Source organism: Paenibacillus dauci (assembly GCF_000971985.1).
Lineage (GTDB): Bacteria > Bacillota > Bacilli > Paenibacillales > Paenibacillaceae > Saccharibacillus > Saccharibacillus dauci.
The window spans coordinates 1-57671 of the sequence record NZ_LAQQ01000017.1 but is presented as its reverse complement, the minus strand read 5'-3'; the positions used below and the strand labels follow the sequence as shown (position 1 = coordinate 57671).

At 46.3% G+C, this 57671-nt stretch carries 47 protein-coding genes, 9 tRNA genes and 1 other RNA gene; 7 read left to right on the top strand and 50 right to left on the bottom strand.

Annotation, left to right across the window (positions count from 1 at the left end; translation table 11 throughout):
• Positions 1-182: 182 nt before the first annotated feature.
• From WH46_RS22530 to WH46_RS22505, 6 genes are all read right to left on the bottom strand, one after another.
• Positions 183-890, bottom strand: coding sequence for a PspA/IM30 family protein (locus tag WH46_RS22530; RefSeq protein ID WP_046228440.1), 708 nt, complete (start codon positions 888-890; stop codon positions 183-185).
• A gap of 199 nt (positions 891-1089) precedes the next feature.
• Positions 1090-1308 (bottom strand): hypothetical protein, encoded by a 219-nt coding sequence (locus WH46_RS22525; RefSeq protein WP_046228439.1) that lies wholly within the window; start codon positions 1306-1308, stop codon positions 1090-1092.
• Between the two features lie 230 nt (positions 1309-1538).
• The gene (locus WH46_RS22520; RefSeq protein ID WP_046228438.1) at positions 1539-2816 is read right to left on the bottom strand and encodes a mechanosensitive ion channel family protein; all 1278 of its coding nucleotides are present in this window, start codon (positions 2814-2816) and stop codon (positions 1539-1541) included.
• A 392-nt stretch (positions 2817-3208) separates the two neighbouring features.
• Positions 3209-4801 (bottom strand): restriction endonuclease, encoded by a 1593-nt coding sequence (locus tag WH46_RS22515; RefSeq protein ID WP_052714341.1) that lies wholly within the window; start codon positions 4799-4801, stop codon positions 3209-3211.
• A 184-nt stretch (positions 4802-4985) separates the two neighbouring features.
• Positions 4986-6467 carry an amidase family protein gene (locus WH46_RS22510; RefSeq protein ID WP_046228437.1) on the bottom strand — a complete coding sequence of 494 codons (1482 nt, stop codon included), beginning with the start codon at positions 6465-6467 and terminating at the stop codon, positions 4986-4988.
• Positions 6468-6730: 263 nt separating this feature from the next.
• Positions 6731-7891 (bottom strand): cobalamin-independent methionine synthase II family protein, encoded by a 1161-nt coding sequence (locus WH46_RS22505; protein ID WP_046228436.1) that lies wholly within the window; start codon positions 7889-7891, stop codon positions 6731-6733.
• Positions 7892-8305: 414 nt separating this feature from the next.
• Between WH46_RS22505 and WH46_RS22500 the strand changes: the two genes are divergently transcribed.
• Entirely contained in the window at positions 8306-9991 is a 1686-nt protein-coding gene (locus tag WH46_RS22500; protein WP_046228435.1) for an RNA-binding domain-containing protein, read from the top strand.
• Positions 9992-10147: 156 nt separating this feature from the next.
• Here WH46_RS22500 and ssrA read toward each other — a convergent pair.
• The 10 genes from ssrA to WH46_RS22455 all read right to left on the bottom strand — a co-directional run bounded on the left by ssrA (position 10148) and on the right by WH46_RS22455 (position 23162).
• Positions 10148-10514: a transfer-messenger RNA gene (gene ssrA / locus WH46_RS23715) on the bottom strand.
• A 296-nt stretch (positions 10515-10810) separates the two neighbouring features.
• Positions 10811-11293, bottom strand: a complete 483-nt coding sequence (gene smpB, locus WH46_RS22495; protein ID WP_046216256.1) for an SsrA-binding protein SmpB — start codon at positions 11291-11293, stop codon at positions 10811-10813.
• A 304-nt stretch (positions 11294-11597) separates the two neighbouring features.
• Complete coding sequence (gene rnr / locus WH46_RS22490) at positions 11598-14261, bottom strand: ribonuclease R (RefSeq protein WP_046228434.1); 2664 nt, start codon at positions 14259-14261, stop codon at positions 11598-11600.
• A gap of 727 nt (positions 14262-14988) precedes the next feature.
• Entirely contained in the window at positions 14989-15219 is a 231-nt protein-coding gene (secG, locus tag WH46_RS22485; RefSeq protein WP_017814890.1) for a preprotein translocase subunit SecG, read from the bottom strand.
• Between the two features lie 339 nt (positions 15220-15558).
• Positions 15559-16863 (bottom strand): phosphopyruvate hydratase, encoded by a 1305-nt coding sequence (gene eno / locus WH46_RS22480; protein ID WP_017814889.1) that lies wholly within the window; start codon positions 16861-16863, stop codon positions 15559-15561.
• 288 nt (positions 16864-17151) lie between these two features.
• Entirely contained in the window at positions 17152-18693 is a 1542-nt protein-coding gene (gpmI, locus tag WH46_RS22475; RefSeq protein WP_017814888.1) for a 2,3-bisphosphoglycerate-independent phosphoglycerate mutase, read from the bottom strand.
• Positions 18694-19446, bottom strand: a complete 753-nt coding sequence (gene tpiA / locus WH46_RS22470) for a triose-phosphate isomerase (RefSeq protein WP_017814887.1) — start codon at positions 19444-19446, stop codon at positions 18694-18696.
• Positions 19447-19517: 71 nt separating this feature from the next.
• Positions 19518-20699 (bottom strand): phosphoglycerate kinase, encoded by a 1182-nt coding sequence (locus WH46_RS22465; RefSeq protein ID WP_046228433.1) that lies wholly within the window; start codon positions 20697-20699, stop codon positions 19518-19520.
• A 269-nt stretch (positions 20700-20968) separates the two neighbouring features.
• Positions 20969-21973, bottom strand: coding sequence for a type I glyceraldehyde-3-phosphate dehydrogenase (gap, locus tag WH46_RS22460; protein ID WP_046228432.1), 1005 nt, complete (start codon positions 21971-21973; stop codon positions 20969-20971).
• Positions 21974-22133: 160 nt separating this feature from the next.
• Positions 22134-23162: a sugar-binding transcriptional regulator gene (locus WH46_RS22455; RefSeq protein ID WP_046228431.1), complete on the bottom strand. Its 1029-nt coding sequence runs from the start codon at positions 23160-23162 to the stop codon at positions 22134-22136.
• 246 nt (positions 23163-23408) lie between these two features.
• Between WH46_RS22455 and WH46_RS22450 the strand changes: the two genes are divergently transcribed.
• Positions 23409-23483: transfer RNA gene (locus WH46_RS22450), tRNA-Arg, on the top strand.
• Positions 23484-23942: 459 nt separating this feature from the next.
• On the top strand, positions 23943-24539 hold the full coding sequence (clpP, locus tag WH46_RS22445; RefSeq protein WP_017814883.1) for an ATP-dependent Clp endopeptidase proteolytic subunit ClpP: 597 nt from the start codon (positions 23943-23945) through the stop codon (positions 24537-24539).
• A 244-nt stretch (positions 24540-24783) separates the two neighbouring features.
• Here the strand turns inward: clpP and WH46_RS22440 are convergent, their stop codons facing one another.
• A complete protein-coding gene (locus tag WH46_RS22440; RefSeq protein WP_046228430.1) occupies positions 24784-25953 on the bottom strand; it encodes a PdaC/SigV domain-containing protein in 1170 nt (389 codons plus the stop codon).
• 296 nt (positions 25954-26249) lie between these two features.
• Entirely contained in the window at positions 26250-27008 is a 759-nt protein-coding gene (locus tag WH46_RS22435) for an SIMPL domain-containing protein (protein WP_046228429.1), read from the bottom strand.
• A 315-nt stretch (positions 27009-27323) separates the two neighbouring features.
• Between WH46_RS22435 and WH46_RS22430 the strand changes: the two genes are divergently transcribed.
• Positions 27324-27791 carry a stalk domain-containing protein gene (locus WH46_RS22430; protein WP_017814880.1) on the top strand — a complete coding sequence of 156 codons (468 nt, stop codon included), beginning with the start codon at positions 27324-27326 and terminating at the stop codon, positions 27789-27791.
• Between the two features lie 111 nt (positions 27792-27902).
• Here the strand turns inward: WH46_RS22430 and WH46_RS22425 are convergent, their stop codons facing one another.
• The 8 genes from WH46_RS22425 to WH46_RS22390 all read right to left on the bottom strand — a co-directional run bounded on the left by WH46_RS22425 (position 27903) and on the right by WH46_RS22390 (position 36404).
• Complete coding sequence (locus tag WH46_RS22425) at positions 27903-28172, bottom strand: HPr family phosphocarrier protein (RefSeq protein WP_017814879.1); 270 nt, start codon at positions 28170-28172, stop codon at positions 27903-27905.
• 150 nt (positions 28173-28322) lie between these two features.
• Positions 28323-29261, bottom strand: a complete 939-nt coding sequence (gene whiA / locus WH46_RS22420) for a DNA-binding protein WhiA (RefSeq protein WP_026136354.1) — start codon at positions 29259-29261, stop codon at positions 28323-28325.
• A 5-nt stretch (positions 29262-29266) separates the two neighbouring features.
• A complete protein-coding gene (locus tag WH46_RS22415; RefSeq protein WP_017814877.1) occupies positions 29267-30259 on the bottom strand; it encodes a gluconeogenesis factor YvcK family protein in 993 nt (330 codons plus the stop codon).
• A 12-nt stretch (positions 30260-30271) separates the two neighbouring features.
• The gene (gene rapZ, locus WH46_RS22410) at positions 30272-31165 is read right to left on the bottom strand and encodes an RNase adapter RapZ (protein ID WP_017814876.1); all 894 of its coding nucleotides are present in this window, start codon (positions 31163-31165) and stop codon (positions 30272-30274) included.
• Between the two features lie 85 nt (positions 31166-31250).
• Complete coding sequence (locus tag WH46_RS22405) at positions 31251-32201, bottom strand: ROK family glucokinase (protein WP_046228428.1); 951 nt, start codon at positions 32199-32201, stop codon at positions 31251-31253.
• A gap of 402 nt (positions 32202-32603) precedes the next feature.
• Positions 32604-33557 (bottom strand): thioredoxin-disulfide reductase, encoded by a 954-nt coding sequence (gene trxB, locus WH46_RS22400; RefSeq protein ID WP_017814874.1) that lies wholly within the window; start codon positions 33555-33557, stop codon positions 32604-32606.
• Positions 33558-33610: 53 nt separating this feature from the next.
• The gene (locus WH46_RS22395; RefSeq protein ID WP_046228427.1) at positions 33611-35317 is read right to left on the bottom strand and encodes a tetratricopeptide repeat protein; all 1707 of its coding nucleotides are present in this window, start codon (positions 35315-35317) and stop codon (positions 33611-33613) included.
• A gap of 139 nt (positions 35318-35456) precedes the next feature.
• Positions 35457-36404, bottom strand: a complete 948-nt coding sequence (locus WH46_RS22390; protein WP_017814871.1) for a ribose-phosphate diphosphokinase — start codon at positions 36402-36404, stop codon at positions 35457-35459.
• Positions 36405-36627: 223 nt separating this feature from the next.
• On the opposite strand from WH46_RS22390, the gene WH46_RS22385 reads away from it, so the two are divergent.
• From WH46_RS22385 to WH46_RS22375, 3 genes are all read left to right on the top strand, one after another.
• A complete protein-coding gene (locus tag WH46_RS22385; RefSeq protein WP_017814870.1) occupies positions 36628-37146 on the top strand; it encodes a MarR family winged helix-turn-helix transcriptional regulator in 519 nt (172 codons plus the stop codon).
• A gap of 123 nt (positions 37147-37269) precedes the next feature.
• Entirely contained in the window at positions 37270-38580 is a 1311-nt protein-coding gene (locus WH46_RS22380; protein WP_017814869.1) for an HlyD family secretion protein, read from the top strand.
• Positions 38564-39814, top strand: a complete 1251-nt coding sequence (locus WH46_RS22375) for an ABC transporter permease (protein ID WP_046228426.1) — start codon at positions 38564-38566, stop codon at positions 39812-39814. The genes WH46_RS22380 and WH46_RS22375 overlap by 17 nt, the downstream gene beginning before the upstream one ends.
• Positions 39815-40093: 279 nt before the next feature.
• On the opposite strand, the gene hisJ is transcribed toward WH46_RS22375, so the two are convergent.
• The 24 genes from hisJ to WH46_RS22255 all read right to left on the bottom strand — a co-directional run bounded on the left by hisJ (position 40094) and on the right by WH46_RS22255 (position 57524).
• Positions 40094-40918 (bottom strand): histidinol-phosphatase HisJ, encoded by an 825-nt coding sequence (gene hisJ / locus WH46_RS22370; RefSeq protein ID WP_046228425.1) that lies wholly within the window; start codon positions 40916-40918, stop codon positions 40094-40096.
• A gap of 24 nt (positions 40919-40942) precedes the next feature.
• Positions 40943-41662, bottom strand: a complete 720-nt coding sequence (gene hisIE, locus WH46_RS22365; RefSeq protein WP_046228474.1) for a bifunctional phosphoribosyl-AMP cyclohydrolase/phosphoribosyl-ATP diphosphatase HisIE — start codon at positions 41660-41662, stop codon at positions 40943-40945.
• A 23-nt stretch (positions 41663-41685) separates the two neighbouring features.
• Complete coding sequence (gene hisF / locus WH46_RS22360; RefSeq protein ID WP_046228424.1) at positions 41686-42444, bottom strand: imidazole glycerol phosphate synthase subunit HisF; 759 nt, start codon at positions 42442-42444, stop codon at positions 41686-41688.
• Between the two features lie 13 nt (positions 42445-42457).
• Positions 42458-43189, bottom strand: coding sequence for a 1-(5-phosphoribosyl)-5-[(5-phosphoribosylamino)methylideneamino]imidazole-4-carboxamide isomerase (hisA, locus tag WH46_RS22355; RefSeq protein ID WP_046228423.1), 732 nt, complete (start codon positions 43187-43189; stop codon positions 42458-42460).
• Positions 43190-43223: 34 nt separating this feature from the next.
• Complete coding sequence (gene hisH, locus WH46_RS22350) at positions 43224-43889, bottom strand: imidazole glycerol phosphate synthase subunit HisH (protein WP_046228422.1); 666 nt, start codon at positions 43887-43889, stop codon at positions 43224-43226.
• 3 nt (positions 43890-43892) lie between these two features.
• On the bottom strand, positions 43893-44498 hold the full coding sequence (gene hisB, locus WH46_RS22345; RefSeq protein WP_046228421.1) for an imidazoleglycerol-phosphate dehydratase HisB: 606 nt from the start codon (positions 44496-44498) through the stop codon (positions 43893-43895).
• A 72-nt stretch (positions 44499-44570) separates the two neighbouring features.
• Positions 44571-45857, bottom strand: a complete 1287-nt coding sequence (gene hisD / locus WH46_RS22340; protein ID WP_046228420.1) for a histidinol dehydrogenase — start codon at positions 45855-45857, stop codon at positions 44571-44573.
• A gap of 73 nt (positions 45858-45930) precedes the next feature.
• On the bottom strand, positions 45931-46587 hold the full coding sequence (gene hisG, locus WH46_RS22335) for an ATP phosphoribosyltransferase (protein WP_046228419.1): 657 nt from the start codon (positions 46585-46587) through the stop codon (positions 45931-45933).
• Between the two features lie 44 nt (positions 46588-46631).
• The gene (locus WH46_RS22330) at positions 46632-47819 is read right to left on the bottom strand and encodes an ATP phosphoribosyltransferase regulatory subunit (RefSeq protein WP_046228418.1); all 1188 of its coding nucleotides are present in this window, start codon (positions 47817-47819) and stop codon (positions 46632-46634) included.
• A gap of 445 nt (positions 47820-48264) precedes the next feature.
• Positions 48265-49473: an acyltransferase gene (locus WH46_RS22325; RefSeq protein WP_046228417.1), complete on the bottom strand. Its 1209-nt coding sequence runs from the start codon at positions 49471-49473 to the stop codon at positions 48265-48267.
• 145 nt (positions 49474-49618) lie between these two features.
• Complete coding sequence (locus tag WH46_RS22320) at positions 49619-50191, bottom strand: acyltransferase (RefSeq protein WP_046228416.1); 573 nt, start codon at positions 50189-50191, stop codon at positions 49619-49621.
• Positions 50188-50841 carry a pyrophosphatase PpaX gene (gene ppaX / locus WH46_RS22315; protein WP_046228415.1) on the bottom strand — a complete coding sequence of 218 codons (654 nt, stop codon included), beginning with the start codon at positions 50839-50841 and terminating at the stop codon, positions 50188-50190. The genes WH46_RS22320 and ppaX overlap by 4 nt, the downstream gene beginning before the upstream one ends.
• Positions 50842-50847: 6 nt before the next feature.
• Entirely contained in the window at positions 50848-51882 is a 1035-nt protein-coding gene (gene lgt, locus WH46_RS22310) for a prolipoprotein diacylglyceryl transferase (protein WP_046228414.1), read from the bottom strand.
• A 13-nt stretch (positions 51883-51895) separates the two neighbouring features.
• Entirely contained in the window at positions 51896-52834 is a 939-nt protein-coding gene (gene hprK / locus WH46_RS22305) for an HPr(Ser) kinase/phosphatase (protein ID WP_017814854.1), read from the bottom strand.
• 728 nt (positions 52835-53562) lie between these two features.
• Complete coding sequence (locus WH46_RS22300; RefSeq protein ID WP_017814853.1) at positions 53563-54699, bottom strand: ABC transporter ATP-binding protein; 1137 nt, start codon at positions 54697-54699, stop codon at positions 53563-53565.
• Between the two features lie 441 nt (positions 54700-55140).
• A complete protein-coding gene (locus WH46_RS24450) occupies positions 55141-56502 on the bottom strand; it encodes a PucR family transcriptional regulator (protein WP_231584401.1) in 1362 nt (453 codons plus the stop codon).
• 266 nt (positions 56503-56768) lie between these two features.
• Positions 56769-56841: transfer RNA gene (locus WH46_RS22290), tRNA-Lys, on the bottom strand.
• A 10-nt stretch (positions 56842-56851) separates the two neighbouring features.
• Positions 56852-56936, bottom strand: a tRNA-Tyr gene (locus WH46_RS22285).
• 12 nt (positions 56937-56948) lie between these two features.
• A tRNA-Phe gene (locus WH46_RS22280) sits at positions 56949-57021 on the bottom strand.
• A 22-nt stretch (positions 57022-57043) separates the two neighbouring features.
• Positions 57044-57119 (bottom strand) — tRNA-Asp (locus WH46_RS22275).
• Positions 57120-57130: 11 nt separating this feature from the next.
• A tRNA-Thr gene (locus WH46_RS22270) sits at positions 57131-57206 on the bottom strand.
• Between the two features lie 6 nt (positions 57207-57212).
• Positions 57213-57288, bottom strand: a tRNA-Val gene (locus WH46_RS22265).
• Between the two features lie 9 nt (positions 57289-57297).
• Positions 57298-57374, bottom strand: a tRNA-Met gene (locus tag WH46_RS22260).
• 58 nt (positions 57375-57432) lie between these two features.
• A tRNA-Ser gene (locus WH46_RS22255) sits at positions 57433-57524 on the bottom strand.
• Positions 57525-57671 lie beyond the last annotated feature (147 nt).

Here is a 57671-nt window from a genome sequence, read left to right as displayed (position 1 = left end):
ATATCAAAATTCGTTATTGGTGTTCGTGTACGCAGCTATACTCGTATGAAAAATAGCCGTGATTCGTACCACTTCCTATATTTGTATCGGACAAATAGAAGAAAGAGATAAATTCCGAGTGCGGCATTGTATATATACAGCGTCTAAAGATGAAGTAGTATCTACTCCAGAAAGACATGGATTTACGGATTACCTCCAGAATTCAACTGCTTCAGGGAAACAAGCTCCTGCTCCGGTACTACTTTTGCGGCTGCAGCATCGGGTTGTGCATTCATTCCCTTTTCCAGCCGGGCGATGAGTACATCCAGGTCTTCCTCCTGCGATCCACTGCGGAGTTCGGCGAGTGCTTCGGCTTCATTGAGTGCCATCGCTGCCTTATGCTCCATCGCCTGCAGTGATTCTTCCGCACGACGGGAGCTACGGTATGCTTCATTATTCTGCTGCATCGTATGGGCCTGGGCAATCCGGCTTTTGAGTTCGGTATAACGTGCTTCCAGGCGGGCGAGATCATCGACCAACTTGGTCTGCATAAGCTTCATCGTCTCAACTTTGGCTGCAGCCCGCTCATATGCAGCCTGCAGCTCTGCATGCTTGGCAGTGAGTATAGCTTTCTTTTGCAGAAATTGCATTGCATTCTGCTCCTCGCCTGCCTGTACAGATTTCTCGGCATAGCGCTGGAGCTTGGCAATCTCTGCATTATTCTCGTTCAGTGCGCGTTCTGCACGGCTCTGTTCCGCGAGTACAGCTGTCGCTTCTGCCTTGATCTGACCGAGGTCGCTGTTCATGCTTCGTATATAAGTCTGTACATCGCGCTCGGGATCGTTCGAACGTTCCAGCAGGCTGTTCACATTGGCTTTCATAACATCTCTGAATCTGGACCATATACTCATCCTGTTCACTCCTTGTATCGAAAATAACCTATTATATGCTATTACACCATTTATGAAGCTCTAGTTTCATTTATATGTAAAACAGCATACAGTAAGCCAGCATATGATGCTGACTGGAATGCGAAAAGGGAATAGTATTGGTTGGTTCTCAACTATTTATACTGCTAAATACTGAGCAGCTAAAAGGAGAAAGAACCCATTACTCTTCTTCCAGCAGAGCTTCCAACGCAGTAAAGAATACATCGTAGAGTTCCCAATCGAATTCGTTTTGTACGTATGCTGCAATCTCGCCCAGCTGCTCCGGACTGGTATACTCCAGACAGGGACGTCCCTCGCTCCATAATATCCGACAGACAAATTTCTCCGTGACCTGCTGAATTACATAATCCTGGGTAACATATTGGCGGCTGAGAGCCATACCTTATTCCTCCTTTTCTTTTATGGACTGTAGTTCGGTTATATTTTATTATTTAAAATTTGGATCGATTTGTGCTATGCATTTTGTCATCCTCTTGCTTCATCTTACATCGGTCGGATAAACTGCGCATGTCTATAGTAAGAACGAAAAATCCACTGGCCTCGTGAAGAGCCAGTGGATGCAAAGCAATGCTGCCGCGCTATATTGGACCTTTTATATAGAACCGGAAGTTATTCGATGGCCAAATTCCCTTCATCGTTCTTGCCAGATCCAGACTTGCTCTCTTTGAGCTGTACAATATCATGTCCCGTCGGATTCTGGAAAGGACGCAGTCCAAAGTTCGGCGCTACCGCAAAGATATGGTCGAAAATATCGGCCTGCAGCGTTTCATAGATACTCCAGTTCGTATCATTACTAAATGCATAGATCTCCAGCGGAAGCCCATTATCTCCGGGAGCCAGCTGCCGAACGATCAATGTCATATCCTTGTGAATCTGTGGATGATGTCTCAGGTACTGGTGAATATATTCGCGGAACACACCGATATTGGTTAGCTGTCTGCCATTAACATTGCTATCCCTGTTAATCTGGTGCTCTTCGTTGTAGGCATTAATCTCTTCCAGGCGGACCGTAATATAATCCGCCAAATAATGAATCTTGCGGAATTCTGCAATCATCTCGTCACTGCAAAAACGGATGCTGCTTGTATCGATATGAACGCTACGCTTGATTCGGCGTCCGCCTGACACCTGCATGCCTCGCCAGTTTTTGAATGAATCCGAGATTAACGCGTAGCTCGGGATCATCGTAATCGTCTTGTCAAAATTCATGACTTTGACCGTATTCAGTGTAATATCGATCACGTCGCCGTCTGCATCGTATTTAGGCATCTCGATCCAGTCACCGACACGTACCATATCATTGGAAGATAACTGAATACCCGCTACCAGACCGAGAATGGAGTCCTTGAAAATCAGCATCAGCACGGCGGATAATGCGCCCAGTCCGCTCAGAATAATGAGCGGATTCTGACCGATCAGATTGGAGATTACTACAATACCCCCAATAATGAACATAACGATCTTTACGACCTGAATATACCCTTTGATCGGCCGAATCTTGGAGATTTCAAAAGAACGATAAATCGTCTCAAATGCATTCAGCAGCGCATTCACCACAGTGATCATAATGATGATCATATATGTCATGGCCGCTTTTTCGATTAGCACCTGGTACAACGGGAAAATCGGCGCAGAGAAGTAAATGATGATGGCCGGCACGAGATGGGATAGATTGTGAAATACCCTTTTCTCCACAATGATATTATCCCAGGTGTACCGGTTGTTATTGACGATATGAATAATCGTACGCAGTACGATTTTTTTGGTGATGAAATTGGCCAGTACACAGAGCAGGGCTATAAACAGAATCATGATAATATTTGCTATAAAATCGATCATACTATCGTTTATGCCTAGATGCTGAAGCTGATTTTTAGTAAATTCCATTGTTGTTTTGGTTCCTCCTGAATTATATCTGCTATACTAGCTTACTATTATAAATGACTGCTTTACACGACACAAAGTTTGCTAGGAGCAGTATCACTCGAGTATGATAAAGTCGTTATTCACTCCGAATTATTAGAAAGAATTATCAATCACAACTATGCAAATATTTCTGACTAACATCTACTTGCTTATTCTCATCAATTTAGAATACTATGTAGCTAAAATATTAGTTTATTATCCATAGTATTGAATGCGAATATGGCTTACTTATATTTCAATGTATACGTATGACTTAGGAAATAGAGTTATCAAGCAGTTACAAGTTATATTGTGAAGCGAATAAATAAAAGAAAAACCGCCTAATAAGCGGTTTATATCTTCCCTATACTAACTCACTGTTCAAAAATAATTCGGGCTTTAATCCCATTTTGTTCTAATAAATAAAGTAAACCTCCACCATCAATTAACTCAATCGGTTTATCTTTGGCGAACTCATATGCGTCTGGCCCATAACTTTTAGTGGTTACCAAAATGCCTTTGTTGGCACCTTCATTCATCATGGTTCCATATAAATCTCTTACAGACGAAACACCTACAGTATTTTTATAACGTTTAGCTTGTATAACCACTTTACCACCCACTATTGGTCGAGTATCAAACGCAACACAATCAACCCCACCATCTTTCGATGAACGTGTTAATTTTGCATCCAAGCCCATTCTTGCGAATAAGTCAGTAACCAATTTCTCAAACTCATATGGGTTTAAATCCATCAAATTAGGCAAACTTTGCAAAGAGTCCAGCATACTCTCATGATCAACAAAACGTTTATCAACCATATTAAACTCTAAAATCGGTTTTACAGCTTGTAACTCTGCAGGTCGTGGCGATACCTGCGCTCCCAGATTTCGCAAACATACTGATTTCTCCACTCTGTTTAAATCAAGCTCTTTAAATACTTCTTTCACTACACGAGTTGAAATAAGATATGGTGCAATATCTTTTCCTGTAGCAGGATCTATTGAGTGCACATATCCACTAAATACAATCACATCAATATTGTTTGCTTGATCTGCATCAAATATTTCGTAAAGCGTTCGTAACGCTATACTTGCAACAACATCAGAGTATATGTTCTTAATCTCTTGATCCTTTCTAAGTTTTTCACTTATCTCGTCTCTAGTTTTTATATACTTATATTCTGCTACAGGCGGAACTATATCTTTGTTTGGTATCTCATAATCAATGACTAACTCTTTTGAGTTGGGAAGATAGGCTAAGCGAAATTGTTGAGGAAATTCAGCAGGATACTTAGAACGTTCCAATACGATATTATTATAGGCAATTACTGCCTCACTCTCGCCATTACGATAATTTTTTTCGAACTCATCAATTTCAAGATTATTATTTTTTATCTCCATTTCAAATGCAGACTTTTCTTTTTCATACTTTGCTTTTAGCGTATTTAATTTGGATATTCGTTCTCGCTCTAACTTTTCATAGCTTGCGAAGTCATTCTCAAATTGCTCTTTAGCTTCTAACATAGCCTTTTGGTATCTTTTCTCCAAAACAGGTATGATTTTTCGCAAAAATTTCTGCGATTTAACTTGGCTACTATAGCTTTCAAATTCTGGTTCAATTGTTGGTACAGTTATTTCATTAGGTACACTAAAGCTTTTAAATTTCTTTTTACTCTTTAGAGATGCGAATGAAATAATATTATTTACTTGCAAGCTTTGCTCTAGAATTATGTTTAAATGATATATTTGTTCTTTCAGATCGTAGTTAAGATCTTCCGTTTCTTTTATTCTACTTTCGATATACAGCATTTTTTCTTCTTTTTCAAATTGAATTTGCTGCCTTTGCTGCTCTTTTAATAATCTAATTCGCTCGCGTTCATGGCGCTTTTTCTCTGCTTCATTTATTCTAGCCTGTCTTGCAGCTTCTCTTGCCATCTGAACCATAAAACTACTTTTTCTTGCCAAAATAATTACCCCTTCCAAACTAAGCTTCGTATCTTGTTTATACTTTTTAATGACTTTGGAACTATTATCACCATATTGATTATACATCCAGTTAAAGGAAAATAAATAAATTTTATGATACAAATGAACTATTTGATTCAGATTTAATTTTTTCACATTTTATTAAATCTATTAAATATTATTTTTAGTTGAATATTATTTCTGGCGCTACCCGGTGTCCCGTGGCCTGCTCAAAGCCATATGCAATCTGAATCAATACCGACTCACTCCATGCTGTACCCACAAAGGATATTCCCTGCGGTCCCTTCGTAATGTAGCCACCGGGCGCAATCACTCCTTCTTCCGCATATCCACCCGGAACTGTAATGATCGGATATCCTGCTCGGGCAGCCAGATCAGATCCACCCTCACCGCCGAGAAAAAGCAGGGCATCCAGCTTATGCTGATTCAGCGCATAATCAATTCCTTTTTCCCCAGCCATTTCTCTGTTATAACTCAGACTGTCCAGATATTCCTGCTCGGTCAGGGTACCGCTGGTTTCTTCCGCCCATATCAATGTGCCCTGACCGTACTTCAATGTCTTCTCTGCATGTTGTTCATTAAAAGCAATCACTTCGGCCAAAGAGTGAACAGGAATATGTTCAGCCAACCGGCTTAAGTAGTTATTCAGTGCATACTTGAATTCATAACGCATTACGTTCGCATCCCAGCGAGCATCTTCACAGGGAAGATGTACCGGATCGATAATCGTCGCGCCTTGCTGACGGAGCACTTGTATAGCCGCTTCGATGACTTCCAATCTGTCTTTATCGAGATGCTGATAATAATACCGGGGGATACCGATTCGAGCCTGCTTCAGAAAGGCTGTATCCAGAGACGAGATATAGCTACCATCTATATCCTTGGTACCATGAGTACTATGTTGCTGCTGTACCTCTCTATCCTCCAGCACCTCCAGCAAAATCGCCGCATCCGTGACTGTGCGCGTTATCGGCCCTGCCGAATCCTGGCTAAAGGCGATCGGGATGATTCCATCCGGGCGGATCAGACCGACAGTAGGCTTGATACCAACTACACTATTCTGACTGGCTGGACTAATAATAGACCCGGATGTCTCCGTACCAATCGCTGCTGCGCCAAAATTCGCGGCAACAGCTGCTGCCGATCCAGAGCTGGAGCCACCCACGAACAGCTCACCTGGTCCATACGGATTCAGTGTCAGTCCACCGCGTGAACTGTATCCCGCCCAGATATCGACAGACATAAAGCCAGCCCATTCCGTCATATTCGTTTTCCCCAGCAGAACCGCGCCAGCAGCCCGAAGCTTGTCGGCAACGACAGCATCTTGCTGCGCAAAGGAATGCTCCAGCGTTATTGATCCCGCACTCGTATGCATCTGGTCAGCGGTATCGATATTATCTTTGAGCAGGATAGGAATACCATGCAGCGGTCCTCTACTGCCTGTTTCTTTTCTCTCTATATCCAGCGATCTGGCAATCTCTATTGCTTCCGGATTGATTTCTAGAACAGATTTGGTTTTACCGTCAAAAGTATGAATTCTTTCTATGTACGCTTGAACGATCTCTTCCGAACTTGCTTCTCCTGACTCCATGGCTTGCTGTAAGGTTTGAATATCTGCTTCAACGATCCATTTTTCTACATTCATGTAATCATCCTCCATATACTGGGGTATTCCACAGGCTGCTAGATAATTCCTTTAATGAAGCAGTGATTTCTAAGTACTAGATAGTAAATCACAAAATCTTGTGCAGCAAACAACAAAAGATACTTCTCTTGATTCAGATACGTCTGTACTATCGCTAGAAATTAGTCTGTAACTATACCAATACTATCAGCAGAACGAAATGACAACAAAAAACAGACACCTCGAGGTGCCTGCTTCTGTTATGGCTTATAGAGAAACTGAGATTACTTCGCCCAATACTGCTTGGCGATCCGCTGCCCTTGATTAATTTTTGCCCACTGCTCGTCTTCTGTCAGCTCATTGCCTCCATCGCAGGAAGCAAAACCGCACTGGTGAGACAACAGTAAACGATCCTTGTCGATAATAGTAGACGCTTCATCCAACAGACGCAGTACGCGCTCTTCATCATCCAGCGTGCTGGTCTTGGAAGACAGCAGACCCAGTACGACTTCTGTTTCTGGCTTGTCTTTGAATACAGCCAGTGCTTCCAGCGAACCTGCACGATCGTCATCCCACTCCAGGAAGAAGCGATCGTATTTCAGCTGTTTCAGGAACAGGTTGGCGATCTTCACATAAGAGCCGCCGCCCATGTTGCGGGAATCGTAGTTCCCACGGCAGTTGTGTGTCCACATTTTCAGACCGAGGCTGTGACCATAATCGATGATGATATTGCTAATATCGATAAATTCCGCTGCCAGCGTCTGTACCTGCTCCTGATCGATATTCTCGCCAGTGTATGGAGAGTTCGGATTGTCATCTGCAAATAGCTCCCACAGACAATCGTCGAATTGCAGAATCTTACCGCCTGCTGCAGCAAACTCCTCGACGAATTCCTTATACGCTTTGACCAGACCTGCTTTTAGCTCTTGCTGTGTCTGGTACACCGCATCCGTACCGCCAATATTATCCGACCAGGACAGCTCACCGAAAATATGGGATGGAGAAGGCACGCATAGCTTGGTCTCCCGATCTCCTGCTTGGTCTTTTAGCTTTTTGAATACTTCGATAAAGTGATGATTCTTGCCGCCCAGTTCGCCGGTGATGCGCAGCCCGATGTCTTTGCGCGTCTCGTACTTAGAACTGCCGTCCGTATCGCGGAAGAAATAGCCGTGATCTGCGATATACCGGTCAATTCCCTGGAATCCCCAGACAAAGTCCAGATGCCACATCGACTTGGAATACTCACCGTCGGTGATGATCGACAGATCATGCTGGATTTCCTTTTCGACCACGGACTGGATCGCACGGTGTTCGCACTCTTGGTAACCATCGAACTCCTGGTAGAACGGGTACTGGATATCGTCACGGTGTTCGATTTGCGTTTTATATTCTAGCAGTTCCGCTGGACGCAGCAGGCTGCCTACGATTTGAAATTTATCACTCATTTGAAATCCCCCTTGGTGTGGATTGTGCTTGGTTATAGTAGTTTGATTGTAGCACGAGGGGGATGGTTTTTACGTAAGCTTAAAAGGCATATCTGGTTATAGGTTTGGACTATGGCAGAATTACATATATTTGTAATATTATTCATAATTCAGATGACAATTTGATAACATTAAAGCGTACTTTAGCTTAAAATCACTTTTAATGCGCATATGTAAAATTTCCTTGCTGAGCAACTTTTTAATATGGGAAAAAGAAGAATTAAAGTCTTACTTGAAATAAAATAAGTTCTTATATTTGGATCTATATTTTAATGTCTTTTCAATATATTTACTGCAGATTAAACTATAGAATTTGTAGTTTATTTAACCTGTTATATAATACAATTGTGAATGAAAACTCGAAAGGGGTTTGTTATGCAGTACCAACACATCATGACTGAATTCCAACAGTTGTTAGCTTTGCCGGCAGAAACAGAGTGTGTCGAATTCAAGGAAGCTAAGTATAATTTTGACTTTAATAAATTAGGAAAATATTTTTCTGCTCTAAGTAATGAGGCTAATCTAAAAAATAAGGATTATGCTTGGTTGATTTTTGGTATAGAAGATAAAAATAGAGCAGTCGTTGGTAGTCAATATAGAGCTAATCGTCCCGAGTTAGACAGCTTAAAGAAAGAAGTTTCAGATCATACTGGCGGTATAACATTCCAAGAAATATATGAACTTTATTATGAAGGTAAACGAATCATTCTTTTCAAAATTCCACCAGCTTCCTTAGGTATCCCCACGTCTTGGCAGGGACACTACTATGGAAGAAATGGTGAATCTATTTCTCCACTGTCTATCCAAAAATATGAAGAAATCCGTAATCAAAATAATCGGAAAGATTGGTCTGCTAAAATTATTCCACAAGCGACAATAAAAGATCTGGATACATCTGCTATCAAAAAAGCAAGAAATGAGTATGCTAATAAATTCCCGAAATTAGCTGAAGAAATGCAAGAATGGGATGATATTACCTTTTTAAATAAAGCTAAAGTTACTATCAATAATCGAATCACTAATACCTCTATTATTCTCTTAGGAAAAGCTGAATCCGAACATCTGATAAATCCTTCTGTTGCTAAAATATCTTGGATTTTAAAAGATGAAAATAATATTGCAAAAGACTACGAACATTTTGGTCCTCCTTTTATTTTGAATACTGAATTAGCCTATTCAAAAATAAGAAATTTGAAATATCGTTATCTTCCTGATGATAGCTTATTTCCTATAGAAGTTAATCAATATGACTCCTATGTTATTAGGGAAGCTCTTCATAACTGTATTGCTCATCAAGACTATACGCTTTCTGGAAGGATTAATCTTATTGAACTACCCGAGCAAATATTATTTACAAACTTAGGATCATTCATTCCTAAAAGTATAGAAACTGTAATCAAACAAGATGCTCCTCAAGAATTCTATCGCAATCGCTTTCTTGCTGAAGCTATGGTAAACCTTAATATGATTGATACAATAGGATCAGGTATTAAAAAAATGTTTGTCACACAGAAAAAACGTTTTTTTCCTTTACCTGATTATAATCTTAATGAAACTGATAAAGTAGAAGTACGAATTATTGGAAAAGTGTTAGATGAAAATTATACACGGATACTTATCAATCAAACCAATTTAGATTTAGATACTGTAATGCTTCTTGATAAAGTACAAAAAAAGGTGAAAATCACTACAGAAGAAGCTAAACAACTACGTAATAAAAATTTAATAGAAGGAAGACAACCACATCTTTACGTCTCAGCACAAATAGCTAGACTGACTGGAGATAAAAGTACTTATGTGAAAAATCGGGCTTTTGATAAAGAGCATTATAAAAACTTAATAATTGCTTTTTTAGAAAAATATGAATCAGCTAGTAGACAAGATATCGATTCACTTTTGCTGGATAAATTCTCTGATATGCTTAATGGAGAACAAAGAAAAAAGAAAATAAATAATCTATTGTTTGAAATGTCTAGTAAAGATAAAAGCATCTTTAATCAAGGTTCTTCTAGAAAATCTAAGTGGGTTTTGACTAAAAATATTAATAATTATTTATTTTAAGTAGAAAAAAGTATTACTGTAAGTAATACTTTTTCTATAAACCGCGCTCTATCAAGGAAAAGTATTACTTATTATCTATATTTCCTTTTTAAATATAGTAGATTAAACCAAAAAGCCACCAACCAGATTACTGGCTGATGACTTTTCGTCTTGCTCATATGGAGGCGAGGGGAGTCGAACCCCTGTCCGAAGGCAACGTTACACAAGCTTCTACGGGTGTAGTCACAGATTTAATGTCACCCGAGTAGCGCCCTGTAACCGGCTCTACGTTGGGTCAGCCTGATTATCTTCTTCAGCACACCCCAGGCGGAGATGTGACAGCGTAGCCCACTAAGAGTTGGGCCCTCATCCTGGCACATGGGCGATGCGAGGCGAGAGCACGTTTCACAGTTTCTTAGGCTGCGAAAGCGTAGTTAGTTTGTTGTTTGCCGTTTAATAGGCTTTAGCGTTGATAAAGCGGACGCGTCCCCACTACCCGCTACTCATGCCCGACCTACCCCCGTCGAATCCAAAAAACGCCCCCTTAATAAAAAGGGATTGGATTAAGACGAATACAAGCACATGAGTCTCGTTATCCGAAAACAATCATCCATGCAGTCTTTCCCTCCATAGAAAGGACCGCACCGGGAACATCCAGCAGCAGATTGATAAATACCAAACGCTTTTTTCGTTTCCCACAGACTTTGATTATACCACATTTTCCTGCAAATGGGTAGCTGCAGGCGCTTCACCAAGACAGCCATTTACCATATCTGTTATTACCCTCATTCATGGTAAATCTAACACTGTCTCCTGCCTGCAGCTTCTCAGCCCTATCGATCAGCGGCTGATCTTCTGGCTATCCCGCACTGCACGCTGGATATCACGCTGCGCATCCCGCTTGGCAGCTGTAGCACGCTTGTCATGCTGCTTTTTACCTTTACCGAGGCCAATCAGCAGTTTGGCATAGCCGTTGCGGATATAGATCTTGAGCGGCACCAGCGTATAGCCATCCCGCTTGGATGCACCGATCAGCTTGCTGATCTGCTCCTTGTGCAGCAGCAGCTTGCGCGTACGGGTCGGGTCGGTCGGATTGCTCCGGTTGCCCTCTTCGAATGGGCTGATATGCATATTGTGCAGGAACACTTCACCATTACGAATCGTGGAGAAGGCATCGCTGATATTCGCGCGTGCGCGGCGCAGCGATTTGATCTCGGTTCCAGTCAGCACCATACCGGCTTCGTACGTATCCTCGATAAAGTAATCGTGGGATGCTTTTTTGTTCTGGGCCAGTACTTTGCTTTCGCCTTTTTTGGTCGCCATCTGTATTCCTCCTTTCCAGAGATTTGCCGGTCATTGCCGGGTCTTATGGTCATTTATTGTAGCAAGGGATCCGGGACAAAGCAACAAAGCCGGGGCCGATGATACGGGTCCCGGCACTGTCTGCTTGCACTCTGTTCCATGATGCACGCTTGCTTGCCCAGCGCGCATCTCCCGTCTTTATTTCACCCTGTAGGCCTCATCATCTGTACGCTATCCACCGATTTGTGCCCGTCCGATGTACTGCTTTTGCAGCATGTATCCTACCGGGACGTACCGAATAGACATTGTCAGCAGATGATGATGCTTATTCAGGACTTTGTGGTTTATTCTTTTTCTTGCGGCGGCGCGGGCGTCCTGCACCTGATCCTGCTTCTCCCTTAGGAGCTGCCGGGCTGACAGCCGATCCTGGACCTGCATCGGCTGCTGGCCGTTTGCGTCCTTGTCCTTTTTTGGAGGAAGTGACGGGACTGTCGTATCCACCCTTACCGGAACCAAAGCCAAAGCTGCGGCTTGGTGCACTGGATGAAGACGATGAAGAGAAGCCAATCCCTTTTTCTTTTTTCCGTTTGCGCTTGCCGGCTGCAGCTGCTTCGCCTGTTGCCGGTGTAGCCGGAGTTGAAGCTGCAGCGGGTGCTGCTTTGGCAGGCTTGTCGGTTTTGGCACCTTTGGCGGCTTTCGCTGCTTTACCAAAGCGCTCGGCTTTTTTGGCATTTTTGTTCTTGCCTCTGCCACCGCCGCGTTTCTCGCCATTTTGGGCACCCTGTGCTCCGCGTCCACCACGATTATCTCCACGTGCTCCACGGTCACCACCCGAACGGCGGTTACTTTTCGGCATATCCGGCAATTCAAAGTCGATTGTATGATCGTCCATATTGACGTTCGCCACGCGGATCGTGATGCTGTCCCCGATACGGAAGATACGTGAAGTACGCTCGCCAAGCAGAATCATATGCTGATCGTCGAAATGGTAATAGTCATCTGTCAGCATACCAAGACGGATCAGACCTTCAACCGTATTCTCCAGCTCGATAAACATACCGAAGCCGGTTACGCTGCTGATGATCCCTTCGAATTCCTGACCGACTTTGTCCAGCATATATTCAGCCTTCTTGAGCTGGTCGGTATCACGTTCGGCATCTACCGCGACGCGCTCGCGCTCGGAAGACTGCTGGGCAATATCCGCCATGCGGCTCTCCAGATACGCTTGACGCTCTGGTGTGAGGCCGCTGCCGCCGTTCTCGATCACTTCGCGGATCACCCGGTGGATGACCAGATCGGGATAACGACGAATCGGGGAAGTGAAGTGGCTGTAGTACTCTGCTGCCAGACCAAAGTGGCCTGTGCTCTCTGCAGAGTATTTCGCCTGCTTCATCGACCGCAGCATCATTGTGCTGATCACGGTCTCTTCCTTCTCGCCCTTGATCTGTTCCAGCAGTTGCTGAAGTGCACGCGGGTGGATCAGATTGCCTGTACCTTTGACTGCATGACCAAAGTTGGCAGCGAAGGCCAGGAAGCCCTGCAGCTTCTCCTGATCCGGGTTCTCGTGAATACGATACAGGAATGGCACTTTGAGCCAGTGGAAATGCTCGGCTACCGTCTCGTTCGCTGCCAGCATGAATTCTTCGATAATCTGCTCGGCCACCGAACGTTCGCGTTTTACGATATCGATCGGCTTGCCGCTTTCATCCAGAATGATCTTGGATTCTTCAAAGTCAAAATCAACCGCGCCGCGGCGAATCCGTTTGTCACGCAACTGCATCGCCAGTTCGCGCATCAGCTTGAAGTCGTCGATGAGTGGTGCATAGCGTTCCAGCAGTTCCGGATCTTCATCTTCCAGAATACGGCGGACGTTTTTGTATGTCATCCGTTCCTTGGTCTTGATCACGCTGGTGAAGATATCGTGGTTGACGACCTTCATATTCTCGTCGAACTCCATCTCGCAGGAGAGGGTCAGACGATCCACTTGCGGATTCAGACTGCATATCCCGTTGGAAAGACGATGCGGCAGCATCGGAATAACTCGATCGACCAGATACACACTGCAGCCGCGATTGTAGGCTTCGTTGTCCAGCATAGAGCCTTCGCGTACATAATAGCCTACATCGGCGATATGAACGCCCAGACGATAATTACCGTTCTCCAGACGCTCCACGTTGACCGCATCATCCAGATCCTTGGCATCCTCGCCATCGATCGTAACAATATTTTTACCGCGCAGATCGCGGCGTCCCTGCTGGATAATCTCTTCCTGGGTAATTTCATCCGGCGCAGCCTGCGCCTCGTCCATTACTTCATCCGGGAAAGCTTCCGGCAGCTGATGCTTACGGATAATGGAGATGATATCGACACCCGGATCATCCTTGTGACCAAGTACTTCGATAACGCGTCCTTCTGCCGCAGCACGGCCTTCCGGATAGTTGGTAATCTCGGCAACGACTTTCTCGCCGTCTACCGCTCCACCAAACGACTCCTTGGGAATAAAGATATCCCGGTTGATCCGCTTGTCATCCGGCAATACAAAAGCATACGTGTCCAGCGCCTGGAATACGCCGACGATACGAGTATTTTTGCGGACGATTACACGAACGACCACACCCTCCATCCGTCCACCGGATGTGTTGCGGGAAGTCACCTTCACGAATACGGTATCGCCGTTCATGGCGGTATTCAGATCATTGGCGTTGATATATACATCACCATGCTCCCGGTCTTCCGGAATCAGGAAAGCAAAGCCCTTGGCGTGAGCCTGAATCCGTCCACGGACCAGATCCATGCGCTCCGGCACACCGTAAGCGTTGGCATTATTTACAACAATATCGCCGGCATCTTCCAGCTTGTTGAGCAGTTTGACCAGTTCTTTGAAATCCGAGGCATCTTCAATCTGAAAATGCTCTTCCAGCTCCTGGTACGTCATTGGTTTATATGCGTCAGTGCGCATGAATGTTAATAGTTGTTCTTCTGTAATCATTGGTTTCACCTCGGCCAACCGTCAGCAGTGATTATGTGCATTCGGTTCGTATGTAATCCTGGTTTGCGATGCGATACAAGCGGATCTGTGTCGATGACACACAGGTCAAACGCAGTCCGTGCGCATGACAACGGCTTTTTCTGCCAGATCCGTCATGCCTCATTTAGTATACACATACCCTAGTATACACTAAATTAATCGAATCCCCTTATTTCGCCCGAAATATTCAGGAATTGCCTGCTATTTTACGTAGTTAGACGAACAGCACATCGTATTCTTTCACTATGGAGCAGGCAGGTGTTTGTTTGAAGGAATTCTCTTTGAAACTAGTTTCCTCCAATTACAGTAGTTGAAATTAGCAGAGTACAATCAATAGAGCACTATTAGCGCCATACTAGTTAGTACAGTTCTATTAGCGCATTATTATCAGCGCCATGAAATCGGTCTTACAGATCCTTATATAAAAAAAGACGATCCATCTGTCACTCTCTCCTTGGTAAGGAGTGACGAATGGACCGTAAAGGGTCTTGCACATCATGGACTTCGGTCTTGCTTCAACTTACATGGGAATAATGGACAAGCTCGGGAACAATTCCAAGTATAGCCCCGCTCTATGAACTCTTTATGAACAGAATACATAAAAATAGCCCGCTGCAGAAGAGAATTTCTCTCCCAGCAGCGGGCTATTCAGGACGTGCCTGAGCCAGTCATAAAGGACCTGGCTTATTTATCTAAATACAGCGACCAGAATCGCCAGAATGAAGAAACCTGCTGCCAGCCCGATTGTTACGCGCTGCAGTACGAGTTCCATTCCGCGTGCTTTGGTTTTGCCGAAAAGTTGCTCAGCGCCGCCAGAGATGGCACCGGACAGGCCCGCACTTTTACCTTTTTGGAGTAATACAACAAGAATCAGACCAATGGAAAAAATGGTGAGCAAGATTTGCAAAGTCAATTGCATGAATTCCACCTCCTAGAGCGAATGCGCCGAACATCTATAAATGTACAAATTCACGAATCATGTTATAGAAACAGCATTTATAGTTTAGCACAAATTCCGGCTGTATAGCAATGGCTGGAAGCCGGAACCTGTCTGAATTGGTAATAAAAAACCAGCCACCTGCATAAGCAGATGACTGGCGGATGTATCGGTATGCTGCCCTTTCAACGGCTAAGTAGCGGCCCAGACCGTTTGGGAGCAGCATGACCTGTACATTTTATTTATGCAATTCTACCAAGCAATAGTGCAGTCATATCCGGCTGGTGTCAGCCGGAAAATGCTGCAATCATGAAGTAATAATTACTTCGTCAGACCTCTGTGCTCAGTCAGGTTGTAGAAGGATTTCAGGCCATCGAACTTCGCCAGTTCACCCAGTTGATCTTCGATACGAAGCAATTGGTTGTACTTCGCGATACGGTCTGTACGGGAAGGAGCACCTGTTTTGATTTGACCAGCGTTAGTCGCTACAGCGATGTCAGCGATTGTGCTGTCTTCGGATTCACCGGAACGGTGAGAGATAACTGCTGTGTAACCAGCACGTTTCGCCATTTCGATTGCATCGAATGTTTCTGTCAGAGTACCGATTTGGTTAACTTTGATCAGGATGGAGTTACCGATGTTTTCTTCGATACCACGGCCCAGACGTTCAGTGTTTGTTACGAACAGATCGTCACCAACCAGTTGAACTTTCTCGCCCAGACGTTCGGTCAGCAGTTTCCAACCTTCCCAATCGTCTTCGGAGCAACCATCTTCGATGCTGATGATTGGGTATTTTTCTACCCATGAAGCCAGCAGGTCTACGAACTCAGCGGAAGTGTAAGATTTACCTTCGCCTGCCAGCTCGTATTTACCGTTTTTGTAGAACTCAGTGGAAGCTACGTCCATACCCAGGAATACGTCAACGCCTGGTTTGTAACCCGCTTTTTCGATTGCTTCAATGATAGAAGTCAGTGCTTCTTCATTGGAAGTGAAGTTAGGAGCGAAACCGCCCTCGTCACCTACAGCTGTGTTCAGGCCTTTGCTGCTCAGTACGGATTTCAGGTTGTGGAAGATTTCAGCACCTGTACGCAGAGCTTCTTTGAAGCTAGTAGCGCCAGCAGGGATAACCATGAACTCTTGTACGTCAACGTTGTTATCAGCGTGCTCACCACCGTTGATGATGTTCATCATTGGTACTGGCAGTTGTTTTGCGTTGAATCCACCCAGGTAGATGTACAGTGGCAGGTCCAGAGCTTCTGCAGCAGCGCGTGCTACAGCCATGGATACTGCCAGGATTGCGTTAGCACCCAGTTTACCTTTGTTTGGTGTTCCGTCCAGTTCGATCATTTTGCGGTCGATCAGCAGTTGATCTACAGCGTCCATGCCGATAACTTCTGGAGCGATAACTTCGTTTACGTTTTTAACAGCGTTCAGTACGCCTTTACCCAGGTAACGGGATTTGTCGCCATCGCGAAGCTCAACAGCTTCGTGAGCACCAGTGGATGCGCCGGATGGTACGATTGCGCGGCCCATTACGCCGGATTCCAGATATACTTCTACTTCAACAGTTGGGTTACCACGGGAGTCAAGGACTTCGCGTGCGTATACATCAGAGATAATCGTCATGAGTAAAAAGTCTCCTTTTTAGGTAAGTAATTTGGGATCTTGATGATCCTTGATTTATAAAATGAAGCCGAGAAACAGGTCCACTTCCTGCAAACCGGTCAGCAGGCGATATTTATCAGCGTCCATTACGGAAAATGCGGGTTCATGACATGAGCTCGGCCATGATGTACACAGACTTTCTCTCGGCTGCGAGTGATCAATTCACAGCTGATCCTGTCTGCTAATCGTACATCCATGACACCTGCCATAAACCGTTGGTTCCAAATGGTACGTCAGACTGCCTATCGTTTACTTGCGGCTGGAAATGATGGACGTGCCTGTCATTTCTTCCGGCTTCGCGATTTGCAGCAGATCCAGAATCGTTGGAGCGATATCGCCCAGGATTCCGCCTTCACGTAGTACTACATTTTTGTCAGTGACGATAAATGGAACCGGGTTGGTGGTATGGGAAGTCTGAGGACGTCCATTCTCATCAATCTCGGTCTCGGCATTACCATGGTCAGCTGTAATCAGCGCCACGCCGCCTTTGGCCAGAATCGCTTCCACGACACGACCTACACATTCATCTGTTGTTTCTACCGCTTTGATCGTCGGCTCCAGCTTACCGGAATGGCCTACCATATCCGGGTTGGCAAAGTTCAGGATGATAGCATCCTGTCTTTCCGCTTCGATCTCGGCGATACAAGCATCAGCCACTTCACGCGCACTCATCTCCGGCTGCAGATCATAAGTGGCTACTTTTGGAGAGTTAATCAGAATACGAGTCTCGCCTTCCAGTTCCACATCACGTCCGCCGCTAAAGAAGAAGGTTACGTGCGGGTATTTCTCTGTCTCGGCAATACGCAGCTGGGTTTTGCCGTTTTTCACGAGCACTTCACCCAGTGTGTTGTCGAGACTCTTCGGTCCGTAAGCTACATGTCCGCGAACGGTATCGCTGTATGTGGTGAGACATACATAATACAGATTCTTCGGATAGTCGCCACGCTCAAAGCCTGCGAATTCAGGCTGTGTGAACGCCTGGGACAGCTGGATCGCACGGTCAGGACGGAAGTTCAGGAAGATTACGGAATCTCCATCGCCTACAGTTCCTACCGGTTGTCCGTCTGCATCGACGATCACGGAAGGTTCTACGAACTCGTCATAGACTTCCTGAGCATACGAAGAAGTTACTACAGTCAGAGGATCTTTGAATTGAGGACCTTCACCGTAAGCAACCGCACGGAAAGCTTTTTCTACACGTTCCCACCGTTTGTCACGGTCCATCGCATAGTAACGTCCCTGTACGCTGGCAATTTTGCCAATGCCTACGCTGCTGATTTTTTCAGTCAGCTGTTCCATGTATTTTTTACCGCTGTCCGGCGATACATCGCGTCCGTCCAGGAATACATGGATCAGTACATCTTCAAAGTTTTCTGCTTTTGCCATATCGAGTGTAGCGAACAGATGGTCAATATGACTGTGTACGCCGCCATCGGACAGCAGTGTAAAGATATGAAGTTTTTTGCCGCCGGATTTAGCATTCTCGAATGCGCCCTTCAGCACTTCATTTTGGAAGAATTCTCCGTCACGGATCGACTTGGAAATGCGGGTCAAATCCTGATATACGATGCGGCCTGCACCGATGTTCAGGTGACCTACTTCCGAGTTACCCATCTGGCCTTCCGGCAGACCTACCGCTTCACCGCAAGCAGTGAGTGTAGTGTGAGGATATTCTGTCATATAGCGATCGTAATTCGGTTTCTTCGCCTGGGCAACACCGTTGCCTTCCATTTCTGCGCGCAGACCGAATCCGTCCATAATAATCAGAGCTACCGGTTTTGGTGCTGACATTTACTTCGCCCCCTCAACCAGCTGAATGTAAGAATCAGGCTGAAGACTGGCACCGCCGACGAGTGCACCGTCGATGTCGCTTTGTCCCATGTACTCCTTCACATTCTCAGGCTTCACGCTGCCGCCGTATTGGATACGAACTGCGTTTGCCACTTCTTCGTTGTACAGATCTTTCACGACGCCGCGGATGTAAGAGATAACTTCATTCGCATCAGCAGAAGTGGAAGATTTGCCTGTTCCGATCGCCCAGATTGGCTCATAAGCGATAACGGTTGCTTTGGCTTGATCTGCGCTCAGACCAGCAAATGCACCTTCGGTTTGTACTTTACATACGTCTTTGGTTTGATCCGCTTCGCGTTCTTCAAGCTTCTCGCCCACGCACACGATAGGAGTCAGACCATGACGGAATGCTGCCAGTACTTTTTTGTTGACGATTTCGTCTGTCTCCGCAAAGTATTGACGACGCTCGGAGTGACCGATGATTACATAGTCCACACCCAGGTCTTTCAGCATAACGCCGCTGATTTCACCAGTGTACGCGCCGTTATCTTCGAAATGAAGGTTTTGTGCGCCGATTTTGATGGAAGTGCCTTTTACAGCTTCAACCAGTGCAGGCAGGTTGGTAAATGGTGCACAGATTACGCTCTCTACGCCTTCTACTTCTGCTTTGCCCTTGATATCTTCGATGAATGCTTTGGCTTCCGGAACGGTTTTGAACATTTTCCAGTTACCGGCAATGATTGGTGTTCTCACTGCTTGATCACTCCTTCTATTCCATACTTGCATGCCCTGCTTGCGACATGCATACTGCCTTTATTGTAAACTTATTTATCGTTCAGTGCCACAACGCCTGGAAGCTCTTTACCTTCCATGAATTCCAGGGAAGCGCCGCCGCCTGTGGAAATATGGTTCATTTTATCAGCCAGGTGGAACTTCTCAGCTGCTGCTGCGGAGTCACCGCCACCGATTACAGTGTAAGCGTCAGTTGTTGCACAAGCTTCTGCGACTGCACGTGTACCATGGGAGAATGGTTCGATTTCGAACACGCCCATAGGTCCGTTCCATACAACTAGCTTGGAGTTTTTGATAACATCTGCATAGATTTCACGAGTTTTCGGTCCGATGTCGATACCTTCCCAATCTGCAGGAATGTCGCCAACTTCAACGATTTTCGTGTTTGCATCTGCGCTGAAATCATCGGAGATTACGATATCTACCGGCAGGTAGAAGTTTTTGCCCAGGTTTTTCGCTTTTTCGATAAAGCCCAGAGCTACATCCAGTTTGCTTTCATCCAGCAGAGATTGGCCAACTTCATGACCCTGTGCTTTCATGAAAGTATAGGACAGACCGCCACCGATGATTACGTTGTCTGCCAGGTTCAGCAGGTTGTCGATTACATCGATTTTGTCTTTTACTTTAGAACCACCGATGATTGCTGTGAAAGGACGCTCCGGATTGTTCAGGGCTTTACCCAGTACATCCAGTTCTTTCTCCATCAGCAGACCGGATACAGCCGGCAGGTGGTGAGCGATACCTTCTGTAGAAGCATGTGCACGGTGAGCCGCGCCAAATGCATCATTTACGAACAGATCAGCCAGTTCGGCAAAGGATTTTGCCAGTTCAGCATCATTTTTCTCTTCGCCAGGGTAGAAACGCACGTTTTCAAGAACCAGTACGTCGCCTTCTTTCATATCAGCGATTTTTGCTTTTACGCTATCGCCGATAGCTTCGTCAGCTTTGGCTACCGGTTTGCCCAGCAGTTCGGACAGACGCTCAGCCGGAGCTGTCAGGCGCATGGATTCAACCACTTCACCTTTTGGACGACCCAGGTGACTTGCCAGCAGAACTTTTGCACCTTTTTCAATCAGGTAGTTGATTGTTGGCAGTGTCTCACGAATACGTTTGTCATCCGTAATTTTGCCGTTTTCCATAGGTACGTTAAAATCCACACGTACAAATACCACTTTGCCAGCTACTTCTACATCACGCACACTTTTTTTATTCATCGTCGTTCCTCCATGTCCGTATTTTGAACAGATTGTTCTTTACTGCGCTTTGCTTTCCGAAAGGACAGGCCGAAATGATTTTCCCGGGATCATTTCTGCTGTTTTCTTCTGCTCCGGCAGTCCAGTTCCAATCCATCCATAGTAAAATCAGGAACAGCTTATCGCTAACACCGACCATATCTGTCAGATGTTAACTTAGAAAAAGCGGAAACAAATGAGATCTGTTTCCGCTTTATGGAATTAATATTTATTCCAGCTGCTGCTTCGTATTAGGCTTTGTTTGCAAAGTACTCCAAAGTACGAACCAGTTGAGCTGTGTAGGACATTTCGTTGTCGTACCAAGCTACAGTTTTAACCAGTTGCTTGTCGCCAACTGTCAGAACGCGAGTTTGAGTCGCATCGAACAGGGAACCGAAAGTCATACCTTTGATGTCGGAAGATACGATTTCATCTTCAGTGTAGCCATAAGTTTCCGGATCGGAAGCTTCTTTCATAGCTGCGTTGATTTCTTCAACTGTTACGGATTTCTCCAGAACAGTTACCAGCTCAGTCAGGGAACCAGTAGCTACAGGCACACGTTGTGCTCCGCCATCCAGTTTACCTTTCAGTTCTGGGATAACCAGACCGATTGCTTTAGCAGCACCAGTTGTGTTAGGAATGATGTTTTCAGCAGCTGCACGAGCACGACGGAAGTCACCTTTGGAGTGTGGAGCATCCAGTGTGTTTTGGTCGCCAGTGTAAGCGTGGATTGTAGTCATCAGACCTTCAACAACGCCGAATTTGTCTTGCAGAGTTTTTGCCATAGGTGCCAGGCAGTTTGTTGTGCAAGATGCGCCGGAGATAACTGTTTCAGTACCATCCAGGATTTCGTGGTTTACGTTGTAAACGATTGTTTTCATTTCGCCAGTTGCTGGAGCGGAGATAACAACACGCTTAGCGCCTGCTTTCAGGTGAAGCTCAGCTTTTTCTTTTGTTGTGAAGAAGCCTGTGCACTCCAGTACGATGTCTACGCCAAGCTCGCCCCAAGGCAGTTCTTCAGGGTTACGGTTAGCCAGAACTTTAACTTCTTTGCCGTTTACTTTGAAGAAACCATCGTGTACTTCAACTTCGCCGTTGAATTTACCTTGAGTAGTATCATATTTCAAAAGATGTGCCAGCATTTTAGCGTCTGTCAGATCGTTGATTGCTACCACTTCGATACCTGCTACATCTTGAATACGACGGAACGCCAGACGTCCGATACGTCCAAAACCGTTAATACCAACTTTAACCATGAGTTAATTCCTCCTAGAAATAAGTTTATGATTTATTCAATCAAGACATGACCCTCTCGAGCCTGTCAAGACAACGATAATAAGATGAAGCTTGTCTGCCGGCTGCCAATCATGCCGCAACAACGTCACAAGCATAACACTGATTGATGCCAAGAAACCACTATAGCTCCTTGACGATCTCTCTGGCAGCGGCTTCGTCGATGACCAGAATATCTTCCTGGCCAAATTTAAGTACAGCATGGATAGATTTTGCTTTGCTGCGTCCGCCCGCTATTCCAATAACGACTTCTGCATTGGCAATGTCCTCAAGCTGAAGTCCAAGGGTCAGCATATGGTGCACCGTCTGACCATCTTCATTAAAATAGTGGCCGAATGATTCGGCTACTGCTCCAGCACTGCGGATCTCCTCTACCGTCTGTGGGTCCAGTCTCCGGCGCCGCACCATCTCCATCGCATCACCGATGCCATGAATGATAATTCGTGCACGCCGGATAAAATCGACAATCTCACGGACATTCTGATCCTGATACAGTAGCTCGTAAGCATCTCTGCGCAGCAGATCGGGCACATGCAGCAGCCGGTACTGCGCGCCTACACGCTTAGCCATGGTCGAAACGATGGAGTTAGCCTGATACTCCATGTTCTCGCCAAGTCCGCCTCTTGCCGGTACGAACCAGGCGTCCTTTAGGGGTGCCGGAAAAGTTGGGCTAAGTTGTTCTGCTACTTCGGCAAGCGTAAAGCCGCCGGTTACAGCTACAATATCATTCTCACGAATCACACTGAGCAGAGCTTTGGCACCAGCTCTGCCAAGATTCTGCTTGGTACTGGCTGATGTGTCACTGTCTCCAGGTACAATAACAACCTGTCTTAGTCCATACACATCACGGATGCGATCTTCCAATACGGACAATCCGAGCAACTCTTCCATAATAGGCTCAAGTTCCTCCAGCAGTTCCCTGCCTGCTTCGCTGATCCTCATTCCTGTACTCTCAATCTCAAGGAGTCCCTGAGCTTTGAGCAGGTCGGTCTCAGCCCGCAGTACCCGCTCTGTCATATTGAGGGAAACGGCAAGCGATCTACGCCCGACAATTCCGGTCAGCATGACCTGATGTAAAATAGCATATCTTTTCTTCAATACATCGGTGAGATCGGGCAGAAGCTGCTGTTGTATTTCAAGTAATTTTCGCATGCTTTCCACTCCTGCAACTTGTCTCGCTCAGTGTAATTGGATACCCAGTAACTCAGGCTACGTATAATGGACTCAAAATGTCCCGGCATAACTTTTTAAGTCCCACGTCTATATTAACCAATTTTTGCGTGGGAAGCAAGTCTTTGCGACAACTAATTATGGAAGATGCATGTTATAACTATTATGGAAGCGTTGCTTGCTTTTTGACTTTATTTCATCTATACTAATTCTTGCTGTTGCTGATATGCGCCCGTGGTCCAATGGATATGACGTAGGCCTCCGAAGCCTGAGATCCAAGTTCGATTCTTGGCGGGCGCGCCACTTTACTTTTCTTGCAGCAGATGCTCAGAGCTTGATCGTAGCACGTATATATTATCGCATGATTAATTACATAATCTTTTCTTCGATGAAATAGTAATGACGTAACCAGCCCAGGCTGGTTATTTTTGTATCTGCATATAATAGTATTCCTATAGTAGCAATTATATATACGCGGCCAGATCTGCATTTCAAGATAAGACTTGTCGTATCCGTGATCAGATTCTTTATCTTATAGACGGGACATATTGTGTCCATAGAGAACAGCAAATGTTCCTCTCCATCATTAACCCATTTTTTAGCAGTTTAGGCAGTTTTACAGTCAATAGTTTGACTATCTTTGACTTTTAGTTTGAATTATCCTATAATGTGGTAAGAACAATTGAGTTCCTGATGTTGTTTGAAGTAATGATCCACTATATAATCACACTTATTATGATTGTAATCTAAGGAGGGTTTCTAGTGAGTTATATCCCAATGGTCGTTGAACAGAGCAGCCGTGGTGAACGTGCGTATGACATTTACTCCCGTCTGCTGAAAGACCGTATCATTTTCCTTGGTTCCGAGGTTAACGATATGGTAGCGAATGCAATTATTGCACAGATGCTGTTCCTGGAAGCCGAAGACCCTGAGAAAGATATTCACCTCTACATTAACAGCCCAGGCGGTTCCATTACTGCAGGTATGGCTATTTACGATACAATGCAATTTATCAAAGCCGATGTATCTACGATCTGCGTAGGTATGGCTGCGAGTATGGGCGCGTTCCTGTTGAATGCAGGTGCCAAAGGCAAACGTTTTGCGCTGCCAAACAGTGAAGTTATGATTCACCAACCACTTGGTGGTGCTCAAGGTCAGGCAACGGATATCGAAATCCGTGCACGTCGTATCCTCAAAATGCGTGACAAGCTGAACAAAATCCTGGCTGAACGTACAGGCCAGCCGTTGGAACGTATCGAAAAAGATACCGATCGTGACTATTTCATGACTGCTGCAGATGCACAGGAATACGGTCTGATCGATAAAGTTATCGAAAAAACACCTCCGCAAGGAGTATAAGCCGGCAACTGCCAGCCTATCCAAACACCTCCAGATATTAGTCTGGAGGTGTTTTTGTTCTACTGCTATTCGCTACCTTTCATTCTCCTGTTACCTATGCGATTTCGAACTCCCCCTTTCCTCATCTGCCAAAAAAGAAATACATAATAAAAAAGAACCTGTTCAACATCGTACGATCACGATGGAACAGGTTCTTAGGATATTCCTATCTATTTATGTTCCGCATAGCAATGTTCAAAAAAAATTAGGACTGATAAGCGGACAGTGGGTTGGTACCCGATTTCAGCAGTTGGCTGAAGGTAAAGTCGATTTTCGGGTTACCTGCTGCTCCCGGAGCAATATCATACTTCTGGAAGAAGATCGTGAATCCGCTATCTGTCAGATAGTAATTCTCCAGGTATTTACTGGAGTTTTTGCTCAGGTCATTGAACTGCTCCAGCGATAGACCCTCGGTATCTGCGTTTTTCTTGATATGTGCCTGGATCAGCTTTTTGATATCCTGGCTGTAGTTGCTGTTGGACTTGAGCAGATCAGACAGCTGAATAGCTTTGCCGTCCTTCAGTGAGAACGTCATGCTGGTCAGGATATCATCGCCATGTGCCCCGCCCAGATATTGATAATCAGTCAACAGGAAGCTGATAACCCCATTACGGTTATAAGTGACTTTGTAGCCACCATCAATTTCGTAAGTGATATCTTTGTTAGCAGGCGCTCCGGCTTCTTTGACCTGTTTTTGCATGGTCGTCAGGAACTGGTCAGAATGTGCTTTGAGAGCTTTATTGATCTTGGTTTGTGCAGCTTCATTTTCCAGACCGGATACAACTGGGTATACAATATTGAAGTTAGTGTATTTATTTTGAGTAGAAGATTCCAGTTTGTTGCCTGTCACTTCTACATCGTTCATGCCTGCAGCTGTTACATTGACAGTACGTGTAGCATTATTCCACAGCGCACGATAGCCAAACGGCTCTGTTACTGCTTTGATTGCTACATAAGTTGTTCCTTTGACTACGCTGGCATCATAGCTGTCACCAACTGCACTGCCGTTTAGGCGCACAAATACCATATCTTCCTGATTAAGGTCATAGCTCACTTTATTTTTGCCTTTAGTGATAGTTGCTGTATGTTCTTTGGAATTGTAGGTAACTGTTGCGCCTACTGTTTTTGCTATGTCTTTGAGAGGAAGCAACGTGCTGCCGGATTTGCTCAGCATTCCCTTGGCCGAGATCGCTTTGCCTTCCACTTGTACATTGATTACGGATTTGGCAGATGAAGAAGTGCTTGCTGCATACGCAGAGGATTGTACCAAAGGCAGCGTTGCTGCTGTACCTGCAGCTGTCAGGCTGGTCGCGAGTACGATTGCTGATAGTTTTTTGAGATAGGTTGTGTTCTTCATGTTCTGGTGCTTGTCCATAATTAATCTCTCCTTCGAATAGGTCAATTGCCACAATTTTTAGTATAACGATAAACTTGTCCTTTAGATTTACAAAGAACTTAACAAGGATTTACAACATAGTCATGCCCGATGAATCAAAAGTAATAAAAGTGTAAACAAACTTTCCTGTCGGCGTCATGCATAAGACCTTCAGGAAAGTTTCTATATTTGGCATATCGCTGGTTTAATAAACTTCCGTTATACTGAAACGATAAAGGGGTTATCCCGTATAATAGTTACAATACTGACGATTTTACCCTATTCACCTTTTCAGCTTACTTCATAGCATACTGTACGTTAAGACTAATGTTCAACTCTACCATCCCCGGTTCAATCTCAGTCGATTTGTCTGCACGTGCCGATTCCATTGCAGTGCTCTGGGATACATATACCGGTGGAGCCTCGACGCCTGCTTCACTTACAGATACCAGATCCCCCAGTGTACGATTAGCCGCTTTGGCGATAGAGCCTGCTTTGGCTGCTGCATCTGCCATTGCTTTTTGAATGACTTGATCTTCATAGGTTTTGGTATTCTCTACGTTAAAGCTTACAGATCCTACATTGTTGGCACCTACAGTGGAAGCTGCATCCAGCAGTGCGCCGATCTTCTCCATGTTGCGGTAGGTCACCTGCAGAGTATGATAAGCCGTATAGCCTGTAACTTTTTGCTGATCCTTTTCGTTATAACTATAGTTCGGCTGTACATAAAATTGCACGCTCTCGATATCCTTGTCTGCAATAGACCATTTGTTTTTCAACAGATTGTTCAGTTTGCTCATCTTCTGAGCATTAGCAGCTTGTGCTTTGGAAGCTATAGCTGCAGTGGTCTGTACACCTATAGAGAGGTAAGCCACATCCGGTTTGACGGATAACTTGCCATTGCCGCTGACGTTAATTGTACCCGCCATTGTAGTCATTGATGTCGTCTCTGCAGCATATGCTGTAGATACTCCCGGCAGACTCACGCCCATACCTACGCTTGTAAACACAGCTCCAGCCAATAGCAATGAAGCCATATAGTGATTTCGTTTCATAAATATTCACCCTTTCTTGGTTCTACTTACTAAACGAATGTTTTGAATCGAATGTTGCATTGGGTAAAGGATAGAAGAGAGCTTGGTGACTAAAACAACGATCAATGGATATGGCGAGAGGCTCTTTAACCACTCGTTAATGCTTTCTTTATGTATATGGCTATTTCATTCGGCAAAAGATTTGAAAGAGCTGCAGCTTCATCGTGACAACTGCTGTTATTTTACTTATAATCTCATATAATCCCACCCTCGAAATCCTGCATAACAACAGGGGTTTGGAGAGATAGGGATTATCAGAAAGAGGGGAGAGTCACCATGTTCAAAAACAAGTTTCGACGGAATTCCATTTTACTGCTGGCAGGTATCCTGGTGCTGAGTGCCCTGATCCAACCTGTTACTGCTTCTGCTGCTGCACCACCGCGCCAGGTGAAGCTGGAATGGAATGGCACACGCCTTCCGGAGAACGGACTGCTCATTGATGGAAATACTATGATTCCGGTGGTGCTCCTGCGTGATTCACTTGGAGTCACCCTGCGGTACGAGCCCGCCGTTAAAACATATACACTGCTGCAAAATGATGATCAGCTGGATATGGTAATGACCGCTTCTGGTGTTACCATGCGGCTGAATAATCATCAGTGGAATGGACCAAGTGCCCAGATCGTGAATGGACGAATGTATATTCCATTTACCGTACTGCGTGATGGGTTTGGATATCAGAGTTCATGGAATGCGGTACAGCTCAAATTGAACTTTGCCAAAAAGGGAGTCTTTTTCGAATAGATTCCCCAGAATTGAGACGGCTGCCTGCTAATAAGGTAATACTGACCAACATACCAAAAAACCGCCACAGTATTCTGTGACGGCTGACCTCTCATCGTGGGATGAGGGGTTTTATTGGTTTTCCAGTTCTTCTTTGCTGACCAATCCTACTAAAGCGTTTACAGCTGATTCTGCATCCGCACCCTCTGCACTGATGTATACTTCAGTACCCGAGCTGATTGCCAGACTCATGATTCCCATGATGCTTTTAGCATTTACTTTTTTATCGTCTTTTTCCACGAAAATTTCCGCGGAGTATTTATTCGCTTCCTGTACAAACAATGCTGCAGGTCGTGCGTGTAATCCCGTTTTCAGACGAACCACTACCGGGTGTTTTATCATGTGATTATTACCCCCTATAATACATATTCATTACGATTTATTTGTTCACTACACTGAAGCCCATTTTATGAACACTGTATACATCATACTACATTATTATAACATGCGCTTTAGCAGAAAAAAATAAAGCTTACCTGGTCGGTACAAATTTTAGACCAGGTGCTCATTACGTACTCTATCAGCAAGCTCGTCAATTTTGCGAAGCCGATGATTGACCCCGGATTTGCTGACGCCACCCTTGAGCATTTCGCCAACTTCCTTGAGGTTCATATCCGGATGGGCCAGACGAATCTCTGCTACTTCGCGCAGCTTGTCCGGCAGCTGTTCCAGTCCCAGATGGCGCTGGATCAGACGAATATTATCGATCTGACGCACAGCAGCGCCGATCGTTTTGTTTAGATTAGCGGTCTCGCAGTTGACGATCCGATTCACGGAGTTGCGCATATCCCGCATAATCCGGACATCTTCAAACTTAAACAATGCCTGGTGTGCACCAATGATGCTGAGGAACTCGATAATCTTCTCGCCCTCTTTGATATATAAAATAAAGCCTTTTTTACGCTCGATACAGCGCGCATTCAGCTCGAATTCATTCGCCAGATCAACCAGGGCCTGACACTGCTCCTCATACATCGAAGCAATCTCCAGATGGTAGGATGAACCCTCCGGATTGTTAACCGACCCTCCAGCCATAAAAGCGCCACGCAGATAAGCCCGTTTACAGCAAGTTTTGCTAACCATATCCTTGTTGATACCCGGGGTAAACATAAAGCCTTCCGAGACGATTGTGAGCTTGCTCAAAATCGCCTGAACACCGGCAGGGATACGAACGATATATACGTTATTCTTTTTGAGCCGCATTTTTTTGCGCACGAGAAGCTCGGTGTGCACAGCAAAATGCTTTTTGATCAGGGAATAAATCCGTCTTGCGATTGCGGCATTTTCGGTAGAAATATCCAGTATCACTTTTTTGTTGGATACCTGGACCGATCCGTTCATCCGGATCAGCGCCGCCAGCTCCGCCAGTTCACAGCAGTCGTCGGCTTCAACCATCGTTAGTTCCTTTTTCGTTTGCGCCGCAAATGACAATGGACTCACCCTTTCGCTAAAATATGTTTCTTCACCTGTTCATAAATATGATGGCTTAGCTGCTCTGCATCATGACGCAGATAGGTTCCATACATGACCAGTTTATCCGCAATAATTTTGTATCCCATACTTTCAACTTTATCCGCATCGAGTTTGACCGGCTTGGCGCCTTTTTCGGCGTAGCGGTTTTGCACTTTGACTGGAATCGGTTCGTTATTAACAAGCACATAGTCGAACAACCGGTGACCTACATGCTCATAGATCGCTTCCAGATGATCACTGACTGTGTAATTATCCGTCTCTCCCGGCTGGGTCATGACATTACACACAAATAGACGTGGTGCCTTGGACGCCAAAATCGCCTCTACCAGCTTGGGCACGAGCAGATTCGGAAGCAGACTGGTATACAGACTGCCTGGCCCGATCAGAATAGCATCGGCTTCCTGAATAGCACGTACAGCCTCTGGCAACGGCTCCACGTGGTCCGGTTCAAGAAACAGACGTTTGATCCGCTTGCCTGCTTCGGGGATCTTGGATTCCCCGGTGACAATCGTTCCATCTTCCATCTCTGCATGCAAAATAACGGCTTGTTCTGCTGCCGGTAGAACAGCACCTCTAACCGCGAATACGCGGCTCAGTTCCCGCACTGCCGTAACAAAGTCTCCGGAGATATCTGTCATTGCCGCAAGGATCAGATTACCCAGGCTGTGACCAGCCAGACCTTCTCCTTTTTGAAACCGGTACTTGAGCATTTCCGACATCAGCGGCTCCACATCCGCCAGCGCAGTGAGTACGTTGCGTATATCTCCCGGCGGTGGCATCTTCAGCTCATCCCTCAGAATTCCGGAGCTCCCTCCATCATCCGCTACAGTAACAATAGCGGTAATATCAAGTGGCTTCTCCTTGAGGCCCCTGAGCATAACGGACAGACCGGTGCCGCCCCCCATAACTACAATACGGGGACGAAGCACCGGCAGACCCGGTTGTGAAATTGACATATGTTCCACTCCTTAATGCCGATCACGATCAGCATCACGATGACTGACACGAACGGTTTCTGTCTCACTCGCTCCCAGCATACGACCCAGATATTCGGAAATGGCTACAGAGCGGTGTTTGCCTCCTGTGCAACCGATGCCGATAATGACCTGACTTTTGCCTTCATTGCGATAATGGGGAATGAGAAAATGCAGCATATCCAGCAATTTGGTCAGAAACGCCTGTGTCTCCGGCCATTTCATTACGTATTCATACACGTCACTGTCCTGACCGGTATGCGGCCTCAGATGGTCCACATAGTGAGGGTTGGGCAGAAAACGTACATCAAAAATCAGATCTGCATCGATGGGAATACCATATTTAAATCCAAATGAAGTGACATTGACCGATAACCGATTGCTCTCCAGATGAGAGAAACGGGAAATAATTTTCTCTTTGAGTTTGGCCGGTTTGCTGGTGCTGGTATCGATGACCTGGGTCGCCGATGTCTTCAGCTCATCCAGCATTTTGCGTTCCAGCCGGATACCGTCAAGCGGCATGCCATCCGGTGCAAGCGGGTGCCGGCGCCGACTTTCCTTGTAGCGCTGAACCAGTACGGCATCACTGGCATCCAGGAACAGAATTTCCGTATGGATCGTATAATGATTTTTCATATAGCTCAGGGACTCGGAAAGAGCAGGGAAAAATTCACGACCACGCAGGTCGATTACGAGTGCCACTTTGCCGATTTTACCATTCGATTGCTCGATCAGCTCGGCAAATTTGGGAATCAGAACGGGCGGCAAATTGTCTACACAGAAAAAGCCAAGATCCTCCAGGCTTTGTACTGCAATGGTCTTGCCTGCACCGGACATTCCTGTAATGATAACCATGGTTGATGTCGATGAATTCTCAGTATTGCTCATTCGTAAGTCCCCTCCTTGTTAGATATTATTATCCGATCCAATGATACAACCGGAAATTGGAATAGATCGATGATTTTTATATGGTTCAGCGCAGCAATAGACCTGCTGCACCTACGATACCTGCATCATTGCCCAGCTTGGCAGGAATAATCTCCACGCCCTGCTGAAGTGGTGCAGGCGTACATTCCATGAACACTTCACGAATCTTGTCAAACAGGATATCTCCGGCTTTGGAGACACCTCCACCTACGATAAACCGCTCCGGATTCAGTGTCGCTGCTACCGATGCCATCGATTTGCCCAGATAAAAGGCAGCACGGTTCACAATCCGGATGCTCACTTCGTCGCCCGCTTTGGCTGCATCAAAAATATCCTTGGCTGTAAGCTTGCTTTCGATCGTAGAGAGACTGGTAGCATCGCCACGCTCTACCGCTTCCACAGCCATATGGATAATACCTGTAGCAGAAGAAACGGTCTCCAGGCAACCCATTTTACCGCAGCCGCACTGAATAGCCTCCAGGTCCGGTACGACAGAGATATGGCCAATTTCACCAGCAAGTCCGGCGAAGCCCTGATAAATCTTGCCGTTAATAATAATTCCGCCGCCAACACCCGTACCGAGTGTATAGCAGACGCAATCGGTTACACCTTTGCCGGCACCACTCCAGGCTTCACCTAGTGCAGCCACATTGGCATCATTATCAATCACTATCGTTTTACCGATACGTTCTTCCAGAATGGCGCGGATCGGTACATTGCGGAAACCAATATTCGGCGCCAACAGGATCACACCGGCACGCAGATCCGTAAATCCGGCTACACCTGCTCCTACTCCAACCAGCTGGTCCCAGGTATAAGGTGATTGCTCCACAATAAGACGTACATACTTCTCGATATTTTCGATTACTGCATCGGTACCCTTTTCTTTCTCGGTAGGGCCCTCGTACGTATGAAGCAGTTCACCTTCCTGGTTGCAAATCCCAACCTTGATTGCAGTACCGCCAAGATCGACGCCGACATAAATTTTCTCAGACATATGACCGATCCACCTTTTCTACTCGAAATTTAATATATATCGATACGCACTTTCTCTGCATCGTCTCATCCGCATCCATTGTAGTGAATTATTCAGATCGGTATACATGAATGAGCAGAATGCTTACGCTCCACTCCCATTGTATCACTTCCACTGCTGCAAAGATTGGACAAAATGCGATTATACACTAATTTATAGTACGGAAATGCACTGTTCTTCTTGTAAAAAAGCGATATTTCACCGTGCTCACTCCCTAGAGGAGAAGCCATATTCCAATGTGAACGTTCGTATCCAACTATAAGCGAATGGACTCATCAGGTCAAGCGGTACCCGCGGGTCTGTTGTCTTGATCCTGCCCGCCAAAAAGGGAGCCATGACGGCTCCCTCCGTATTCGTTGTTCATTACTTGTCGAGCGCTTCGCTCCAGTCGTGGATCATATGGCCTTCCAGGTATTTCTCGCAATCCATCGCTGCCATACAACCGCTGCCTGCAGCTGTAATTGCCTGACGATAGCGTGTATCCTGAACGTCACCGCAGGCGAATACGCCCGGGATATTGGTTTCTGTTGTACCTGGCGTTACCAGAACATAACCGTGTCCATCCAGATGTACATGACCTTTGAGGAAATCGGTATTGGGTGTATGACCAATTGCTACGAATACACCATCCGCTTCAAGCAGTTCTTCCTGACCCGTCTCGTTGTTCAGTACTTTCAGTCCTTTGACACCCATATCTCCTGCTACGACTTCTACCGGCTTGCGGTTCAGTGCCCAGCTGATTTTCGGGTTGTCTTTGGCACGATCCTGCATGATTTTGGAAGCACGCAGTTCTTCGCGGCGGTTTACTACGGTTACATCTGTAGCAAATCGTGTCAGGAAGCTCGCTTCTTCCATTGCGGAATCGCCGCCACCAACCACAATAATCTTTTTGTTACGGAAAAAGAAGCCGTCACATGTTGCACATGTACTTACACCGCGACCCACGTTATCCTGCTCACCCGGAATTCCCAGGTATCTGGCCGAAGCACCGGTAGAAATGATAATACTCTCCGCTTCCAGTTCGCCCATGCCTTCTACTTTAACTTTGAATGGACGCTCGGAAAAGTCGACCTGTTCTACCCAGCCGGACTTGAATTCCGCTCCAAAACGCTCGGCTTGCTTGCGCATATTGTCCATCAGTTCCGGTCCCATAATGCCTTCAGGAAAGCCCGGGAAGTTCTCGATTTCGGTTGTTGTCGTCAGTTGGCCACCTGGCTGCAGTCCTTCGATAACAAGCGGCTGCATATTTGCGCGCGCCAGATAAATTGCTGCTGTAAGGCCTGCAGGCCCGGTTCCGATAATAATTGATTTGTACATACTTCCAACTACCTCCTTGTATTGAATGAACATCTGTCCATCACAGCTGTCATTTACGATCCTTGTGTACTTTTTGCTTGCGCATAACGCACTTTTTGCTGTACATTGCATACCCTGTTGATCCGGCGCGCATATCTGCTAATAATGGAGACAGATACGCCGTAATGCTGGGCCACCTCATCATATGTGAGTGGGAGACGATGTATTCGGGCTACCAGATATTCCAGTGCTGCTGCCCAGCCTTCCGGATGGTGAAGCAGCGGGAGTTCGGGATAGACCCTTTTTATAAATTCAATCCATAGTGCTTCCACATCATGGTTAAATCTGGAGTCATATCGTTTGTGCGACTGTATGGTCACCTGCTCAATAATCTGCTGCCAGCGTTCATCCCAGAGCGGCAGACTCATGCGTGCTGCTTCAATATCTTCGATCAGCTCATCCGGCGACAGGGACTGATTCGCAGCCCATTGCCGCAGCAGACGTTCTGCTGCATGACGCAGCTCTTCGGAGATCAATGGACGGTTCACATACTGCCGCAGTGCCGTATGTACTTCGTGATCTCCATCAAGTACATACGACTCGAGCGCATGGAGCTGTTCGCTCTCGCTTCCATGACGAAGAACATGCAGGAATTGCGCCGCATTCGGCTCGGATGATCTGCCGTCAGACTGCTCTCTGGTATAAAAATAAGACATCTTCTGTACACCATATCGGTAAGAAGGGGTTAATGTACCCTCACGTACCTCCTGCAAATGATCCAGATAAAATGCCGGCACCTCGGCGCCTGGCTCGAAGCGCAAAATGCGCTTCCATAGCTTTTCTGCTTCATCATATTTACCCATATAACAGGCTGCTGCCGCTGTATAATGATACATTTCCCAATGCTTCATCAAATCATCATGTCGCAGCAGCCTCCGGAAATGATGATACGCACATTGATGCTCACCGAGCATCGCCATCGTCGTCGCCAGCTTGAGCTGGTGTTCTTGATGCAGCGGTGTTACCCGGCGGAGCTGCTCCAGCTGCTGATCCAGTGCAGGGTCTTCATGATAATAGCTCAGAATAGCCTGATTGCACAGAGCATGAAGATTGCTCGGGTCCTGCTTCAGCACTTCGCCAACCTGCTCGGCAGCCAGCTCCAGCATTCCCTGCTGATAATAGGCGACAGCCAGATTGTTGCGTGCCGCAAACAGATCCGGCTGCTCCTCAATCAGCTGGTTAAGCATTGCACAGGCTGCTTCCATTTCACCTTGTTCCAGCAGCTCGCGCGCCTGATCCAGGCGATCCGTCGCTGTAGCCGACGCAGTTAGAGCTGGACTGCTGCCAGCCGGTCGCTTCATTTCGTGACGGATCAGATCCATCATCTCTTCGGCTTCACCAGCGAACTGGCCATGACGATCCTGGTCCAGATAGGTGAGCAGCTCCTGCTCTGCCTGCTCGAATTGTTCCATATTCGCATAATTATTCGCTTTATAAAAATGACACTCGACCATCGAAGGGTCTACGGTGTCCATAATGGTCTGCAGCACCTGATTGGAAGCTTCATACTTGCCCATTTCCGATAATATCCCTGCCATATTGCAATGGTTCACAGGATTATCCGGCTCGTACTCCACAGCCTTTTCAAAATATTTCAATGCCTTGTCGTAACGATAATGGTCTAATGAGCGAACGGCCCTTTCAAAAAAGAAGTTCGCATCCAGCTTAAGCGTAATGACTTTTCGTTCGGTATCTTCGACTTTTCGCTTGTATTCATTCACCGGACCAAGGCACCTCCTTTAATACGTTCCACCTACAAAAATATAGTTATCGACGAAAAACATCATCCAACAGTATAACATATCCTGCTCATCTGCTAAAGCCACATCCCCAAATGCGGCTTTGCTCATTTCATTTGGATCAAATACCTGCATCACTGAACATGGTGGCGATAGAACCGCCTTCCATAATAATGCGTACAGCATGTGCCAGCATCGGCGATACGGATAATACAGTCAGCCGATCCAGATGTCCTGGCGGCAGGCTAATCGAATCTGTCACAATCAGCTCGCGGATATAAGGGTGATCCAGACGCTGCAAGGCAGCACCGGAAAATAAACCATGGGTTGCGCAAACGATTGCTTCACGGGCCCCACGTTCTTTGAGACTTTCAACCACATTGACGATGGTTGTACCGGTATCGATCAGATCCTCGATAATAATCGGAGTCTTGCCTTCCACATCACCGATCACATGAGTAATGACCGATTCATTATGAGCAGGTCTTTTTTTGATCATCATGGCAAATGGGGTATCCAGACGATTGGCCAGTTTCTCCGCCATATAAGCACGTCCGGCATCCGGAGACACTACCACTGCATCTTCTATTTGTTTATCACGCAAATACCCGCTGATCAGATCAAGCGCTGTCAAATGATCCACCGGTATATTAAAGAAACCCTGAATAGCCGAAGCATGCAGATCAATCGTTATGATCCGGTCTGCACCCACTGTCGTAAGTACATCGGCGACCATTTTGGCAGAGATCGGTTCCCGAGGTGCGGACTTGCGCTCCTGTCGGGCATATCCGTAATAGGGAATTATCAGATTTATTGTTCCTGCCGAAGCTCTTTTGGCAGCATCAATCATAACCATCAACTCTACAAACAATTCATTGATCGGATGAGACAGCGACTGGACCAGAAATACATCCATATTACGAATCGATTCTTCGTAGTGCACATAGGTCTCTCCACTTTTGAACTGGGACAGCTTGATTTTACCGAGCGGTACACCCAGACGTTCTGCAATCTGTGCACTCAGTTCAGGACTTGATGATCCCGAGAATATACGCATTTTTTCTTTCATGGGCCCTCCTGTAGATAGCCTGCTGACTTTTACTTTATTTTAGCCTGCTTTGTGCCGATATCATAGTCAATTCTATATTTATCTTATGAATATCTATGAAGAATAATGTCGTTATAACACGGTTTACAGAATATTATGTTGGAATTTTCATAAAATTTTCTTGACCAAACTAGTTCGGCGCCGTACAATTATCTTCATTGAAGACTTCAGAAAGGTGAGTAAAATGCCGAATATAGATTCATCAGGCTCCAAATGCAGTACGCTGAAGGAATTGGACCGGCTCAGTGAACTGGCGCCTTTGTTTCCCGAGATTAATGTCGAATGTATGTTGACCTCTCTGTTGTTGGTGCGCACTTCTCATGATTTGTATAACCAATCAGCTTCCCTACTGACGGAACGCGGAATCTCACAAGGCAAGATGCGTATCCTGACCTCTTTGTTACTGCGCAAGAAACCACTGCTTCCTTCCGAACTGGCCAAATCTGCAGGTGTTACACGCTCTACTATGACCGGACTGATTAATGGTCTGGAAAAAGACGGCTTGATCCGGCGTGGAGCTCACGAAGATCGTCGTATGACAGCTATTCACTTAACTGAAGAAGGCGAGACTTTGTTAATGACGACGCTGCCTGAATATGCCCGTGTCGTTACTTCAGTTATGTCTCAATTGACGGATGGAGAACGGGGAATGTTGCAAGAATTACTGTACAAACTGCGTACAGGTATTGAACTTAATGAATAATTCCAGCTTTTTTTGCGTTAGTTGTTCGGCGCCGTACTATTTGGCGGCTAATAATATATTTTTTATTAAAATGCCTTTGTGGCATGTACTCATTGATTTTATCAGATAGGAGAGCATATCAAAGTGAAAATTGTAAAACTTATTCCGATTATTCTATTAATCGTTGCATTGGGAGTTGGAGGTACGTTGCTTGCCATGCATGGCAAGGATGCAGTATCCATGGCTGCCATGAAAAAAGAAGGCGTACTGACGGTCGATACCGTAAACAGCTCTTTTGAAGGACAATCCGGCAAAATCAGTGCCGTTAAAGTCAAAGAAGAACAGCATGTAAAAAAAGGACAGACTCTGCTCGTTCTGGATACGCGCGATATCGATCTGCAGATCAAAGGCGTTAAAGAGCAAATGTCCCAAATTGATGTTCAAATCAGCCAGGCACAAAGCAGCCTGACCAGTCAGGCACACAAGCTGGCCGAGCAAAAAGCCAATGCCCAGCTGAATATCGAAGCCGCTAAGGTAGCTGAACAGAAAGTATTGACCGGTGCCCGTCCAGAAGATATCCGCAGCCAGGAAATTGCCGTGGATTCTGCCAAAAAATCTGTTGAAGTGGCCAACAATGGCGTAACTGCCGCACAGACAGCAGTCGAAGCTGCCCAGCAGACACTGGATTATGCCAAGACCAACTATGACCGTGCCAAGTCTTTATTTGATAATGGTCTGGGTACACAGGCCAGCCTGGATACTGCCCAGAACAGTGTGGACACTGCTACTAAGCAGGTGCAGAGCGCCCAGGATCAGTTAAATTCTGCGATGAAGCAAGTAGAGGTTGCCAGCAATCAAGTGAGTACGCAGGAAAATGCACTGCAAAAGCTCCAAAATGGTGCTACTACCGAAGAACGTCAGCAAGCACATGTGCAGCTCGAACAGGCACAACAAGCACTGAAGCAGATAGAACAGGGGCAGGAAGATATCGATAATGGCAAATACAATATCGAACTGCTCAAAAAACAAAAAGATTCCCTGCAAGTAACACTGGATGGTTATGAAGTTCAGAAAGGCCGCCGGATTCTGACAGCTGCTGATGATGGCAAAGTAACCCGCGTTGTTCCAAAAGTAGGCGAGAATGTCTCTGCCGGTACACCTGTTGTCGTTATTGAAACTGGCAAACTGTACTATGACCTGTATGTAGGCGAAGAAAATATCAAGTCCTTCCAGGCAGGTGCCAAAGTATCGACCGACGTTATCTCTCTTGGCAAAAATGTTCAGGGTACCGTACGCTACATCACTTCTGCGCCGCAATATGCTGCGCTGCGCATGAGCCGTGAAAAAGGCCAGTCGGATACGACTTCCTTTATCGTTCGTGTAGATGTGAAACGTACTTCTGACTTGCTGCCGGGAATGACGGTGGAGGTTCCAACCAATGAAAGCCATAATTGATGAATTCAAGCATATTCTGAACGGCAAATTCATTTTTATTATCCTGATTGCGCCGCTGATCATCTCAGCGGCCTTCGGGTATGTATTTAAAAACAATCAGCTGAATGAAGCTCCGGTCGCTGTCGTGGATTTGGACCATAGCGCCTATAGCCAGCAGCTGATCCAGAAGCTGGATGCCGATCAGTATATCCATATTAGCTATATTACGTATAACTACATGGAGCCTAACAGCTTTATGTATAATGAAGAATATTTTGGTGTTATTTATCTGCCATCCGGACTGGAAAAAGCTCATGCACAAGGGGCCCAGACCAATATTGGATTGTATGTGGATACTTCACTGTCTACAGCCACTACGTATCTGCGTAACGGGGTAACGGAAGTGATCGCTGCCGAAAACTCTGCTGCTGCAGCCAACAGACTGGTGGCTATGGGAGTCAGCTCGGCACAGGCAACCAACTTCTCGACTGGTTTGAATCTGCAGACACGTCTGCTGTATAACCCGACCAACAATATGCTGATGAGCTCGGTTATCGGTTTTGTGAATACAGTGTTCCTGTCTATTCTTGGCGGAGCGACGCTGACGATCATACCGCGTCTGCGTGAGCAGGGACTGCTCAAGGATATGCTGCGACGTCCGCTGAGTCTGGTACTGCGTGTTCTGCCTTATTCGATTATTGCGACCTGCTCCATGTATCTCGTCATGGGTTGTCTCAAGCAGGTAGGTGGCTTGCGGTTTGAAGCGAATGTCTATCAGCTATGGATTCCGTTCCTGATGTATGCCATCGCTCTGTCCCTGCTCTGTATGATGATTGGCTGGAGTGCTTCCAGTCCAGCCAAAGCGGCTGGCCGGATTACTATGATCCTGCTGCCATCATTTATCCTGAGTGGTGCGCAGCTTCCGGTAGCCCTGCTGCCGCCGATTCTGCAAAATGTCAGCCATGCGCTGCCGCTGTCCTGGCACTTCAAGTTCCTGCGCGGTCTTGGATTCCGCGGCGGTGACCTGCATTACTTTATGCAGGAAATCGGTGGATTCCTGATCCTGATCACTTGTATTCTAGTCGTGATCTTCCTGCTGATGCTGAATGAAATGCGCAAGATCCGCAAAGCGGAAAAAGAAGGCACGCTGCATCCGGATGAGGTTGACTCCACGGAGACAGTCATTACTTCCGATTCCGATTCGGCGCTTATCCTTCCTAAGGGTGATAAGCAGGCGGGTCCAAGTCACAGTTAAGCTGGAACAGCCATTGCAATCACGGTATGGATCAAGCATCCAACCATCTATTCTATATATGAAGAAGATAGATTCGAACCACATATATCCAAAAAGCCCACTGGCCTGTTTACATGGTCAGTGGGCTTTTATTTTGGAAATACGTCTTCTGCATGAAGGCAGATTCTGTACGAGATAGAGTGAATAATAATCTGTTGTACAGAAGTAGGATTACATACGTCTCTATACTTTTTATTATTTCATTTCCAAACAAAAAATAAACTTGTGGAATCCGGATATTTAGTCATTCAGTGGTACCATAGAGCGCTGGCGATTCTCGAATGTAGCAATCTCCTGCACGCCAAGCTCGGTGAGTAGTGCTCTTGCTTCGTCCAGATGATCGCTCAGCTTCAGCGGATCATGCGCGTCCGAGCCGAGCGTCAGCGGGATACCCAGAGCGATAGCCTGCTCTACGATACGACGGGAAGGGAAGATTTCCTTGCACACTTTGGACAGACCGGAGGAGTTCAACTCCATTACCATGTCCGCTTTTTGGACAGCTTGCAGAGCTGCATTTTCCAGTGCAATTCGTTCTTCTGCCTGCTCCGGCTCTGGAATGTAGCCAAATCGCTTGATCACATCCAGATGACCGGCAATATCATAGAAACCGGTAGCTGCGGCCTTTTGTACAGCCTCATAGTACTGACGGTACACATCCAGAATCTGCTTGCCCTCCCAATGATGCGTCTGACGATGATCCGAGATATCCCACTCTCCCAAAAAATGCACAGAACCGATCACATAGTCAAAAGGATAACTGTCCAGTATCTTACCGATCACTTCTTCATACCCTTCGATATAATCGGCTTCCAGCCCTACCCGAATCGATATCTGATCCCGATATTTGTCTTTGAGCATAAGACACTCTTCCACATAGCGTGGCAGTTCATTCATAGGCATCGCCATTTCCGGATAATAGGTAGACGGGTCTACATGGATCAGCGGCAGATGATCGGATAATCCAAGCTGGGACAATCCTAGCTCTATCCCCCGCTGTACATATTCCTCCAGTTCACCAATAGCATGGCCACACCGGACGTGATGAGTATGATAGTCAATCAGCATCGCCGCTTCCTCCCTTCCATCCTATTAGTCTTTGCGTGGACGCTCATGACGACGATCCAGCTCGGCCAGTACATCATCCAGCGGTACCTTGCGTTCCTGCAGCAGCACGAGCAGGTGATAGATCAGATCGCTCACTTCATAGCGCAGCTCTTCGTTATCTCCGTTTTTGGCAGCGATAATTGTCTCGGCAGTCTCTTCGCCGACTTTTTTCAGAATCTTGTCGATCCCTTTCTCGAATAGATACGTGGTATAGGCACCTTCCGGACGTTCACGCTCACGATCAGCGATCATCTGCTCCAGTTCAGCCAGAATAGCGAACCGGTCTTTGCCGGCCGCTGCTCCTGATGTATCGTTATTGGCATTGACTGTATTATTTTGAAAAGTTGGCTTGTTGTCCACTGTATTCACCTCATTATAAAAGCAGCTTATTCTGCCTGTATGGCAGGCTGGTCCATTTGCTTCCACTAATAGCAGCAGCGTATCTCCATCACAATCGTAATACAGCGACTGGATACGCTGTGTATTGCCTGACGTTCCACCCTTGTGCCAGTATTCCTGGCGAGATCGGCTCCAGAACCAGGTCTCACCGGTATCCAGGGAACGGCGCAGCGATTCCGCATTCATGTAGGCCATCATCAGTACATTTTTGCTGGTAGCATCCTGTACGATCGCCGGCACAAGTCCTTGGCTATCCCATTTAATCGCAGTCGTCAGCTCCTCCAGAGAGAGCGACTGATGAATCATCTCCGATTGCAGCTGATCATTACTCAACGGATCTCCACTCCTTCAGCCTTCAATTCCGTTTTAAGCGCAGGAATCGAAATTTCTTTATAGTGGAAAATAGTCGCTGCGAGACCTGCATCGGCATTAGCCTGATCAAACACGTCGTAGAAATGCTCCGGCTTCCCGGCTCCACCAGATGCAATTACAGGAATATTCACCGCCTCGCAGACCGCTTTGGTCAGCGGCAGATCAAATCCATCCTTGGTTCCATCCGCATCCATGCTGGTGAGCAGAATTTCCCCGGCACCGCGCTGCTCGGCTTCACGAACCCACTCCAGTGCTTTGATGCCGGTCGGCTTGCGGCCTCCGTGTGTGTATACTTCCCACTCGTTCCATTCGGGATTGAATTTGGCATCAACCGCTACAACGATACACTGGGCACCAAAGCGCTGCGACCCTTCATTAATCAGCTGCGGATTCAGCACGGCTGCTGTGTTAATACCGATCTTATCGGCGCCAGCGCGCAGGATTTTTTTCATATCCTCTACCGAGGAGATACCCCCACCGACTGTAAATGGAATCGAGATTTCTCCGGCTGTGCGGCGCACCACATCCACCATCGTCTCCCGACCTTCTACCGAAGCCGAGATATCCAGAAAGACCAGTTCATCCGCACCTTCGCGATCATACAGCGCAGCCAGCTCTACCGGATCACCGGCATCCCGCAGATTTACAAAATTCACACCTTTGACGACCCGTCCTTCTTTGACGTCCAGACATGGGATAATACGCTTTGCGAGCATGATTTGCCCTCCTTTACCGGATCGTCTGCAGTGCTTGCTTCAGATCAATTTTGCCAGTATATATCGCTTTGCCCACGATCGCACCGCTGATTCCCTGCTCACGCCGCTCTGCCAGCTTCACCAGATCATCCAGCACCGTAACACCGCCGGAAGCAATCACCTGCTTGCCGGATGCCTGTGCAATCGCTGCTATTGCTTCAATATTCGGTCCCTGCATCATGCCATCACGAGAAATATCGGTAAAAATAAATGTCTCTGCTCCTTTGGCAGCCAATTGGATAGCCAGCTCTTCGGCTTTCACTTCAGAGGTCTCCAGCCAGCCACGGGTCGCTACGTATCCATTACGTGCATCGATACCGATAGCGACCTGACTGCCATAAGTCGCCAGTACAGACTCTGTAAATTCACGGTCTTCAATCGCTGCCGTGCCAATAATGACGCGACTAACACCCAGCTCGAGCAGCTTTTCTACATCATGCAGTGTACGTAGTCCACCGCCTACCTGCACGGGTACCTGCACCTGGCGGGCAATACGTCCAATCAGCTCATGATTGACCGGATGGCCGGCTTTGGCACCATCCAGATCCACCAAATGTACATACCCGGCTCCCTGCGCAGCAAAGTCTGCTGCAACAGCTGCCGGGTCTTCATTGTATACTGTTTCCTGATTATAATCGCCCTGGATCAGGCGCACACAACGGCCGCCGCGAATATCAATGGCCGGATAAATGGTAAAAGAAGACAATATGGTTCCCCCTCGTTCGATAGAATGAATATGATTACTGGCTCTCTGTACGGTTCATAACGATATCTGCCGGATGATCCAGCCTTTCACCAGTCGACAGGGCGAGGAAGTTGCGCAGCAACAACCTGCCCAGCTCTCCGCTCTTTTCCGGATGAAATTGCATTCCGTATACATTATCCCGGCCTACAATGGCAGTCACCGGCTGTCCATAATCCGCTACAGCAATCAGATCCTCGGTGCGATCCGGCTGCACATGATAAGAATGGACAAAGTACACATGCCCTTCATACAAATCTCTCACCAGCGGATCTTCAGGACGCTGATACTCCAGCTTGTTCCAGCCCATATGAGGAATCTTGTAATCGCCCTCCTGGAAACGTACTACCCGGCCCTGCAAAATATCCAGACCCCGATGAACGCCATATTCTTCGCCTTCACTGAACAGTAGCTGCATACCCAGACAGATGCCCAGCAGCGGCTTGCCGCTGTCAGCAACCTCCTGTACGATATGATCCATTCCACCTTCACGGATATGATTCATCGCATCGCCAAATGCACCTACGCCAGGCAGTATCACTCCCTCGGCTGCAAAGATCTCATCCTTATCGCCTGTGATGACATATTCATAGCCGAGCCGCTCAATTGCCTTGCTGACGCTGTGCAGATTGCCGATACCGTAATCTACAATCGCAATCGCCATCGGTTACAGCACTCCCTTCGTCGAAGGTACTCCTGTTACACGCGGATCAATAGAGGTTGCTTCATCAATAGCACGTCCCAGTGCCTTGAATACTGCTTCGATCATATGATGCGTATTCTGACCGTAATGTACGATCACATGCAGGGTAATGCGTGCTTCCAGAGCCAATTTCCACAGAAATTCATGTACCAGCTCCACCTGGAAACTTCCCACCTGAGCAGAAGGATATTCAGCCCGATATTCAAAGTGAGGGCGGTTGCTCACATCGATTACCACCTGTGCCAGCGCTTCATCCATCGGCACAAATACACTTGCATACCGCTTGATACCACGCTTGTCTCCAAGCGCTTCACGCAGCGTCTGACCCAGACAGATCCCGATATCTTCTACCGTATGATGATCATCAATCTCAATATCGCCCTGTGCTTTGAGCTTGAGATCAAAATGCCCATGCTTGGTGAACAGATCCAGCATATGATTCAGAAAAGGAACATCCGTCTCGATCTCGGCCTGTCCTGTTCCATCCACCTGAAAAACCAACTGGATATTGGTCTCGTTCGTTTTGCGGCTCACTTCTGCCTGGCGTGTACTTTGATTCTCGGTTGACATATGAATTCTCCCCCTGGTCTCCTGCTATTTTATATATGCAATGCTATTCAAGACAGACGATACATTCCTGTCTCAGCTTCCTTCCTGTTCCAGCCGTACCTGAATCGCACGTGCATGACCTTCCAATCCTTCATGACGGGCGAGCTCCATAATGATATTACCATTTGTCAGCAGCGCTTCCTTGCTGTAATAGATCATACTCGACTTTTTGATAAAATCGTCCACATCTACCGGTGAAGAGAAGCGCGCTGTACCATTGGTCGGAATAATATGATTCGGTCCGGCAAAGTAATCCCCTACTGGCTCCGAACTGTAATTACCAAGGAAAATCGCTCCTGCATTTTCGATCATGCCCAGTACATTCATCGGCTGATCGACCATAATCTCCAGATGCTCCGGTGCCAGTCGGTTTACGATACGGATACCTTCTGCAATATCTTGTGTGACGATAATAGCGCCATAATTGCGAATTGAAGCAGTCGCAATCTCCTTGCGCGGCAGACTTTCCAGCTGTCGTTCCACTTCGGCTGCGACTGCATCTGCGATTTCCCGGGAAGACGTCACCAGAATCGCAGATGCCATCTCATCATGCTCGGCCTGGGACAATAGATCCGCTGCTATATAGACCGGGTTTGCCAGATGATCAGCCAGTACAACGATTTCACTCGGACCGGCGATACTGTCGATATCGACCACACCGTATACTTCTCGCTTGGCGAGAGCTACATAGATATTACCCGGACCGCATATTTTATCGACCGGCTCGATGCTATCTGTGCCATACGCCAGTGCTGCTATGGCTTGTGCGCCACCGATACGGTAAATCTCCGTTACACCTGCTTCGGCTGCTGTGACCAGAATATACGGATCGATGCCTTCGGTCCCGCCTGTTGCCGGCGGTGTCACCATCACAATCTGCGGTACACCGGCTACCTGCGCAGGAATCACATTCATCAGTACCGAGGAAGGGTATGCAGCTTTGCCACCAGGCACATATACGCCGACTCGCTGCAGTGGACGAATAATCTGACCGAGCAGACTGCCATCAGGCTGCATATCCATCCAGGAATTACGCTTTTGCTTCTGGTGGAACTGACGGATATTGTCCGCCGCCAGTGTAATGGCTGTAATAAAAGAAGGTTCTACCTGCGCGTAGGCAGCCTGTAGTTCTTCCTCCGTCACTCGCAGCTGGTCCGCTGCCAGCTCTACCCGATCAAACTGCGCAGTATATTGCAGCAGAGCTGTATCTCCCTCCTGCTTCACACGCTGTACAATCTGTTGTACCACAGCATTCTGCTCCGGTGAACCATACTCCACTTCACGCCGCAAATCAAATTCCTGTGCAGATACTATTCTCACAATACATTCCCCCTTGCTTCATACCTTGCTATGTCTGCGGGTACCCAAGCAGGATCACCCGGTCTATTGTCTACTATCTGATTTCCTGAGTCTCATTTGCTGTCGATGGCTGAATGACCTTTTGTAGCTGATCACACAGCTGCTGGATTTCTTCACTTTTCATCCGGTAGCTCACCCGGTTGGCAATCAATCGACTGGTGATACCGAATAGTTCCTCCATCTCGACCAGTCCATTTTCCCGTAGTGTCTGTCCGGTCTCTACCATATCGACGATACGATCAGCCAGTCCGATCATGGGCGCCAGTTCAATCGATCCATTCAGCTTGATCACTTCAACCTGCTGTCCGCGTTCACGGAAATACTGGGAAGCTACATTCGGATACTTGGTCGCTACACGCTGCTGAATACCCGGCTGCCAATCCGGCAGAGCAATTACAGACATGCGGCAGCGGGCGATTCCAAGATCGAGCAGTTCATATACATCGCGGTTTTCTTCCATCAGTACATCCTTGCCGACAATGCCAATATCCGCTACTCCATGCTCGACATAGATCGGTACATCAACTGGTTTAGCCAGAATGAACTCCATTTTTGCTTCTGGCAGCTCTACAATCAGCTTGCGCGATTCATCCACATCGGTTGGAATTGGAATACCCGCCTGCAAAAACAGCTCAGCTGCTTTTTTATAAATACGCCCTTTGGGCATCGCTACTTTCAGAATCTGACTCATAGGGTATACATCTCCCTGTTCTAATTTGCAGTTCTTGATTCGTGTTATTGGCTAATCGCCGGGCTGCCACTTTTAAAATGAACAATCTCTCCATAACCATCCGAAGAAAGATTATCATTTGTCGCTTCTGCAGCATACTCGGTAACTACCATTTTCCCCTGCTGCCGCAGACTCGCTGCATGGGCAAAAGCTTCGCGTCGGCTGGCTGCATCGTAAGTAACCATAATTGGTTTTTCCGGTTGTGGTACAGGTAGTTGCACTCCATCCAGAATTCGATTTGTTTTAAGTGCAAATCCGGTTGCTACCACAGAACGTCCAAACTGTGCCAGCAGATTATCATAGCGGCCGCCGCTGCAGATTGGTGATCCCAGCTCCGCTGCATAACCTTCAAACACCATTCCTGTGTAATAAGAGAAGTTGCCGATCATGGTCAGATCAATCATCACGTATTTCGAGATATCGTACGCTTCCAGCACTTCCCATACCTTGCACAGGTGACGAATCGAAGCGGATGCCTGTTCATTGCTGCTGATTTCCAGAGCCTGCTCGCAGATATCTTCGGCTCCCCGTAGCCGCAGCAGCCCTTCCAGCTCACTACGCTGCGCGTTAGACAGGTTAAAGGCAGATAATTGTTCCCGGAAGCCTACAAAGTCACGGTTTAGCAGTCGATCCTTGAGTGCCTCCTGCTCACGCACTTTGCCTGGCAATGCTTCTTCCAGAAGTCCGCTCAAGAAGCCTACATGACCGAGCGATATTTTGAAATTCTGCACCCCTGTCGCCTGCAGACAAGCAATGGCGAGAGCAATCACTTCCGCATCTCCTTCAGGAGAATCCACACCTACCAGCTCGGCTCCCGTCTGGAAAAATTCAGCTTCCCGTCCGGCTTCTTCTTCAATAGAGCGAAATACATTCGCATGATAGGCCAACCGGATCGGCAACGGCTCTTCTTTGAGGAGGGAGCCCATTACACGCGCGATCGGTGTTGTCATATCCGAGCGCAGCACCATCGTTGTACCACGGTTATTTAGCATTTTATATAGTTTACGGTCGGAGGTCGAGCTGGCGACTCCCACGGTATCGTAATATTCAAGTGTTGGCGTAATGATCTGGCGATAGCCCCACTGGGACATCGACTGAAGCACATTTTCTTCAATGTACCGCAGCTTGGACACGACATGCGGTAGATAATCACGCACACCTGTCGGTTTTTCGAATCCTTTTGGCTTGGACAAAACAGTCACCCCTGATCACACAATATTTTATCACATTAAAGTGGTACTTTGCTAATAAAGTAAAGGATATTTGATATATTACCACACCGTAACTGTACAGTCAATTGACATCCATTTCTCGATATAGCTTCTATAGTGCTTCCTTTGTGCTTTTATATCTGCCTCTTTATCTACTCAATTTACATACTACATTTTCAGGCAGCAGATGCTTTTCATCCAACTACTTCATAGGCACTTCTAATCGTCTATAGCCTTTTCGATTGCTCTCTATCCCAATTACCCACTGAATAGTCATTCTCCTTCTTATTTCCCGGAAAATAAAATCCGGAGGCTATTCGCTATCCTTCTATCCATTACGCTTATTTTTAGCTATACAAAAAGGCCACCTGCATTAGAGGTGACCTTTTAGATTTATTGATACAAGCTATTGCCTGCGCTATTCCTATTATGGACTGGTTCGCTGAACCGCATCCGTTTTACGCGTACGCTTGGTGCCATCATTACTATCGCGTTTCTTTTTGGATAAAGATGACGGAACACTTCCCAACAGTACCCATGAGAAAGGAACCCGTCTAAACATAATCTGAACAATAATTGAGGAGACCACCAAAGCAAAGATCAGACCTCCATAGATCCAGCAGAAATACGTAATCGTGCTCATCGAGAACTGATCCTGCGTCTCCCGGTAAAAGGCAAGCAGGAACGGATGAACCAGATACACAGCAAAGGATATCTCTCCCAGACGACGCAGAATCGCCAGCAACCATGCCGGTGCACGTCGATGCAGGATAAATGCGCTGTGGAACAATACCAGAGAAGACAACATCGTGTAGATATTCCACATGAATTCATACCAGAGCGAATCCAGCCATTCATTGGTCAGACGAGCATCATACCAGATCTGCACATAGATCAGACCGGTGATTAGCCAACTGGCCCAGAGCACAATTGTGCTGATCTTCTGGATACGCTGCATCTCGCTCCATTTGCTCATTACCCAGGAACGGAAAGGCTTGAAGTAAATCGCTACAAATGCCCCCATCAGGTAGTACGCAAAATACGATAGAGCAATACTTCCTTTACTCGCATAATGCAGATCATATTTGTTCCATAATACCCAGCCCCATTGAATCGCCAGACCAATTGGCAGCGCCCAGCGTGCGATCCAGCGCTGACTTTTGAGCAGTGCCAGCATCAGCGGGAAGAGAATATAGAACTGTACACTGATAAATACAAAGTACAGATGAGTCCAGGCCGAGCCATGGAAAATGGCATGAACATAGTCACCCAGCAATACGCCGATCGGTTCATCAAATCGATCATTATTATTGAGCTTATACAGGAAATATAGCGCCGAGATCAAAATATACGGCAGCAGAATGTACAGCATCCGCTTTTTATAAAAGCTGCCAATCAATTTACCGGTCAGCGGACGATCATAATAATTATAAAACAGTACAAAGCTGCTCAGGAAAATAAACGAAGGTGTACCGTACTTGAAAAACAGATTCAAAAAATTAAATACATAATACAGCGAGGTGTTGACGGCTTCTATCGTCGCATTGGACGTAGAATGCACATGCAGCACACCTATAATGGCAATAGCCCGAAAGAAATCAAGCTGTGGCAGCCGCTCTTTCTTGATTGGATTCAATGTTAAAGCATCTCCTTACAATTGAAATGGTACAACAGGTTATCGACTTTACTATTCCCGGGCTTGTCCATTCGCCCCATAAAGCCGCCATGTCTGCACCATTCTCATTCTCACATCCAGAATGTTATCTACCGCTATCCAGTACTCATTCTGAACCTTTTTGCTGCTCTGTTTGGTGGTCCGGAGAGGGATCCGTTAATATTACTTCATTAACATTGCCCAATATTTCCGGATTTTTCCGTGATAGTACACGCAAAGGATTACCACCGACAAAAGTACCGGCAGCTACATCTTTATGTACTACTGAACCTGCCGCCACAATAGCTCCATCTCCAATCGTGACTCCCGGCAGGATGGTACTGTTGGCGCCGATCATAACTTCATCGCCAATCACTACATCACCCAGACGGTATTCACGGATCAGATATTCATGGGCAAGAATCGTTGTATTATAGCCAATAACGGTATTTTTGCCGATTTTGATGCGCTCGGGGAAAAATACATCGACCATGACCATTAATCCAAACGCAGTATCCTGTCCCACTTCCATTCGGAGCAGATGACGATAAATCCAGTTTTTCATTTCCAGAATCGGACAGTATCTCGATATCTGTATAAAAACAAAATTGCGAACCCCTTTCCAGGGGCTCACTGTTTTATAAATTTGACGTAGCGCATTCCGATTGCCTTCCACGGGATAACGCTCCACTTTTCTCATCGGTCGACCGGATCCCCGAGTACCAGTTCATACAGATCACTCATGGTATGCAGAATATACGTCGGGTGATACTTGGACAACTCTGCTTCTCCTTTGAGTGACCAGGCAACAGCTGCCGAGCGTACACCCGCAGCTGCTGCTGCCTGCAGATCAGCCGGGCTGTCACCGACCATCAGCGCGCGCTCAGGCGATGAGTTCAATGCTGCCAGCGCTCTTTGTACAGGTTGTGCATCCGGCTTGGGACGCTCTACATCATCCAGCGTAATAATCACATCCATGTACTGGGCCATTTCGAACAGTTCCAGTACACGGGTTGTAGTCGCGCGGATTTTAGTGGTTACTACGCCCAGCTTGAATCCTTCTGCTTTGAGTCGTGCCAGCACTTCATTCACTTCCGGGAATGGAGCTACCATATCATCATGGTGCAGCGAGCTGTATTCGCGATAAGCAGCTACCAGCGCTGTCACATCCTCCAGACCGGAGAAAGTACGCAGCTGCTGTTCCAGTGTCAGACCCATATGAGGAATGATTTGTTCCCGGGTGAGTGCAGCAGCAGGCTGCTCACTCATGATATGAAGGAATGAAGAGATAATCAGCTCATTCGTATTTACAATCGTGCCATCCAGATCAAATAATATCGTATCTATCATGTTTGATTACTCCTTACGTTCAGGGTGCAGCTTTTCATGAGTATCCGACTCTGCTGTTTTAGAATTGCCTGCAGCAGTCGGATGCTCGGTATGATGATTATCCGGTACAGGATCATGATGAGCTACTTTGGTCGACAGAATCGGATCGCTATAGTGTTCTTTCGACCAGCCAGCACGGCGGCGAACAATAATAATAATGATCGCAGCCACGATCAGCACAAGAGACAACAGCTGGGAGACGCGAATATTGCCATATCCCGGTTCAATAGCGCCTTGCTCAAATCCAAACCAGGTCATTGGTGTCCATAGACTATTCACGAATGAAGCCAGCCAGACTGGACCATCAAAGGTAAGACTGTCGGTACGCAGTGCTTCGATAAAGAAACGACCAATACCATACCAGATAAAGTAGTACATAAAGACTTCACCGGCACGAACAAAATGACGGCGGCGCAGCACAAAGATCAGCAGAATGCCTACCAAGTTCCATAACGACTCGTACAGGAACGTTGGATGATGGAATACACCATTTACATTCATCTGATTAACAATGTAATCCGGCAAATGCAGATTACTACGCAGGAAGGACTCATCGACAGGTCCGCCGTAAGCTTCCTGGTTTACAAAGTTCCCCCAACGGCCGATCAGCTGACCTGCCAGCAAACCCGGTGCACAAATATCAGCAATCCGCCAGAAATTGTAGCCTTTATAACGTGTATAGATCACGCCACAGAGAATAGCACCGATCAGTGCACCATAAATCGCAATGCCGCCATTCCAGATTTTGAATACATCTACAAAGTTATCTTTGTAATCCGGCCAGCGAAAAGCAACATAATAGATTCGCGCAGCGATAATGGCGGACGGTACTCCGAACAATACCAGATCCATGAAAAATTCTTGCGGAATCCCGAACCGGTTTCCCTCCCGTAGCGCCAGTACCAGACCCACCAGTGCACCGAGGCCCAGGATCAGACCGTACCAGTGCACCTCCAGTGGCCCGATTGCAAAAGCAATCGGATTAATTAAAGCTGTCCCCATGCATACCCTCTCCTTAATCCAGTTCGTCGAGATCTTCGGCGATCGTCTCGGTCAATTTGTGCGTGAATTGGAGAGCTGCATTGTACCCCATACGCTTCAGGCGGAAGTTCATTGCCGCCACTTCAATGATAACAGCCAAGTTACGGCCGGGACGTACAGGGATGGTAACGAGTGGTACATCGGTATCGATGATTTGCGTCGTTTCTTCATCCAGACCGATACGGTCGTACTGCTTGTCCTGCTGCCATGCTTCCAGACGTACTACCAGCGTAATACGTTTATTGTTGCGAATCGCACCTGCGCCAAACAGAGTCATCACGTTGATAATACCGACTCCGCGGATTTCCAGCAGATGGCGGATCAGTTCTGGTGCTGTACCATGCAGCTGATTATCCGACGTCTGACGGATTTCTACCGCGTCATCCGCGATCAGGCGGTGTCCGCGCTTGACCAGTTCCAGCGCTGTTTCACTTTTACCGATACCGCTACTGCCGGTAATCAGCATACCTACACCGTATACGTCTACGAGTACACCGTGAATCGTTGCTGTAGGTGCGAGCTTTTTCTCCAGGAAGTTGGTAATCCGGCTGTGCAGGATTGTTGTAGACAAATTGCTGCGCAGTACAGGCAGATTATGGGCATCACTGGCTTCGATCAGTTCCTCGGGTACTTCGAGACCACGTGTAACAATAATACATGGTGTATCTTCATTACATAGCTTGCCCATACGCTCTGCTTTTTCTTCATGGGTTAGCATTTTAAAAAAAGCGAGTTCTGTTCTTCCCAGAATTTGTACACGCTCTGTAGGATAGTATTCAAAATATCCTGCCATTTCCAAACCGGGCCGGTTCAGATCATCTACGATAATGTTTCGTTTTAAGCCCTGTCCCCCGGATACAACCTCAAATTGGAACATCTGCACTAATTCCGAAACCTTCACATGTTTAGCCATACTGTTCTTCCTTTCCCTGAGTGGATCCCTTGTCTCGTATTTGATTATGACCATAAATCGGAGTACATATTATTCCCAATGTACCAATGGTAATGGAAAACGGTACTGAAATCAATTATATCAGCAGATTAACCGCTTTATTGTGGTCATACATCATCACTCAGAACAAAGGCTCTCATAGCAGTCAGAACATACGAGCTTCTCACTTCTCACTTCTCACTTCTCACTTCTCACTTCTCACTTCTCACTTCTCACTTCTCACTTCTCACTTCTCACTTCTCACTTCTCACTTCTCACTTCTCACTTCTCACTTCTCACTTCTCACTTCTCACTTCTCACTTCTCACTTCTGATTAAGTGTATCTCTTCATTATGAACAGTCTATGATGAAATCCTGTTTTTAAATCATTTTATGTATAATTACATAATGTCGTATAACCATCTGAACCCAGCCTATATAAAACCCATTAAAAAACAGCTATCTTTCGGATCTGCTACACCTACACCTACACCTACACCTACACCTACACCTACACCTACACCTACACCTACACCTACACCTACACCTACATAAATTATGCTGCAGGCTAACAAGCAATTGCAACAAAAAAGCTTACCGTACCCTTATATTAACAGGCACGATAAGCTTTTATCGTATTGATCATCAATCTGCTGTTCACTAATGATCAGATTCATTTACATTATATTCAACCGGGTTACTGTATACAATTATACAGTTGCTGGCTCCGTGTAGAACAGGTTATCTTCGGATTGCGGATCGAAGAGATGTGCTTTATTCATATCAATTGCCATCGTTACAGTTGCATTGTCACGTGTAGTGGAACGTCCGTCTACACGAGCGATAACTGTATCGGAGCTGATACCGCCCAGGTACAACAGTGTTTCGTGACCCAGGTTCTCGGATACATCCACTTTTGCAGTAAATACGGTATTCGGTGAAGCTTCCAGGAATACTGGCTCTTCGTGAATATCTTCTGGACGAACACCCAGAATTACTTCTTTACCGACATAACCTTGCTCTTTCATTACCTGTGCTTTACCACCTGGCAAGCTCAGTTCCAGACCGGATGCGGAGAAAGTAGTTGTTCCGTTTTTCTCGGACAGTGTACCACGGATAAAGTTCATTGTAGGAGATCCGATAAATCCGGCTACGAACATGTTGCGCGGATGGTTATACAGCTCTTCTGGAGAAGCAGCCTGCTGAATGATACCTTCTTTCATAACGACGATGCGATCGCCCATGGTCATGGCTTCGATCTGATCATGCGTTACATAGATAACAGTCGTTTGCAGACGTTTTGCCAGTTTTGTGATTTCCGCACGCATCTGACCACGCAGTTTGGCATCCAAGTTGGACAGCGGCTCATCCATCAGGAAGACTTGTGGATCACGAACAATCGCACGTCCCAGTGCGACACGCTGACGCTGACCACCGGAAAGCGCTTTTGGTTTACGCTCCAGCAAATGCTCGATATCCAGGATTTTCGCTGCTTCGCGAACACGTCTGTCGATTTCTTCTTTTTTCACTTTACGCAGTTTCAGACCAAATGCCATATTGGAGTATACATCCATATGAGGGTACAGGGCGTAAGATTGGAATACCATCGCGATATCGCGATCTTTTGGAGCTACATCGTTAACTACACGGTCTCCGATGTACAGTTTACCTTCAGAGATTTCTTCCAGACCTGCAATCATACGCAGCGTCGTGGATTTACCACAACCGGAAGGACCAACCAGTACCAGAAACTCTTTATCTTTAATATCCAGATTAACGTCAACTACTGTAGCTTTATCGGAACCCGGGTATTTTTTGAAAATATGCTCTAAACGTACGCCTGCCATAATAAAAAACCTCCCTGAATATAGATGTAGTTTTTTTGAATCTTGCCTCATACCGACTTCTTATCAAAGTCAGATGAATACTTGCGAAGCTTTTCATTATTAAGTCTTTAATCCTTGGTAAAAAAATGATCCGCTTATCTGTAAACGCTTACCAAATTGATTCTATTCTTGATTGTAGTGGAGCTGATCTGTAGGCTATCTACCGATCATACACTCTATAACAACCGTCATAGATCAAATTCGGTCCCCTTTTCATTTGCAGTATGTATAATCACTGTCATGCAGCAGAAAGGATGGGAGCAAGTACAGGATAAAGAGCAAATCATCCAACCGGCTAGCTATCCATTCATTTTACGAATGTTTGAAACCGGTTTCTTTATCTGTTTCTATCTTACTCCAAACCTCTCTTCCACTCCATCCACAAACTATACAAAAAAAAATCTAACTTTTTGTCACTTTATACAAAAGCAGCGTCAAACGCATCAATACAGCATCTTCAAACCGACGTACATCCAGCTGCGTCTCCTGCTTAATCTTGTCGAGTCGATATAATAGTGTATTACGATGAATATAAAGCTGCTTGGCTGTTTCACTGACATTACAATCCATTTTGAAGAAAGTCTCCAGTGTACTCACCGTTTCTTCGTCTCCAAACAGATGCGAGTGGTCTTCCGCCGAATCCACAAACCGTTGTCTTTCTTCTACAGGTATACGGTATAGCAGACTTTCAAGACGCATTTCCCAGGGAAGATGAATATGATCAGATACGTGGAATAATTTACCCAGATGAATCGTCTCTCTTAACTGAGCTACCGTCTGTACCAGCCTATCTGCTGGTATCAATGGACGTGCCACACTAATATGGAAGACTCCGACCCATTCACTCGCTACAAGTTCATGCAGACCGAGTGCAAAAGCGGTTAGTACATCCTCTTCAGTATCCTCCTGCTCACTATATATCTCTCGTCCGGAATGAGCAGAAGAATCATTCTGCTCTTCATCTTCGAGCAGATTGTGATTCGCCAGAATAAGCCATTCATTATCGTGGAGCGGAATAAGCAGCAATTCTCTATCGAAGTAACTGGATAACAACTTCTCCAAATCCTTGAGCTGCAGATTACCGGTCTGCAAACTATCTACTATCAGCAGAAAAGGAATCATCGAAATATTCAGACGCTGACGCAGCACAGTCTCATCAGTTATAGCCTCTGCAGGATTGCGGCTGCTCAACTGACGAACAATCCATTGTCCCAATTCTCGCGCAGCCCGTTCGGATTCGTCTGCAGCATTAACTGGCTGCTCTAACTCCAATCCGATCACAGAAGGAAGCAGAAGCTTTAACAGTTGATATACCTGCTCTATCCTTTTTTCTTCTGATGGATGTGCTACACCTATGTGATCCCGATGTGCTTCTAAACTACTAAAGTCTTCGATTTGCTGACTCTCTGCTTCATCTATTTTCTGTCTTATAACGAAGGTATCTGTGTCTGTGTCTGTGTCTGTGTCTGTGTCTGTGTCTGTGTCTGTGTCTGTGTCTGTGTCTGTGTCTGTGTCATCAAACGATACAGCTTTAAATGGTGCATTGGAAAATATAATTTCCCAAACAGTAACTTCCTTCGCCTGCATAACTACAGGAATCAGATAAGAATTAGACTGTATATTCTCCACACATAATGTATCTGATGGCTTATGCTTTACTTTTGGAGCTTTTCTATTTTCCCATTGCTCTATTGTCCACTGATGTTCAGCAATAGAACATCCAATAATGTGCTCAATTTGTTGCTTTAGACTGATCAGATTCATAATTATATTCCTTCTCCATTCTTCCTTACAATCCATCTAGCAAGGGCATAAGAATATAAAACATTCGTAGGGATATTCTTTCCAAAATTCCACTATTGCTTTTATTATTGCTGAATTTCATTATTCAGTAACTTTATTTTATCCTATTTACCAGGCAAAGTATAAATATAACGCACTGTACTCCAATAAACCGATCATTTAATAGATTCATTATTAAAAAACATAAAAAAAAGCACCTTGCTTTTCAGCAAGATGCTTTTATATGATGAGCCATGAAGGACTCGAACCTTCGACACCCTGATTAAAAGTCAGGTGCTCTACCAACTGAGCTAATGGCTCGTAATAAAACTGGTGGAGGCTGATGGATTCGAACCACCGAACTCGGAGAGAACAGATTTACAGTCTGCTGCGTTTGGCCACTTCGCTAAGCCTCCACAAAATAAAGGTGGCTCGGGACGGAATCGAACCGCCGACACGAGGATTTTCAGTCCTCTGCTCTACCGACTGAGCTACCGAGCCATACTGATATTTAATTAAAAAATGGCGGAACCGACGGGATTTGAACCCGCGATCTCCTGCGTGACAGGCAGGCATGTTAACCCCTACACCACGGTTCCAGGGTTAAAAATGGTGCCGGCGAGAGGATTTGAACCCCCGACCTACTGATTACAAGTCAGTTGCTCTACCAACTGAGCTACACCGGCACATAATGGTGGAGACTGAGGGGATCGAACCCCCGACCCTCTGCTTGTAAGGCAGATGCTCTCCCAGCTGAGCTAAGTCTCCAGGTATGTATGGTAGCGGCGGAGGGGATCGAACCCCCGACCTCACGGGTATGAACCGTACGCTCTAGCCAGCTGAGCTACACCGCCATAGTAAAAGTAATTCAATGTTACTGTTCATTACTATATCATACCTAGTAAGTTTTAGTGGCGGAGAGAGAGGGATTCGAACCCTCGCACCGCTGACGCAGTCTAACCCCTTAGCAGAGGGTCCCCTTATAGCCACTTGGGTATCTCTCCAGAAGAATACTTACTACAGTTGCTCCCTGAAAACTGAATCCGAAACGAAACCTCGCTGCTTTAGAAAGCTTTATTGGATAAGCCCTCGACCGATTAGTATTGGTCAGCTCCATGCATTGCTGCACTTCCACCCCCAACCTATCTACC

Excerpts from the sequence above, each read along its gene's own strand:
- hisF (WP_046228424.1), bottom strand. The coding sequence starts at position 42,444 with ATGCTCGCAAAGCGTATTATCCCATGTCTGGACGTCAAAGAAGGACGG.
- eno (WP_017814889.1), bottom strand. The coding sequence starts at position 16,863 with ATGACGATTATCTCTGATGTATACGCACGCGAAGTCCTTGACTCCCGT.
- WH46_RS22415 (WP_017814877.1), bottom strand. The coding sequence starts at position 30,259 with ATGTCAATTTCACAACCGGGTCTGCCGGTGCTTCGTCCCCGTATTGTA.
- hisG (WP_046228419.1), bottom strand. The coding sequence starts at position 46,587 with ATGAGTCAGATTCTGAAAGTAGCGATGCCCAAAGGGCGTATTTATAAA.
- hisB (WP_046228421.1), bottom strand. The coding sequence starts at position 44,498 with ATGTCAACCGAGAATCAAAGTACACGCCAGGCAGAAGTGAGCCGCAAA.
- WH46_RS22425 (WP_017814879.1), bottom strand. The coding sequence starts at position 28,172 with ATGATAAAACACCCGGTAGTGGTTCGTCTGAAAACGGGATTACACGCA.
- hisH (WP_046228422.1), bottom strand. The coding sequence starts at position 43,889 with ATGGCGATTGCGATTGTAGATTACGGTATCGGCAATCTGCACAGCGTC.
- trxB (WP_017814874.1), bottom strand. The coding sequence starts at position 33,557 with ATGTACAAATCAATTATTATCGGAACCGGGCCTGCAGGCCTTACAGCA.
- ppaX (WP_046228415.1), bottom strand. The coding sequence starts at position 50,841 with ATGATAGATACGATATTATTTGATCTGGATGGCACGATTGTAAATACG.
- WH46_RS24450 (WP_231584401.1), bottom strand. The coding sequence starts at position 56,502 with ATGAATCTGATCAGTCTAAAGCAACAAATTGAGCACATTATTGGATGT.
- WH46_RS22390 (WP_017814871.1), bottom strand. The coding sequence starts at position 36,404 with ATGAAAGAAAAAATGCGTATATTCTCGGGATCATCAAGTCCTGAACTG.
- WH46_RS22375 (WP_046228426.1), top strand. The coding sequence starts at position 38,564 with ATGAAAGCCATAATTGATGAATTCAAGCATATTCTGAACGGCAAATTC.
- secG (WP_017814890.1), bottom strand. The coding sequence starts at position 15,219 with ATGCAATTGACTTTGCAAATCTTGCTCACCATTTTTTCCATTGGTCTG.
- WH46_RS22430 (WP_017814880.1), top strand. The coding sequence starts at position 27,324 with ATGTTCAAAAACAAGTTTCGACGGAATTCCATTTTACTGCTGGCAGGT.
- WH46_RS22385 (WP_017814870.1), top strand. The coding sequence starts at position 36,628 with ATGCCGAATATAGATTCATCAGGCTCCAAATGCAGTACGCTGAAGGAA.
- WH46_RS22465 (WP_046228433.1), bottom strand. The coding sequence starts at position 20,699 with ATGAATAAAAAAAGTGTGCGTGATGTAGAAGTAGCTGGCAAAGTGGTA.
- WH46_RS22435 (WP_046228429.1), bottom strand. The coding sequence starts at position 27,008 with ATGAAACGAAATCACTATATGGCTTCATTGCTATTGGCTGGAGCTGTG.
- gpmI (WP_017814888.1), bottom strand. The coding sequence starts at position 18,693 with ATGTCAGCACCAAAACCGGTAGCTCTGATTATTATGGACGGATTCGGT.
- hisJ (WP_046228425.1), bottom strand. The coding sequence starts at position 40,918 with ATGCTGATTGACTATCATACTCATCACGTCCGGTGTGGCCATGCTATT.
- smpB (WP_046216256.1), bottom strand. The coding sequence starts at position 11,293 with ATGGCGACCAAAAAAGGCGAAAGCAAAGTACTGGCCCAGAACAAAAAA.
- lgt (WP_046228414.1), bottom strand. The coding sequence starts at position 51,882 with ATGGGGACAGCTTTAATTAATCCGATTGCTTTTGCAATCGGGCCACTG.
- WH46_RS22440 (WP_046228430.1), bottom strand. The coding sequence starts at position 25,953 with ATGGACAAGCACCAGAACATGAAGAACACAACCTATCTCAAAAAACTA.
- rnr (WP_046228434.1), bottom strand. The coding sequence starts at position 14,261 with ATGATTACAGAAGAACAACTATTAACATTCATGCGCACTGACGCATAT.
- WH46_RS22300 (WP_017814853.1), bottom strand. The coding sequence starts at position 54,699 with ATGGCAGGCGTACGTTTAGAGCATATTTTCAAAAAATACCCGGGTTCC.
- WH46_RS22320 (WP_046228416.1), bottom strand. The coding sequence starts at position 50,191 with ATGAGAAAAGTGGAGCGTTATCCCGTGGAAGGCAATCGGAATGCGCTA.
- WH46_RS22500 (WP_046228435.1), top strand. The coding sequence starts at position 8,306 with ATGCAGTACCAACACATCATGACTGAATTCCAACAGTTGTTAGCTTTG.
- hisIE (WP_046228474.1), bottom strand. The coding sequence starts at position 41,662 with ATGATTCATCAGTCGCTCTCTCTGGAGGAGCTGACGACTGCGATTAAA.
- WH46_RS22520 (WP_046228438.1), bottom strand. The coding sequence starts at position 2,816 with ATGGAATTTACTAAAAATCAGCTTCAGCATCTAGGCATAAACGATAGT.
- WH46_RS22405 (WP_046228428.1), bottom strand. The coding sequence starts at position 32,201 with ATGTCTGAGAAAATTTATGTCGGCGTCGATCTTGGCGGTACTGCAATC.
- WH46_RS22525 (WP_046228439.1), bottom strand. The coding sequence starts at position 1,308 with ATGGCTCTCAGCCGCCAATATGTTACCCAGGATTATGTAATTCAGCAG.
- WH46_RS22505 (WP_046228436.1), bottom strand. The coding sequence starts at position 7,891 with ATGAGTGATAAATTTCAAATCGTAGGCAGCCTGCTGCGTCCAGCGGAA.
- gap (WP_046228432.1), bottom strand. The coding sequence starts at position 21,973 with ATGGTTAAAGTTGGTATTAACGGTTTTGGACGTATCGGACGTCTGGCG.
- hprK (WP_017814854.1), bottom strand. The coding sequence starts at position 52,834 with ATGGCTAAACATGTGAAGGTTTCGGAATTAGTGCAGATGTTCCAATTT.
- WH46_RS22455 (WP_046228431.1), bottom strand. The coding sequence starts at position 23,162 with ATGCGAAAATTACTTGAAATACAACAGCAGCTTCTGCCCGATCTCACC.
- WH46_RS22530 (WP_046228440.1), bottom strand. The coding sequence starts at position 890 with ATGAGTATATGGTCCAGATTCAGAGATGTTATGAAAGCCAATGTGAAC.
- rapZ (WP_017814876.1), bottom strand. The coding sequence starts at position 31,165 with ATGAGCAATACTGAGAATTCATCGACATCAACCATGGTTATCATTACA.
- WH46_RS22510 (WP_046228437.1), bottom strand. The coding sequence starts at position 6,467 with ATGAATGTAGAAAAATGGATCGTTGAAGCAGATATTCAAACCTTACAG.